The sequence below is a fragment of the Humitalea sp. 24SJ18S-53 genome (assembly GCF_050632385.1).
In the GTDB taxonomy this organism is placed as follows: domain Bacteria; phylum Pseudomonadota; class Alphaproteobacteria; order Acetobacterales; family Acetobacteraceae; genus Humitalea.
In genome coordinates this window covers 1,961,605-2,018,947 of the sequence record NZ_CP192599.1, presented here as the reverse complement: position 1 = coordinate 2,018,947, position 57,343 = coordinate 1,961,605, and the positions used below count along the sequence as shown (strand labels likewise).

General features: G+C 63.2%; 40 protein-coding genes, 1 tRNA gene and 22 pseudogenes (1 of these 63 cut by a window edge). 31 read left to right on the top strand and 32 right to left on the bottom strand.

Translation table 11 applies throughout. The features are described 5' to 3' along the window. Positions 1-1,149 carry the 3' portion of a hypothetical protein gene (locus ACQW02_RS09755; protein WP_431285051.1) on the top strand. The gene continues 102 nt to the left of window position 1, outside the view, so the window shows 1,149 of its 1,251 coding nt (coding positions 103-1,251); its start codon lies off the left edge, out of view; the stop codon is at positions 1,147-1,149. Between the two features lie 287 nt (positions 1,150-1,436). Here the strand turns inward: ACQW02_RS09755 and ACQW02_RS09750 are convergent, their stop codons facing one another. Then, positions 1,437-2,246 (bottom strand): hypothetical protein, encoded by an 810-nt coding sequence (locus tag ACQW02_RS09750; protein ID WP_431285050.1) that lies wholly within the window; start codon positions 2,244-2,246, stop codon positions 1,437-1,439. Between the two features lie 304 nt (positions 2,247-2,550). On the opposite strand from ACQW02_RS09750, the gene ACQW02_RS09745 reads away from it, so the two are divergent. The 3 genes from ACQW02_RS09745 to ACQW02_RS09735 all read left to right on the top strand — a co-directional run bounded on the left by ACQW02_RS09745 (position 2,551) and on the right by ACQW02_RS09735 (position 4,065). Then, positions 2,551-2,623, top strand: a tRNA-OTHER gene (locus ACQW02_RS09745). A gap of 119 nt (positions 2,624-2,742) precedes the next feature. Then, positions 2,743-3,639 carry an IS1 family transposase gene (locus ACQW02_RS09740; protein WP_431285885.1) on the top strand — a complete coding sequence of 299 codons (897 nt, stop codon included), beginning with the start codon at positions 2,743-2,745 and terminating at the stop codon, positions 3,637-3,639. Positions 3,640-3,714: 75 nt separating this feature from the next. After that, entirely contained in the window at positions 3,715-4,065 is a 351-nt protein-coding gene (locus ACQW02_RS09735) for a hypothetical protein (protein ID WP_431285049.1), read from the top strand. 625 nt (positions 4,066-4,690) lie between these two features. Here ACQW02_RS09735 and ACQW02_RS09730 read toward each other — a convergent pair. From ACQW02_RS09730 to ACQW02_RS09720, 3 genes and pseudogenes are all read right to left on the bottom strand, one after another. Then, positions 4,691-4,921: pseudogene (locus tag ACQW02_RS09730) on the bottom strand (transposase domain-containing protein); the annotation flags it as partial. Then, positions 4,911-5,278 (bottom strand): annotated as a pseudogene (locus tag ACQW02_RS09725) (IS5/IS1182 family transposase); the annotation flags it as partial. The pseudogenes ACQW02_RS09725 and ACQW02_RS09730, both read right to left, overlap by 11 nt. Continuing rightward, a complete protein-coding gene (locus ACQW02_RS09720) occupies positions 5,266-5,418 on the bottom strand; it encodes a hypothetical protein (RefSeq protein WP_431285884.1) in 153 nt (50 codons plus the stop codon). The pseudogene ACQW02_RS09725 and the gene ACQW02_RS09720, both read right to left, overlap by 13 nt. Positions 5,419-5,595: 177 nt before the next feature. Between ACQW02_RS09720 and ACQW02_RS09715 the strand changes: the two are divergent. The 5 genes and pseudogenes from ACQW02_RS09715 to ACQW02_RS09695 form a co-directional block, all read left to right on the top strand. Further along, a pseudogene (locus tag ACQW02_RS09715) lies at positions 5,596-5,727 on the top strand (IS66 family transposase zinc-finger binding domain-containing protein); the annotation flags it as partial. Between the two features lie 1,562 nt (positions 5,728-7,289). After that, complete coding sequence (locus tag ACQW02_RS09710; protein WP_431285048.1) at positions 7,290-9,305, top strand: sensor histidine kinase; 2,016 nt, start codon at positions 7,290-7,292, stop codon at positions 9,303-9,305. A gap of 772 nt (positions 9,306-10,077) precedes the next feature. After that, positions 10,078-10,317, top strand: a pseudogene (locus ACQW02_RS09705) (IS701 family transposase); the annotation flags it as partial. Positions 10,318-10,449: 132 nt separating this feature from the next. Beyond that, positions 10,450-11,231: pseudogene (locus tag ACQW02_RS09700) on the top strand (IS5 family transposase). A gap of 686 nt (positions 11,232-11,917) precedes the next feature. Further along, positions 11,918-12,145 (top strand): hypothetical protein, encoded by a 228-nt coding sequence (locus ACQW02_RS09695; RefSeq protein WP_431285032.1) that lies wholly within the window; start codon positions 11,918-11,920, stop codon positions 12,143-12,145. 485 nt (positions 12,146-12,630) lie between these two features. On the opposite strand, the pseudogene ACQW02_RS09690 reads toward ACQW02_RS09695, so the two are convergent. After that, a pseudogene (locus tag ACQW02_RS09690) lies at positions 12,631-12,985 on the bottom strand (transposase); the annotation flags it as partial. 16 nt (positions 12,986-13,001) lie between these two features. Then, positions 13,002-13,166, bottom strand: a complete 165-nt coding sequence (locus tag ACQW02_RS09685; RefSeq protein WP_431285047.1) for a hypothetical protein — start codon at positions 13,164-13,166, stop codon at positions 13,002-13,004. 329 nt (positions 13,167-13,495) lie between these two features. Between ACQW02_RS09685 and ACQW02_RS09680 the strand changes: the two genes are divergently transcribed. Beyond that, a protein-coding gene (locus tag ACQW02_RS09680; protein ID WP_431285046.1) for an IS3 family transposase occupies positions 13,496-14,631 on the top strand; the annotation gives its coding sequence in 2 pieces (ribosomal slippage) (positions 13,496-13,763 and positions 13,763-14,631; 1,137 coding nt in all). Positions 14,632-14,833: 202 nt separating this feature from the next. Here ACQW02_RS09680 and ACQW02_RS09675 read toward each other — a convergent pair. Together ACQW02_RS09675 and ACQW02_RS09670 are read right to left on the bottom strand one after the other, a co-directional pair. After that, positions 14,834-15,186 (bottom strand): annotated as a pseudogene (locus tag ACQW02_RS09675) (hypothetical protein); the annotation flags it as partial. Between the two features lie 394 nt (positions 15,187-15,580). Next, positions 15,581-16,069, bottom strand: a pseudogene (locus tag ACQW02_RS09670) (transposase); the annotation flags it as partial. Between the two features lie 163 nt (positions 16,070-16,232). Between ACQW02_RS09670 and ACQW02_RS09665 the strand changes: the two are divergent. Further along, entirely contained in the window at positions 16,233-21,920 is a 5,688-nt protein-coding gene (locus ACQW02_RS09665) for a Calx-beta domain-containing protein (RefSeq protein ID WP_431285045.1), read from the top strand. A gap of 167 nt (positions 21,921-22,087) precedes the next feature. Next, the gene (locus tag ACQW02_RS09660; RefSeq protein WP_431285883.1) at positions 22,088-22,480 is read left to right on the top strand and encodes a hypothetical protein; all 393 of its coding nucleotides are present in this window, start codon (positions 22,088-22,090) and stop codon (positions 22,478-22,480) included. Here ACQW02_RS09660 and tnpB (ACQW02_RS09655) read toward each other — a convergent pair. From tnpB (ACQW02_RS09655) to ACQW02_RS09635, 5 genes are all read right to left on the bottom strand, one after another. Then, positions 22,381-22,608 carry an IS66 family insertion sequence element accessory protein TnpB gene (gene tnpB / locus ACQW02_RS09655; RefSeq protein WP_431285044.1) on the bottom strand — a complete coding sequence of 76 codons (228 nt, stop codon included), beginning with the start codon at positions 22,606-22,608 and terminating at the stop codon, positions 22,381-22,383. The genes ACQW02_RS09660 and tnpB (ACQW02_RS09655) overlap by 100 nt on opposite strands. After that, a complete protein-coding gene (tnpA, locus tag ACQW02_RS09650; protein WP_431285043.1) occupies positions 22,605-22,988 on the bottom strand; it encodes an IS66-like element accessory protein TnpA in 384 nt (127 codons plus the stop codon). Before tnpA ends, tnpB (ACQW02_RS09655) begins: the two co-directional genes overlap by 4 nt. Before the next feature lie 292 nt (positions 22,989-23,280). Beyond that, positions 23,281-24,321 carry a hypothetical protein gene (locus tag ACQW02_RS09645; RefSeq protein WP_431285042.1) on the bottom strand — a complete coding sequence of 347 codons (1,041 nt, stop codon included), beginning with the start codon at positions 24,319-24,321 and terminating at the stop codon, positions 23,281-23,283. Next, entirely contained in the window at positions 24,318-25,355 is a 1,038-nt protein-coding gene (locus ACQW02_RS09640) for a rhamnan synthesis F family protein (protein ID WP_431285041.1), read from the bottom strand. Before ACQW02_RS09640 ends, ACQW02_RS09645 begins: the two co-directional genes overlap by 4 nt. Beyond that, positions 25,352-27,064, bottom strand: a complete 1,713-nt coding sequence (locus tag ACQW02_RS09635; RefSeq protein ID WP_431285040.1) for a class I SAM-dependent methyltransferase — start codon at positions 27,062-27,064, stop codon at positions 25,352-25,354. Before ACQW02_RS09635 ends, ACQW02_RS09640 begins: the two co-directional genes overlap by 4 nt. Before the next feature lie 377 nt (positions 27,065-27,441). On the opposite strand from ACQW02_RS09635, the pseudogene ACQW02_RS09630 reads away from it, so the two are divergent. Next, positions 27,442-27,735 (top strand): annotated as a pseudogene (locus tag ACQW02_RS09630) (transposase); the annotation flags it as partial. Between the two features lie 237 nt (positions 27,736-27,972). Here the strand turns inward: ACQW02_RS09630 and ACQW02_RS09625 are convergent. Beyond that, a pseudogene (locus tag ACQW02_RS09625) lies at positions 27,973-28,187 on the bottom strand (IS701 family transposase); the annotation flags it as partial. A gap of 113 nt (positions 28,188-28,300) precedes the next feature. Here ACQW02_RS09625 and ACQW02_RS09620 point away from each other — a divergent pair. Then, positions 28,301-28,546, top strand: a complete 246-nt coding sequence (locus tag ACQW02_RS09620) for a hypothetical protein (protein ID WP_431285039.1) — start codon at positions 28,301-28,303, stop codon at positions 28,544-28,546. Positions 28,547-28,924: 378 nt separating this feature from the next. On the opposite strand, the pseudogene ACQW02_RS09615 reads toward ACQW02_RS09620, so the two are convergent. From ACQW02_RS09615 to ACQW02_RS09585, 7 genes and pseudogenes are all read right to left on the bottom strand, one after another. Beyond that, a pseudogene (locus tag ACQW02_RS09615) lies at positions 28,925-29,032 on the bottom strand (IS110 family transposase); the annotation flags it as partial. Continuing rightward, a pseudogene (locus tag ACQW02_RS09610) lies at positions 29,031-29,477 on the bottom strand (helix-turn-helix domain-containing protein); the annotation flags it as partial. The pseudogenes ACQW02_RS09610 and ACQW02_RS09615, both read right to left, overlap by 2 nt. A 629-nt stretch (positions 29,478-30,106) precedes the next feature. Continuing rightward, entirely contained in the window at positions 30,107-31,477 is a 1,371-nt protein-coding gene (locus ACQW02_RS09605) for an HlyD family type I secretion periplasmic adaptor subunit (RefSeq protein ID WP_431285038.1), read from the bottom strand. Then, positions 31,474-33,258: a type I secretion system permease/ATPase gene (locus ACQW02_RS09600; RefSeq protein ID WP_431285037.1), complete on the bottom strand. Its 1,785-nt coding sequence runs from the start codon at positions 33,256-33,258 to the stop codon at positions 31,474-31,476. The genes ACQW02_RS09605 and ACQW02_RS09600 overlap by 4 nt, the downstream gene beginning before the upstream one ends. A 1,221-nt stretch (positions 33,259-34,479) precedes the next feature. After that, a pseudogene (gene tnpB / locus ACQW02_RS09595) lies at positions 34,480-34,761 on the bottom strand (IS66 family insertion sequence element accessory protein TnpB). A 62-nt stretch (positions 34,762-34,823) separates the two neighbouring features. Further along, positions 34,824-35,135 carry a hypothetical protein gene (locus tag ACQW02_RS09590; protein WP_431285036.1) on the bottom strand — a complete coding sequence of 104 codons (312 nt, stop codon included), beginning with the start codon at positions 35,133-35,135 and terminating at the stop codon, positions 34,824-34,826. 166 nt (positions 35,136-35,301) lie between these two features. Then, positions 35,302-35,541: a hypothetical protein gene (locus ACQW02_RS09585; RefSeq protein ID WP_431285035.1), complete on the bottom strand. Its 240-nt coding sequence runs from the start codon at positions 35,539-35,541 to the stop codon at positions 35,302-35,304. Positions 35,542-35,872: 331 nt separating this feature from the next. Between ACQW02_RS09585 and ACQW02_RS09580 the strand changes: the two are divergent. After that, positions 35,873-36,148: pseudogene (locus ACQW02_RS09580) on the top strand (IS66 family transposase); the annotation flags it as partial. A gap of 72 nt (positions 36,149-36,220) precedes the next feature. Here ACQW02_RS09580 and ACQW02_RS09575 read toward each other — a convergent pair. The 5 genes and pseudogenes from ACQW02_RS09575 to ACQW02_RS09555 all read right to left on the bottom strand — a co-directional run. Next, a pseudogene (locus ACQW02_RS09575) lies at positions 36,221-36,592 on the bottom strand (DDE-type integrase/transposase/recombinase); the annotation flags it as partial. Between the two features lie 67 nt (positions 36,593-36,659). Continuing rightward, on the bottom strand, positions 36,660-37,010 hold the full coding sequence (locus ACQW02_RS09570; protein ID WP_431285034.1) for a hypothetical protein: 351 nt from the start codon (positions 37,008-37,010) through the stop codon (positions 36,660-36,662). Between the two features lie 318 nt (positions 37,011-37,328). Further along, positions 37,329-37,508 (bottom strand): annotated as a pseudogene (locus ACQW02_RS09565) (IS3 family transposase); the annotation flags it as partial. A gap of 163 nt (positions 37,509-37,671) precedes the next feature. After that, positions 37,672-38,214, bottom strand: a pseudogene (locus tag ACQW02_RS09560) (IS3 family transposase); the annotation flags it as partial. A gap of 156 nt (positions 38,215-38,370) precedes the next feature. Beyond that, positions 38,371-38,661, bottom strand: a complete 291-nt coding sequence (locus ACQW02_RS09555) for a hypothetical protein (RefSeq protein ID WP_431285033.1) — start codon at positions 38,659-38,661, stop codon at positions 38,371-38,373. An 848-nt stretch (positions 38,662-39,509) separates the two neighbouring features. Here ACQW02_RS09555 and ACQW02_RS09550 point away from each other — a divergent pair. Together ACQW02_RS09550 and ACQW02_RS09545 are read left to right on the top strand one after the other, a co-directional pair. After that, positions 39,510-39,737, top strand: coding sequence for a hypothetical protein (locus tag ACQW02_RS09550; protein ID WP_431285032.1), 228 nt, complete (start codon positions 39,510-39,512; stop codon positions 39,735-39,737). 166 nt (positions 39,738-39,903) lie between these two features. Then, positions 39,904-40,965 (top strand): annotated as a pseudogene (locus tag ACQW02_RS09545) (IS630 family transposase). Here the strand turns inward: ACQW02_RS09545 and ACQW02_RS09540 are convergent. Both ACQW02_RS09540 and ACQW02_RS09535 read right to left on the bottom strand, forming a co-directional pair. Further along, entirely contained in the window at positions 40,878-41,138 is a 261-nt protein-coding gene (locus ACQW02_RS09540) for a hypothetical protein (RefSeq protein WP_431285882.1), read from the bottom strand. The pseudogene ACQW02_RS09545 and the gene ACQW02_RS09540 overlap by 88 nt on opposite strands. A 223-nt stretch (positions 41,139-41,361) precedes the next feature. After that, a pseudogene (locus ACQW02_RS09535) lies at positions 41,362-41,787 on the bottom strand (integrase core domain-containing protein); the annotation flags it as partial. 430 nt (positions 41,788-42,217) lie between these two features. Here ACQW02_RS09535 and ACQW02_RS09530 point away from each other — a divergent pair. Continuing rightward, the gene (locus tag ACQW02_RS09530; protein ID WP_431285031.1) at positions 42,218-43,036 is read left to right on the top strand and encodes a DUF6065 family protein; all 819 of its coding nucleotides are present in this window, start codon (positions 42,218-42,220) and stop codon (positions 43,034-43,036) included. Positions 43,037-43,495: 459 nt separating this feature from the next. Here ACQW02_RS09530 and ACQW02_RS09525 read toward each other — a convergent pair. Both ACQW02_RS09525 and ACQW02_RS09520 read right to left on the bottom strand, forming a co-directional pair. After that, positions 43,496-43,630: pseudogene (locus tag ACQW02_RS09525) on the bottom strand (transposase); the annotation flags it as partial. 232 nt (positions 43,631-43,862) lie between these two features. Further along, positions 43,863-44,390, bottom strand: coding sequence for a class I SAM-dependent methyltransferase (locus tag ACQW02_RS09520; RefSeq protein ID WP_431285030.1), 528 nt, complete (start codon positions 44,388-44,390; stop codon positions 43,863-43,865). Positions 44,391-44,407: 17 nt separating this feature from the next. Between ACQW02_RS09520 and ACQW02_RS09515 the strand changes: the two are divergent. Next, positions 44,408-44,602, top strand: a pseudogene (locus ACQW02_RS09515) (transposase); the annotation flags it as partial. Between the two features lie 13 nt (positions 44,603-44,615). On the opposite strand, the gene ACQW02_RS09510 reads toward ACQW02_RS09515, so the two are convergent. After that, entirely contained in the window at positions 44,616-45,821 is a 1,206-nt protein-coding gene (locus ACQW02_RS09510) for a hypothetical protein (RefSeq protein WP_431285029.1), read from the bottom strand. Positions 45,822-46,150: 329 nt separating this feature from the next. Here ACQW02_RS09510 and ACQW02_RS09505 point away from each other — a divergent pair, with 329 nt between their 5' ends. Beyond that, on the top strand, positions 46,151-46,402 hold the full coding sequence (locus tag ACQW02_RS09505; RefSeq protein WP_431285028.1) for a hypothetical protein: 252 nt from the start codon (positions 46,151-46,153) through the stop codon (positions 46,400-46,402). A gap of 277 nt (positions 46,403-46,679) precedes the next feature. Here ACQW02_RS09505 and ACQW02_RS09500 read toward each other — a convergent pair. Next, a pseudogene (locus ACQW02_RS09500) lies at positions 46,680-47,438 on the bottom strand (IS5 family transposase). A 397-nt stretch (positions 47,439-47,835) separates the two neighbouring features. On the opposite strand from ACQW02_RS09500, the gene ACQW02_RS09495 reads away from it, so the two are divergent. The 11 genes from ACQW02_RS09495 to soxA all read left to right on the top strand — a co-directional run bounded on the left by ACQW02_RS09495 (position 47,836) and on the right by soxA (position 56,924). After that, entirely contained in the window at positions 47,836-48,150 is a 315-nt protein-coding gene (locus ACQW02_RS09495) for a hypothetical protein (RefSeq protein ID WP_431285027.1), read from the top strand. 20 nt (positions 48,151-48,170) lie between these two features. Then, positions 48,171-48,542, top strand: coding sequence for an amino acid synthesis family protein (locus ACQW02_RS09490; RefSeq protein WP_431285026.1), 372 nt, complete (start codon positions 48,171-48,173; stop codon positions 48,540-48,542). Between the two features lie 550 nt (positions 48,543-49,092). Then, positions 49,093-50,244, top strand: a complete 1,152-nt coding sequence (locus tag ACQW02_RS09485) for a ketopantoate reductase family protein (protein WP_431285025.1) — start codon at positions 49,093-49,095, stop codon at positions 50,242-50,244. 552 nt (positions 50,245-50,796) lie between these two features. Beyond that, positions 50,797-51,258 carry a (2Fe-2S)-binding protein gene (locus ACQW02_RS09480; protein ID WP_431285024.1) on the top strand — a complete coding sequence of 154 codons (462 nt, stop codon included), beginning with the start codon at positions 50,797-50,799 and terminating at the stop codon, positions 51,256-51,258. 14 nt (positions 51,259-51,272) lie between these two features. After that, positions 51,273-53,471, top strand: coding sequence for a molybdopterin cofactor-binding domain-containing protein (locus tag ACQW02_RS09475; protein ID WP_431285023.1), 2,199 nt, complete (start codon positions 51,273-51,275; stop codon positions 53,469-53,471). Positions 53,472-53,476: 5 nt separating this feature from the next. Continuing rightward, positions 53,477-53,746: a c-type cytochrome gene (locus ACQW02_RS09470; protein WP_431285022.1), complete on the top strand. Its 270-nt coding sequence runs from the start codon at positions 53,477-53,479 to the stop codon at positions 53,744-53,746. Beyond that, a complete protein-coding gene (locus tag ACQW02_RS09465) occupies positions 53,743-54,981 on the top strand; it encodes an FCSD flavin-binding domain-containing protein (RefSeq protein ID WP_431285021.1) in 1,239 nt (412 codons plus the stop codon). Before ACQW02_RS09470 ends, ACQW02_RS09465 begins: the two co-directional genes overlap by 4 nt. Then, positions 54,968-55,405 (top strand): sulfur oxidation c-type cytochrome SoxX, encoded by a 438-nt coding sequence (soxX, locus tag ACQW02_RS09460; RefSeq protein ID WP_431285020.1) that lies wholly within the window; start codon positions 54,968-54,970, stop codon positions 55,403-55,405. The genes ACQW02_RS09465 and soxX overlap by 14 nt, the downstream gene beginning before the upstream one ends. Then, a complete protein-coding gene (locus ACQW02_RS09455) occupies positions 55,402-55,839 on the top strand; it encodes a SoxY-related AACIE arm protein (RefSeq protein WP_431285019.1) in 438 nt (145 codons plus the stop codon). The genes soxX and ACQW02_RS09455 overlap by 4 nt, the downstream gene beginning before the upstream one ends. A 3-nt stretch (positions 55,840-55,842) precedes the next feature. Then, positions 55,843-56,163: a thiosulfate oxidation carrier complex protein SoxZ gene (gene soxZ, locus ACQW02_RS09450; protein ID WP_431285018.1), complete on the top strand. Its 321-nt coding sequence runs from the start codon at positions 55,843-55,845 to the stop codon at positions 56,161-56,163. Further along, complete coding sequence (soxA, locus tag ACQW02_RS09445; protein ID WP_431285017.1) at positions 56,160-56,924, top strand: sulfur oxidation c-type cytochrome SoxA; 765 nt, start codon at positions 56,160-56,162, stop codon at positions 56,922-56,924. Before soxZ ends, soxA begins: the two co-directional genes overlap by 4 nt. The last annotated feature ends 419 nt before the right edge of the window (positions 56,925-57,343 follow it).

Here is a 57,343-nt window from a genome sequence, read left to right as displayed (position 1 = left end):
AACTTTCACATTCAGAAGCTCTGCGGCGAGGTCGATCGTATTCGCACCGAGACCAACGTACGGCTGGCGGTCGCGCTTCCGCCACGAAGCCTCAAATCAATTATCGTCTCTGTGGCCCTGCCCGCCTGGTTGTTAGGGCATGATCCGGGGCGCGAGATCGTTTGTGTCAGTTACGGCCAGGAGTTGTCGGACAAACTCTCGGCTGACTGCCGGCGCATTATGCTTTCGCCTTGGTATCGCCGCCTGTTTCCCGCGACGGTGCTGGACCGCCACGCGATAAGCCATCTGGCTACGAGCGCCAGTGGCAAGCGCTATGCGACCTCGGTGGGCGGCACGCTGACCGGCATGGGCGCTGATGTGATCATCGTCGATGACCCCATGAAGCCGGACCAGGCACTGTCGGACGCCGAGCGGACACGTGCCAATGAATGGACAAGGCACACCTTGTTCACGCGCATCAACAACAAGAAGGATGACCGCATCATCATCGTGATGCAGCGCCTGCATGAGGACGACATGATCGGTCACGTCATGGAGCTCGCGGATTTCGAGCTCCTGGCTTTTCCTGCCATTGCGGAAGACGATGAACTGCACGTTATCCGAACCCCGTTTGGGACGCTGCGGCATCACCGCAAGGCCGGGGAAGCTCTACATCCCGAGCGAGAACCGGTAGCGGTGCTGGAGAAGCAACGGAGGCTGCTCGGGTCGGATTTCTTCGCCGCGCAGTATCAACAGTCGCCGACCCCGCCGGGCGGCGGTCTCGTCAAGATCGCTTGGTTTCAACGCTACGCACTTTCGCATCCGCCGCGGTTTGACCGGGTGATCCAGAGCTGGGATTGCGCCTCGAAGGCCAGCGAGTTGGCTGACTACAGTGTTTGCACCACCTGGGGCGTAACGGGGCGGGGCGACCTTTATCTGATCCATGTCCTACGCGAGCGACTGGAATACCCGGAGCTAAAGCGCAAGGTGGGCCTCATGGCGGAGCAGCACCGGGCAGGAACGGTCGTGATCGAGGACTCGGCGGCGGGAATACAGTTGATCCAGGAGCTGACCGGGGAGGGCTTCGCGCGGATCGTGCCAGTCAAAGCCATCAAGGACAAGGTGATGCGGATGGCGGTAGTGTCTCAGTTTGAAATCGGGTGCTGCTAAACCGCCCCATCGCTCCGGGCGCCGGCCGCCTATATGCTTGCCGGCAAGCATGGAGCGAACAGGATGCCCAAAGGACCGAAGGGCGAGAAGCGCCCGGCCGACGTGATCGGCAACGCTGTGCATGTCATGCGCATTGCGACAGGCGAGATGGACGAGACTGCGCCGCCAGCCAGCCCCGCCGCCGAAATGGGGCGGAAGGGCGGGAAGGCGCGGGCAGAGGCCATGACGCCTGAGCGTCGAGCGGCTGTGGCCAGGGCAGCAGCGGCAAAGCGGTGGGCTAAACCAACCTAGGTGCCGGGGATAGGTTCAATTTTTAGCTCGATGACTTCGTCGTCGGTATCGTAAATCTGCGACACATTCATGGCGAATGTGCGGAACCAACGGACACGCTTGGCCGCACCCCACTCACTTCCCTTTGGGGGGATTTTGTGAAGCAGCGCCATCAACAGCGGGTCAAGCTGCAACGCATCATCCCCTCCGCCACTACCGCCGTTACCGCCTTTATCTTCGGGCTTTTCGCTCGGAGGATCATTGATCGAGCCCGGGGTGCTGGCAGGCTTGATGAAGCGCCCATTCGTCGGATCAATGAACGACGCATGCGTCGCGGATTTTTGGAACACTTGTCGCGCGCGCTCGACTTGCTTCGGAGAGACGCCCAGGCCACCCATCATCCGCTCGATAGCTGCCGCCGGAGGCAGCACGGTTCCGCGAAGCTTTTCGTACATCGCTAGGTGAAGCTCGGGCTTCAAAAACGCTTCTGCTCGCGCTGCGCGCGACTTCACGTCATCCACCAAATCGCGGCCGAGCGGCGTAAGCGTTACGCGGCCTTGAGACAGGTCGATCAACCCGAACATCCGGGCGGCAGACCGCCGCGAACGGTAGGTTCCTCCGTTGACGCTCTGGTTTAACCACGCGGCTAGCTCTGCGTCCTCGCTCTCGCCGCCCGCTCGCTGCTGAAGTACCGAAGCAAGCTCACCGGCCGCTTCAAGATCGGCATAGGGGAACTCGATTTCCGACAAAACGCGCTTCTGCGGCGCGTCCTTAATTGCGTTAGCGCCCCCGTTAGGGGTGGGCGCGTTCTCTACTTGTTCGACCATTTTAGGGCTCCATGCTCCCATCAGAAGTTGGTTTGTGCTGCCACCCTACCGCGATCACGGGCGCCAAACAAGGAGAAACGAGAAAATCCGCAGAAGATCCTTGACGGCGCCTTTTGCGCCCGTAGAATGGCGTGACAAGGAGCGGCTCATGACCAGGAGAGTGTTAGCCCCCACGCTGCGCCTGCTGGCGCTGGGGGCCGAAAAAGGAAAGACCCGCCACGCGCTCCCCTGAGAAGGAACGTGGCGGGTCTAGTAGGCGACAACAGTGTGGGGCGGCTCGATTAAGCTCTGGCCGCCCTACGGTGCACCCGTAGCTCAGTTGGATAGAGCAACCGTCTCGTAGCGGTCGGCCGGGGGTTCGATTCCCTCCGGGTGCTTTATCTTCCCCGAGCACAGGCGGCAGGAAGGTAGGACGGATTCTCCGACTAGGGAATCCCCTGTTTTCATGTGAACTTTGTACTTGACGGTAAGCATAAAAGTTCACATCATGCTGCTTATGAACAAGCTCCCCCTCGCAAAGCGCGCCCAAATCCTCTCGATGCTCTGCGAGGGTTCATCAATGCGGTCGATCAGCCGCGTTGTGGATGTGAGCATCAACACCGTGACGGGCCTGCTTGAGAAGGCGGGCGCGGCCTGCGCCGAGCATCACCACAATGCGGTTCGCAACGTGAAGTCGAAGCGCGTTCAGTGCGATGAGATTTGGTCCTTCTGCTACGCAAAGGCCAAGAACGTCGCGACTGCCAAGTCGGCTCCGGAAGAAGCTGGCGACGTGTGGACGTGGACCGCCTTGGATGCTGACAGCAAGCTGATCCTGTCGTGGCTGGTTGGCGGCCGGGATGCCGGTTACGCAACCGAGTTCATGCAGGACGTGGCGGATCGGCTGGCGAACCGGGTGCAGCTCACCACTGATGGCCACAAGGCGTATCTGGAAGCCGTGGAAGGCGCCTTCGGCGCCGATGTGGATTACTCGCAACTAATCAAGCTGTATGGCGACGCGCCCGGCCCGGCGGGGCGCTACAGCCCGGCTGACTGCACCGGCATTCGCAAGGTCCGGATCGAAGGCAACCCCGACAAGCGCCACGTCAGCACGTCGTATGTTGAGCGCCAGAACCTGACCATGCGCATGTCCATGCGCCGGTTCACGCGGCTGACCAACGGCTTCTCCAAGAAGGCCGAGAACCACGCTCACATGGTCGCGCTCTACACCGTCTGGTATAACTTCGTTCGCATCCACAAGACGCTGCGCTGCTCGCCCGCGATGGCCGCTGGCGTGTCGGATCGGCTCTGGTCCATGGAAGATGTTGTGGCGCTGATCGATGCGCGCGAGGCTCCCGCGAAGAAGCGCGGTCCTTACAAGCCTCGCGCCCTGCCGGCGCCGGTTATTTCAAACTGAGACACTACCCGGATGGCAGCGCAAACGCCGAGGATTGAGGCGGGGCGAGTATATCTTCCGCAGGAGGCCTCCTGGTTGCCAGACTATGTCCACGAGCTGGCTATGTTTCCCAAGGGCAGACGTGACGATCAGGTCGACTCGACAGCCCAGGCCTTGGCCTACATCAGCCAGCCGACTGGCGCAGAGGGACTTCTCGACTATATGCGTGGGGAATTGTTGAGGGCCTACAACCTGAGTCCAGACGATCTGACAATTGTTTTCGATCACCAATCCCAATCGACTCAATTCACGGTGCGTAGCGGACGCCAGATCGTTCGCGCATCCGATGGCTTTTATCAGGTAACCCCGCAGGAGTGGGAGGAGCTCAAGTACCATCACGGCGTCACGCTCGTGGAAGACCTCAGAGCAAAACCGGACGTTGAATGAGATTACGGGCGCTTCGCTTTCTCCAGGTCTCATCGATGAAGACCATCCAAGAGGCATCAATCCGCCCCTGATACCGTCGCCATTGCGCCAGCCTGCGGGCGACGGTCGGCCGATCCTGCTCGCTGGCGTGCAGGATTTTTTTGAAGCTGGGTTCCTCAGCGTGTACTAAGGGCCAGACCGCGCGGCAAATAATCTTCAGCCTTTGCTCGGCCGGCCGTATCTTCGAAATGTCAAAGACATGTGTTGATCACCCTGACACATAGAACAGGGATTGGTCCTGACGGAACAGCGATGCCCATGGCGGGGACAGAACTTTTCAATGACCGCGTGGCCAGCGAGAAAGCCTGATGGGGCAGCGTAGGCACATGCGCGTCGGACGTCTCCAGCGCAGCGGCTCTCCTGCCCCGCTCACCATGGCATCGGCCAACCAAGCCGCTCCCGGGCGCCCGCCCCTGGAGGCTCCAGAACACCTCAGCGCAAGCCTACCCACTCTCCGCTGGCGCCGACAACTACGGCGTCTCTTCCCGGACGGCCGCCATCATGCGGCAGCGCAGCCTTGAAGAGTGCTGTGTTGCTACCGCCGCAAAACTGTAAGAATCCGCCGAGGGCCGCGGCACGGTGAGGGTTAGGCGGCAGCGACGTCTTTGGGCTGGTCGCCCTTCCAGTTCCAGGGCAGCAATTCGTCCAGCCAGAAGGCCGGGTGGTCGGCGATCCTGGCGAGCACGTCGGCCACCCAGGCGCGGGGATCCACATTGTTCAGCTTGGCGGTGACGATGAGCGAGTACATCGCCGCGGCGCGCTCCCCGCCGCGGTCGGAGCCGGCGAACAGCCACGACTTCCGCCCCACCCGGCTGCCGATCGAGCAGCACCAGCGCTGCCTCACGTTCAGCCCTGCCGGTCGCATGGCTCAGCTGTTCCTGGGCCACCAGGCCGTGGCGGTTCTCCATCAGGACATGCCCGGCATAGGCCAGGATGGCGGTAGTATTGTCGGACTTGCAGGCCAGCCGCGCGTCGGGGTCGGTGGTGCTGGCGTGGGTCTCGTTGCTGCGCGTCTCGTCCCGAAAGTCGAGCTCGGCGTTGCGTCCGCTGGGCGGATTATCGCCGCCGCCCCCTGCCTGGGCGTGTCCTTGGGTTTGAAGGATTTGTGGCTGACCCTAGCCCGGATCAGCGTGCCATCGGCCGAAAAATGCTCGTCCGACATCAGCGCCGCCACCCGCGGCTGTTCATCCCCGCCACTGCGCGGCAGAAGCCGATGGCATCCTGCCCGCTCTCCCAGGCGCAGTTGATGTCGAGCATCAGCGGCACCTCGGGCGGCGGCGCGTCACGCGCCGCGCGGATGCAGGCGAGATCCACCTCATGCAGCTTGATCTGGCTGTAGCCCTCGCGGACTGCCTCGGCAGCGTTGTGCGCCACCGCGGTCGCCTCGCCATAGCACAGCAGACTGGCATAGGCCGGCACGCGGGGCCGGGCGGCCCCTCGGCCGGCCGCTGCCGAGCATTGCGTGCAGCGGCTTGCCGGCGCGCCTGCCAGCAGGACATCACCGAGACGCTGGAGGTGGTGCCGCGCCAGTGGAGGGTGATCCGGACCGTCCGCGAGCGGTTCTCCTGCCAATCCTGCGAGGCCATCACCCAGCCGCCGGTGCCTTACCTCAGCGCGGGCTGGCACCCGGGCGAACAGGATTTTGTCTGGATGGACCGGCGAGAGGCCGAACTCGCATTTCTGATGCGCGTGCCGGACCGCCCGCTGCGCTTGGTGCTGGACCTTGTGCCCTTCCCCCATGTCAGACTGGTGCAGACGGTGAAAGCCTTCGTGAACGGGCTACGGGTCAGCTTCGCCGAGGTGCACCAGGCGGGCAAGGTCGTCCTGCCAGTACCGTTCGAAGCCTTCCGCGGGTAGACCTGCCGCATCGCGCTGCATTGCGCGACCGCGAAGGTCGCCTCGGAAGTTGTGGGCGAGGACCAGCGACGGCTCGGCGTGGCCCTCGAGGGCTGGGCCCTGGAGGCGGCGTTATGCCGCCCGAGCAATCTTACGCGCCGGTGGTTCCAATACAGGGCAGCGCTGTCTCTGGCGCACGTCCAGGGCTGCCTGTTCCATGCTGCCGCTAGCAGGCTGGTTCCGTAATGGGCCTATTGAAGTCAACCCTATTGAGCGTGGGTCCTGTCGCCGCTGTCTTGCTTCTGTCCGGGGTCGGCACTGGGCCGCCACCTGATGGGGTCTGATGAGGAGCAGGTCGGCCGATCTGAAGAAACGCGGTCATCCTTGCGGCGCCGCTGAGCCTGCCGCGACCTGTCCTGATCCATCGTCCCGGCGACGGGACCTTTGCTCCGGTCGGCTGGTGTCCCTGGCCGCCCGAACCTTGTGATGCTTCTTGGCGACGTCAGGCCGCGGCTGCGTGGTGGGCAAGGAAGGGCGTGCCATCCGCCAACATGCGGTGCAGCACGACGGCGAGCTTCTCGGCCAGTGCCACTTCGGCTTTGCGCATACCGGAGCGGGTGGCGAGGCGCTGCGCCCAAGTCTTCAGGGCCGACCACCCCGGCCAGAATCGCGCCGCCAAAGACAAAACCTCACACAGGTGAGTCAGCAGTTCACGAGACGCGTATAACCTGACTACGCAGGAAGAAAAGCGATAACGTTCCCCCCTGTTCCCCGCCGCCGATCAGACGGAGCTTGGCCAAATCCCCCTCCATGCGTTCAAGGGACCATAGATTCAGGCGGAAGACCGTCATGCACCGGCCATCCCGATGTGCTTGCGCCAACAGTCGAGGACCAGCTCCACCAGACTCGCGCAATCCGCGGAGAATGCTAAGTGCTGCGGGATCCTCGCAGCCGACGGCGCCGTCAGCCGTGACGCTGTAGATCGGTGACGTCTGAGGGGTGACTGCGACGGCCACGCCGGACGTCTCCGTTTCCGCGGCAGTGGGAAGAGCCTGCGTTGAATCGGCGCCGGTCCCGCGCTGGCCGGGACCCGGCTGGAGCGTTCCACGGCCAGGCGCCTGCTGCCGCAAGACGGTTGAACGGGTCGGCCTTGGCACTCTGGTCTGCGACGGCCCTGTGATCTGAGGCGGCCCTGGGATCTGCGACTCCGGCACCACTGCACAGGCACACAGCAGAGCCGCAACCACTGCGATTAATCCGACGCGCATTCATAGCTTCCGATTGAAAATTAAACTCAATGTGCCTACCAGTGCGCGATGCTTGCAAGAGACGAAAACCTGCAGTGGGCTATGCGCAGCACCAGACCTCTGGGCAAGCCTATTCGCTTGCGCGGAGGTGCAGCGATCCGGCTGACAGCAATTCTTCTCGCCGTGGCGGCCGCGACAGCCGCGGGACCACTCCTGGCCCGGCTGCCACTGTTTCAGGGTGATCCGGGCATACTCGGACGTATCCAGGCACTCGATACCTACGCCCGGGCCCTGGCTGCGGCGGTCGATACAGAGATCGCGCGGCACGCGATTGTAGTAGAAGCCATAGCCGTCTCTCCCGTTCTCGATCGACCTTCGTTGGATCTGTCTGAACTGGATGCCAGTGTGAGGGCGATGGCCGGGGTCCTGGGCACGCCTGTGGCGGTCGCCGATACTTCCCTTGCGCAACTCGCCAATACGGCCGTCGCATTTGGGACCCCCCTTCCGGGCCTCGACGATACGTTGACCGCGCTGCGAGCGCTTGAGTCCGGCACAGTCGCAGTCAGCGGGCTGGCCTCCGGGGCGGACATCGAGCATCCCACTGTCATGATCGCCGTCCCGGTCAAGCGCGGAGGCGAGAGCGTTGCTGTAGTGGCCACCCGGATTGCAGCGGGGGATCTGAGACGCATACTTGTTGGCATGGTCCGGGAGGGAACGTCAGCTGAGTTGGCCGAGCGGAGTGGGCATGCAATCGTCTCCTCAGCCCAGCTGCGCGATCTCGAAATTCTCTCCGGCCTGGCCCCCGACGGCGTAACGCTACATCCGGCTGGATCAGGGAGTGGACCGGCAGCGGATGGGACCACCATGCATTACGCAGTCCGTCAGCTTCAAACCATTCCGGACTGGTTCATCGTTGCCGCCATGTCATCACCGGCAGGGCCCGCTTGGTCAGCGGAGACACCCAGCTTTGTTGGAGCCGCGCTTGCTGCCTTGGTTGCCATGCTAGCGACCGGCTTCGCCCTGCGGCATGGGGGCCGGGACCGAAGCGGCGAGGAAATTCTGACTGTGGTGGAAAAGGCTCGCCGGACGGCTTTGGAGAGCGAGGCTGAGGCGCTGCGCACCCTTTCCGAACTCAGGGGACTGCACGATACCATTCCCGTCGGCTTGGCCCTGCTCGACCGGGATCTCCAGTTCCTCTCCGTTAATGCAAAGCTTGCTGGAGTAGCCGGAGTTTCAGGGGCGGACCATATTGGACGCCGCCCGTCGGAAATTCTTCCTTCAAGTATTGCCGACCGTATTGAGGACGCGCACGGCCGTGTGCTCGCCACTGGACGGCCCGTACTAGAGGTCCCCGTGTCCGGCGATGCGCCGGGGACGGTACGCAATACCCGGCACCTCCTTGCAAGCTGCCATCCCGTCCGCGACGGCGAAGGCCGCATCGCGAGCGTATGCATGGTCCTACAGGATGTGACTGAGCGCATCCGGGCGGAGAAAGGGCGCGAGCTCCTGGTTCGGGAACTCAATCATCGAGTGAAGAACACGCTGGCAACGGTGCAATCCATTGTCAGCATCACTCTCCGGCGGGCAGTCGCCAATCCCCAACAGCTCAATAGCGAGCTGAGTGCCCGCTTGTGTGCGCTTGCATCCGCGCACGATTTGCTCACTGCCCACGCCTGGGGTGTCACGGATCTCGGCGAGGTCTCCCGCACTGCCCTGAGACCCTGGGTGGACGGCATGACGTCACGTGTCACCATCCCTGATTCATCAGACGTCTTGCTGCGGCCCACCCAGGCACAAGCGGTGGTTCTCGCGCTACACGAGCTTGCCACCAATGCGATGAAGCACGGCGCGCTGTCTAATGATGAGGGACGTGTCACCCTCAGGTGGCGCACTGAGGCCAGCGGTCTGACGACGATGGAATGGGTCGAGACCGGCGGCCCCTCCGTTGTAGAGCCGCCCATTGAGAAACGAGGCTTCGGGACGCGCCTGCTGGAACGGGCCCTGGCCTCGGACCTCGGCGCCGGTACCGAGGTTCGCCTGGTCTTCGCGCCGGCAGGCTTGCAGGCCCGCATTTCCTTTGCTGCAGCCACAACTGCGCCTGAGGCCTTTGCCGCATAGCATAGCATAGCATAGCATAGCATAGCATAGCATAGCATAGCATAGCATAGCATAGCATAGCATAGCATAGCATAGCATAGCATAGCATAGCATAGCATAGCATAGCATAGCATAGCATAGCATAGCATAGCATAGCATAGCATAGCATAGCATAGCATAGCATAGCATAGCATAGCATAGCATAGCATAGCATAGCATAGCATAGCATAGCATAGCATAGCATAGCATAGCATAGCATAGCATAGCATAGCATAGCATAGCATAGCATAGCATAGCATAGCATAGCATAGCATAGCATAGCATAGCATAGCATAGCATAGCATAGCATAGCATAGCATAGCATAGCATAGCATAGCATAGCATAGCATAGCATAGCATAGCATAGCATAGCATAGCATAGCATAGCATAGCATAGCATAGCATAGCATAGCATAGCATAGCATAGCATAGCATAGCATAGCATAGCATAGCATAGCATAGCATAGCATAGCATAGCATAGCATAGCATAACATAGCATAACATAACATTTCAGTTGGTGACTGGCATCCTCAACTGGAGCCACGTTTAGGTAGAGTCCGTTGCGTAAGGGAACGGACGAACGAAGCGCAGCAGGTTCAGTGATGAGCAGATCATCGGGATCTCCAAGGATCAGGAAGCTGGGGCGGCGAGGGCGAATGTTTGCCGCAGGTACAGGGTCAAATGTTTAGCATTACAGTTGCGTATTCTTGGACCTTCTGAATCAATGGGCAACCATGATTCGGGAGGTCATGGATGTCTGGCGCATCGATCGAGACGACGCTGGAGCTTTGGGCGGCCTCGCTGCGTGACATCAAGGCGCGGATGCGGCCCTTGTTCACGCAAACTCGGGTAGCGGCCTCGGCGGGCCTGTTCCTGGACGGGCTGCTGGGCGACGAGCGGCGCAAGACCGGCTGGATGCGCGCCGAGGCTGCGGGCGATCCTGGCCCATGGCGCCAGCAGGCCGTCCTGGGCCGCGGCCGCCGGGATGCGGATGGAGCGGCCCCCATTTCGACCGGACAGTCGGCGTAACCGTGAGGGCCTAGGTGGAAGCCTAGGCTCAGGACCCATTAATTTGCTTGCATAGGCGCGGGCGGTTGTGATTCTGGGGGTGGCGGAGGTGCCGCCATGGCCGATGTCTTCCTGCTCTCGCCCGCGCAGATGCGGCGGATAGAGCCCTTCTTCCCGCTCTCGCACGGCGTGCCGCGGGTCGATGACCGGCGCGTCCTCAGCGGCATCGTTTTCGTCATCCGTGCCGGCCTGCGCTGGCGCGACGCACCGCCCGCTTACGGCCCGCATAAGACCCTCTACAACCGCTTCATCCGATGGAGCCGCCTGGGCGTCTTCGACCGCATCTTCGCAGGGCTGGCCGGCCATGCGGGCGAGCCCGACCGGCTGATGATCGACAGCACCCATCTCAAGGCCCATCGCACCGCCGCCAGCCTGCTCAAAAAGGGGCTGTTCCCCGCCGCATCGGGCGCACCAGGGGCGGGTTGAATTCCAAGCTCCACGCCGTCTGCGATGGCCAGGGACGGCCTATCGTCATGCTGCTCTCCGAAGGCCAGATGAGTGACCACAAGGGAGCTGGGCTGCTGATCGCTGCCTTGCCGCCAGCCCGCGATCCCATCGCCGACCGGGGCTATGACAGCAACCGTTATCGCACAGCCCTCTTCGCCCGCGGCATCACGCAATCCATCCCTCCGCGCAGGCACTGCAAGGTGGCCATCGCCTATGACGCCATGCTCTATCGCAAGCGCCACAGGATCGAGAACGCCTTCGGCCGCATCAAGGATTAGCGCCGCATCGCCATCCGATACGACCGCTGCGCCCACACTTTCTTCTATGCCATCCTCATCGCCGTCACCGTCATTTTCTGGGTCGGACAATGGGTCCTGAGCCTAGTCAGTTGATCTGAGTACGTCCGCGGTCTATTGATTCTGCACGGCCAATTCAAAATTCATGTCATCGTCATCACAAATATCTTGGAAATATGATAAATATTTTTCAAATCCTATTCTATCAGAAATCCATTCGATCCAGAAAAATCCGAGCGATTGGACGATGGGTGTGGACCCATAAGAACCGCAAGGAGCGAGGCAAGTGCCTCATCTGCCAAAGGCAGGTCTTTTTCACGCGCGTAATTTGCCAAATTCTCTATGAGGTCAACGATTTGGTTGGATGGGCCTTTTTGGCGCTCAACGCTCAACATATTTACGCTCCGCGACAGCGATTTTTGGGGAAGTTTGTAAGCCCTTTTGACAATATGAGTGTAACCATTAACAGGTTGTGTAACGCAAACTTACACACCTAATGCGTGCGCATCGAAGTGCTCATTAACCTGTTGAATTGTAGGCACCAATCGAAACACGCGGTCGAAAGATTTCAATCACGATATATTTCAAATGGCGATTCTATCTTGTGCTTCCATCGCCAGATGATCCGCCGCTCACGAAATGCGTGAACGCAATTCGAGTCGAATACCCTGGGCGCGCGACGCTTCAAGATGTAAAAAAATTGTGCGCTCGATCGAGCCATCGGAGCTCATCCCGAGTCTCAGATTGCGCGTTGAAGTATTTCAAGAAAGGTTTGCGGGATATTGCTGCCAGATGATCCAGAAACGGTCGCTGACGCATTGGAGCGGATCGTTCAATCAATTCTTGCCGACATTCCGATGGAAAATCGGCCGAACGTTGCTGCCGTTTTATTTGATGAGATAAAGATAGTTTTCGAAAATGCCCCGGTATGTGGATTGGCCGTGCAAGACGTGGCAGTTCGCGCCGCGCTGATAGCTGCCGTCGCACGGGTAACCGCCAACGTCGGCTGAACGGACATCACGCCTACCCAGGCCGCGGACAGGAAGCAAAAGCCAATGTCCCGCCCAACACCCAAGGGGCAGCCCTAACTAGGCGCTTGAAGTCGCGTTGACTGAGAAGCCAATCCCAGACGACGCGGCGTTTCTTCAGGGAGCATCTGGGCTGCTCCTCACCGGCCGGAACACAAAGCCGCAGGAGCAGGCTGCAGCAACGCCGAGGACCTCCTCATTCTTGACGCCATCCACGCTGCCGTCGCCCCTCACCCGGACGGCCGCCTAGGGTCCGGCCGACGGCATGATGTGCCTGCAGCGATCTTCCGCGACAACCAGTTCAACGCTTGCGACGTGCTATCGACCGGGTCGTCGTGCGCGCCGTTCGGAAACGGCCAGCAATTCCGACAGATACGTCGCAAGCCACGACGCCTCGCGCGGCAGCAGCACCTGCCCCGCTTCGAACTTCGGCGCCTGCGCCAGCAGCAGGGCCTCCTTGTCGTACTCCTGGTGGTCACGGCCATGTCGAGGGCGTCGAGGACAGGGCGCGTTCGCAGGTCCGTTGCCATCGCCCAGCCGACAATGCGTCGGGACCAGGCATCGAGCACAACGGCCAGGAACAGGAAGCCTGCCGCCGTCGGCACGTAGGTGATGTCGGCCACCCACAGCAGGTTCGGCCCTGACGCCTTGAAGACCCCGGCCGACGAGGTCGTTGGCCGGCGTGTGCGTCAACTCGCGACGTGTCGTGGTCGGAAATCGACGGCGGGAGACACCTCGCAGCCCGGCGTGGCGCATCAGCTGCACCACACGCTTGCGGGCGACCGCCGTGTCGTCGACCTGCAGCTCAGCATGCACCCGCGGTCTCCATGAAAACGGGTTAACCCCAAGTCCTGGCGGCGATGCCCAGGGCATAGGGAGAATGGTCGCCCAGCACGGTCAGCGGATGGCAGTGGCGGGTGCCGGCGCGGTACCGGTCGGTCTCGGACGGGTCGATCAGGCCAGCGCGGCACAGCAGCTGGGTCACCGCGGAAGGGGCGGACACGGATTGGACGCCGAGTTCGCGCAGCCGTCGCGCCAGCGCGGATGAACCAGGCGTAGGGCAAGGATCTGCGCCTCGATTTCTGGCGCGCCCCGCTTGGGGCTGTCGTGCGGCCCGCTAGAGGTCACGGGAGTGGCGTCGCTCACGTACTCGAACATTTGGCTGTGAGCGGCGTAAGGCGCGCAAGACCTCGAGAAGGCCCTGGCGGCTATTCTCCAACATGCCTGAATATTATGAGTTTTGACATGAGAGGTGGCTCGGGAAATTCGGACAGCCCGATAAGTGGAAATTCTGCCTGACAGCGGCGAGTGTGCCGCGAATCAGGAGCGATAATGACGAAACGAACACGCCGGACGCACAGTGCCGGCTTCAAGGCGAAGGTGGCGCTGGCGGCGCTGAAGGGTGAGAAGACGCTGGCCGAATTGGCGAAGCTCTTCGACGTGCACCCGCACCAGATCACGGCCTGGAAGGCGCAGTTGCAGGAGGGGGCAGCCGGGGTGTTCGGCCCTGGCGCCGCGGCGACCGACGTGGCGCCTGTGGTCGATCTCAAGCTGCTGCATGCCAAGATTGGGGAGCTGACGCTGGAAAAGGATTTTTTATCCGGCGCGCTCAGCAAGGCCGGCCTGCTGAGCGCAAAGCGATGATCGACCGCGGACATATTCTGCCCCTGACGCGGCAGGCGTCCCTGCTGCGCCTGAGCCGGAGCAGCCTCTACTACGCGGCCCGCCCGGTGACGGCGGCCCGGCTGGCGATCATGCATCGGATCGATGCGCTGCATCTCGAGCACCCCTTCGCGGGCGGTCGGATGCTGCGAGACCTGCTGCGCGCCGAGGGTATCTCGATCGGCCGCATGGCCGTGGCGACGCTGATGCGGCGGATGGGCATCGAGGCGCTGTACCGCCGGCCGAACACGTCCAAACCCGCGCCTGGGCACAAGATCTACCCGTATTTGCTGCGTAACCTGCTGGTGGATCGTCCCAACCAAGTCTGGGCGATGGACGTTACCTACATTCCGATGGCGCACGGCTTTGTCTATCTGGCGGCGGTGGTGGATTGGTTCAGCCGGCGGGTTCTGGCCTGGCGGCTGTCGATCACGCTGGAGGCGGAATTCTGCCTGGACGCGGTCGGTGACGCGCTGGCCCGCCATGGCAAGTCGGAGATTTTTAACACGGACCAGGGCAGCCAGTTCACCAGCACGGCGTTCACCGGCCTGCTGCTGGACCGCGCGATCGCCATCAGCATGGACGGCCGCGGCGCCTGGCGCGACAACGTGTTGGTCGAGCGGCTGTGGCGCTCGGTGAAATACGAGGAGGTCTATCTGCAGGCCTATGACAGCGTGAGCGAGGCGCGCGCCTCGCTCGGGCGGTATTTGGAGTTCTATAATCGCCGACGGCCGCATTCGAGCCTCGGCTCGCGGACGCCGGAGCAGGCCTATCTCTACCATCTGCCGCAGCGGATGGCAGCATGAGGGAGCCGCCGACGCCGTAGCGTCACTCCGGTCGGGCTACGCCCGCCCTGCGCGACACCACGGCATCGGCAAGACGTGCTTATCAACCGGCAGGAGATCCACTTATCGGAACCGAAACGCTGTAGCGAGAAACCGAACCACCTCTGAAGGGCGTGCCATCCGTCAACATGCGGTGCAGCACGACGGCGAGCTTCCTGGCCAGTGCCTCCTTGGCCTTGCGCATGACCGGCATGATCTTAAAGGCGCTGCGCACGTGACGGGTTTCCAAAAGCTCGACCGGCAAGCCCGCCATCCGCAGCCCCGCATGCAGCCATTGCGACAGCGGACCGGCCTCCAGCCCGATCTGTGTCAGCTCGACGCCCACGCCGCTCAGCCAGGCGGCCAGCGCCTCCGGCTCGCTCGCGACCTTGGCCTCGCGCACCACTTGCCCGGTGGCATCCACCACGCACAGGCTGCTAAGTTCCAGCGAAACGTCGATCCCGGGATAGTGATCCATGGTCGTTCCTCGATGATGCATGGGGCGGGCCCTGCGCCCGACCCCGTCCATGACACCATCACACTGAGGGACGACCGCCTCCGCCAGCTACGCCGACGGCCGGCCCGTTACCCCATCTGAAAAGCTACCGTCGCTGTGCGGTGAAGGTGGATTCATCGCCGCGATGGAAGCGGATCTCGCCGGTGAGCGTGCCATCGTCTTCGAGTTGGGCGTCACCGTCGCCGCAGGCGTGGTCCATCTCGTCGCTTCCCTCCCAGGTGAAGTGAATACTCTGGCTGCCGCCGTGGCCGTCGATCCCGCCCTGGACGGCGCCGAAGGTGAACTCGCCGCCGCCGTCTGCATCGAATTGAATGTCGCCGGGTCCGAGGAGGTCGATGAATGCGGCGTCCCAGAGTTCCATGCTGGTGATCCGCCACTTGCCGAGCAGCGGGTGTCCCTCGGTGCTCTCGACGGAGCGGCCCCGAGGAGCTTGGGCAGCCGAACGAGGTTGTAGGCCGCCATAGCGAAGGTGAACTGCCAGTCGATCTTGGGTAGGCCGCGGTGGCGGGCCTTGCGCAACCCGGCCACGGTCTTGGCCCAGCCGAAGGCCTCCTCGATGCGCTTCCTGATCCGCTGGCTGACGGCATAGCCGGGATGGCGGGTGGTGCGGCCGTCGAGGCCGACGAACCAGCGGAACAGCAGGTCGAATTCGATCTGCTCGACCAGTTGGCGCTCCGAGCGGATCGAAAAGAAGGCCTGCAGCAGCAACGCCCGCAGCAACCGCTCCGGTGGAATGGAATCCCGCCCCGTCGGCGGATAGAGCACGTCGAACTCGCCCGACATCTCGACCAGCGCCGCGTTCACGATGCCGCTGATCGTCCGCAGCGGGTGGTCGGGGCGGATCCGCAGCTCAAGATCGACGTAGCTGAGCAGCGATCCCCTGACTTCGTCCTTGCCCCGCATCTGCCCCCTGCCGATCAGCAAAAACAGCGAATCAAGTCCATAGCCGAGCAGGCAGAACGAATTTCAGCAGCCTGTTAGAGTAAACCATACGGTAAGTATTTTCATGAAATTGTCCGCCTTGGGTGAACTCGATTCGTCGAGTTATGCATAAAAGGCAGCACACATGTCAGATTTCGCTGGTTTCGAGATGGCTTTCTGCCCAGATGGCGGGTGCGTTGGGTGTGGCGGCTGTAGTACGCAGATGAGAGATTACATAGAAAAATCCGACGCCTACAAAAATGATCCAGCCATCAAGAATTCTGAATATAATCCGACAACTGCGCCGCATGAGGTGGCAAGTCTTCTTTATGAGGGCTGGGCAGCGGCCTATTGGACCGGCGGAAAGCTTGCGACACCGACTGTTGTAACATATTCCTTTGCGACGACGGCTTCGAATTACCAGGGACTAGTCACTGGAGCGTCGTGGAATACGACCGGGGAGATGTTCGAATATTGGCAAAGCATCAAAATTGCTATTGACGCCGCAGCCGCCACCCATAGCGCAGCTACGGGCATCGAGCTTGTGTATGTAGACGACCCGACAAAGGCAGACATCAACTGGCGCTTTGAAACAGCTACGACCGAACAGCCTGGCGCAGTGTGGGCTCCCGGGCCCACGGATTTGTCAGGCGACATCTGGATTAACGGAAAATTTTTCGATTTTTACAAAAAAATGGACTTCCGGCCCGGCAACGAAGGCTTTCAGTTTCTCCTTCACGAGTTCGGCCATGCGATCGGGATGAATCATCCCTTCGCAGGAAAATTCTTACTTCCTGCCTATCAGGAAAATCGCGCCTACACGGTGATGAGCCACACTCTTGATCCGTTGGGGGCGATCAGTATCGCGGGTCTGAGGCCGCTCGATATCAACGCTCTGGGGTACATTTACGGAACTCAAGAAGAGCAAGATAGCGCACCAGTGAAATGGCGGCAGATGGCAGGCTCCGAAGGGGGGCTGGTCAGTACTGGTGGCGATGGGGACGAGCGCATTGTCGGCATCGGTGGCCGTGACTGGCAGATCGCTGGAGCAGGTGACGACACCCTGAGCGGCGGTCAGGGCAACGATATACTGGATGCCGGTACAGGCCAGAACATCGTACTGGGCGGCCAAGGAGTCGATACAATCGTCTTCGACCACAAGTTCACTTCTGGTGGGTATTCCCTGAACTACCGCCCAAACACGATTCAGTTGAATGATGATGGCGGTCAGGAGGGCATGCTCCAGAGCGATGATACATTCATCCATTTCACAGGGGTCGAGAAAGTCAGATTCTTGGATGGTGTGCTTGATCTACAGACCAACACCTTCACCCGTAGTGACATCACTACGCAGATTGATGGCATGTTCCGTCTTGCGCTAGGGCGTGCTGCGACCGATCAGGAACTTAAGCGATTTGGCGAAGCCATGGATCTTGAAGGGATCTCTGCAAAAGCCGTGTTTGCGGATATCGTCAAGTCGGACGAATGGGCGGCCAGGAACGCTAGTCTGACCCCTGGCGAGCTTGGAGATCGCCTGTTCCAGATCGTGTACGGGCACAATTCGCCGTCCTCGTCTGCTGATTCCTATAAGCCCTTCCTTACAAGCGTAGACGGCATCGCGGCTGTCCTGAACACGTTGAACGAATCCATGGTCTGGCGAGCCTCTCTCGGACTGAAGCCGATCATCGCCTTGAATGTGGACCACACGCCGTCTTCCGGCCACGTTTTCCTGGGGCACCAGACGCCGCAGACCATGGTTGGCACCGCCCTCGACGACTATTTTTTGGCGCGCGGCGGCGATAAGATTCAAGCGGGCGCAGGATCTGACACTTTGGGTCTGTCAGCGTGGTGGCAGGGCGCCGACGCGGCCCTGGCGCTGGAATCCGCCACGTCGACAGGTGGCCGCAGCGGGACGGTTCGGACGTCAACTGGCGAGTTGACATTCAAAGAGATCGAGAAGATCGCTTATCTCGACGGCGATCTCGTGTTCGGCCGCTCCGAACTGGCGGCTCAAGTCACCAGAATTTACTTGACGACCACAGGAAAAGCCCCAGACACCTTTGTTCTGTCCCAGGTCATCAAACAGATCAATACAGGCACCTATAGCACTTTGGAACTGGCGCAGGACCTGGTCCAATCAAATGCCTTCAAGTCATTTATTGGCGACATTGTCGGCATAACGGAAGCGGATGCCGCATCCCGACGTCCAGTGCTAATCGAAAATCTTTGGAAGTCCGCAACAGGGACGCAACCCGCCCTCTCCGAATGGGTTGCCATCCTCAAGGTGCATGGGAATGGGCTGACCGGTTGGCTGGTGGACTATCTCGCAAGCAGCGAAGCCGGTCGTGCAAAATGGGCGCCGATCACGGACCTCGGCGTCTTCGTGCTCGATGAGACGGCTTCGAAAATCAATGGGCTCTACCAGATCATCTTTGGAATCTCGGCAAACCGGGACGACCTTGCCGAGATGACTGCTCGCGTCCGCTTCGGTGGAGAGAGCCTTGCTGATCTGACCGCAGGGCTGTTGATCCAGCCCGGATCGATTGCTTACGGCATCGACAACGCCTCCTTCGTAGCGGCGGTGACCGCGCGGATCTACGGCGCCTCGCTAAGCGGAGATGCGCTGACGAACCTGGCTGGATGGTTGGATGATGGGAGCCTGACCAAGGCCGAGTTCATTTCATCTTTATCCTACCAGACCCTCGGATTTGCGGGAACCATGTCGGGGTCGAGCGCTTCCGATCTAGTGGTCGGCGGCCGGTTGGACGACTACATCCAGGGCTACGCTGGAGATGACGTGCTCATTGGCGGGGCGGGAGCCGATACATTGGACGGGGGATCGAATGTAGACTGGGCATCTTACGAAACATCGAACAGTTCTATTAAAGCCTCGCTCGGGGATGCGTCGATCAACACTGGAGATGCATCGGGCGATAGCTATGTCTCGATCGAAAACTTGCGCGGCTCGCTTTATGGTGACTGGCTTGGCGGCGACCGCTTAGACAATCGCCTAGAGGGGGGCTACGGTGACGACACGCTGACCGGGGGTGCTGGCGGAGACGTATTGGACGGCGGTGCTGGCTCCGACATCGCCTCGTATGTCGACTCCGCGACCGGTGTTAAAGCAAGTTTGAGCGCGCTTGCAGGCGATACAGGTGATGCCGCTGGAGATAAGTATATCTCCATCGAGAACCTCGAAGGCTCATCGTTCAACGACTGGCTTACTGGTGATGGCCAGAACAACAACCTGTATGGCCTCTCCGGAGATGACCGGCTTGAAGGGGGTGCCGGAGACGACACACTCTACGGTGGCGCCGGGGCAGACAAGCTGGATGGTGGAAGCGGGCGTGATGTCGCCTCGTATGAGACATCCGAGCTTGGCATCTTCGCTTCGCTTGCGAAGCCCTCCGACAACACCGGAGATGCTGCAGGCGATGTCTACATTGGCATCGAAATTCTGCGGGGCTCTCGTTTTGCGGACACGCTCGTTGGATCGGCTGCCGCTGATCGTCTCGAAGGTGGCAACGGCGACGACCTACTGATTGGGGGGGCAGGTGCAGATCAGCTAAGTGGTGGCGGAGGTATTGATACGGTTTCCTATGAGACAGCAAGCGAAGGCATCACCGTTTCGCTAGCAAAAAGTAGCATCAATACGGGAGATGCAGCTGGCGATGTCTACGCGTCTATCGAGAACGTACGCGGATCACGGTTCAATGACAACATCTTCGGGGCCACCCGCAGCGAAGTCATAGATGGCGGAGATGGGAACGATTATATTTATAGTGACTCTGGAGATGACACCATTATTGGCAGTTCTGGCAATGACACGATAGATGGTGGCGCCGGTATCGATACGATCGTCTATAATTTTGCCTCAACATCATCATCGTGGATTAAATTTCCTGACGGACACTATGAAATCACGAAGGGATCTTGGAAGGACGTAGTCGATGGGGTCGAGTTCATTAGATTTTCCGATGGCATTTTGGACCTATCAAATAATACCTTCAAGAAGGGGCAACTAGCTCAACTTTCTGTCGCAGTGGCCAACTCAACAACCTCCGAAGGCCAGAGCGGCAGCACGCCTTTCACGTTCACTGTGAACCGCATCGGCGATCTATCGGCAGATCATAGCGCGACCTGGTCGGTCGCGGGGATCGGTGCCAACCCGGCCAGCGCCTCCGACTTCCTGGAAGGAGTTCTCCCCAGCGGGCTTGTGAGTTTTGCCGTCGGTGAGACCAGCAAGACCATCACAGTCAACCTCGTCGGAGACACGCTCGTTGAAGCGAACGAAGATTTTGAACTTCTTCTGTCCAACCCATCCATCTGGGCTAGTATCACCAAAGCAGCAGCAGCGGGGAGCATCTTGAATGATGATGCAACGCTGTCCATGGCGACGAGCAGCGCAAGCAACTCCGAAGGCCAGAGTGGCATCACCCCCTTTACCTTTGTAGTGAATCGAGCGGGCGATCTGTCGGTGGAGCACCACGCCACTTGGTTCGTCATAGGCAGCGGCACCAACGCAGCTAACGCGTCCGATTTTCTGGGAGGGGATCTCCCACGAGGCCTCGTTACTTTTAAAGTCGGTGAATCCAGTAAGACAATCACAGTAAATGTCGTCGGTGACACTCATGTTGAAGCGAACGAAGGCTTCAATATCACTCTCACCGCGCCATCTAGCGGAGTGCGCATCGGTACCGCCAGCTCCAATGCCACAATCATCAACGATGACTTGGCGATCCTCAGCAGCAGCAGCACGGTCGACGCGGCCGAGGGTAACTCTGGCAGCACGCTGTTCAACTTCACCGTGACGCGCGGAGGCAATACCTCAGGCACAGCCAGTGCGAACTGGACGGTCTCGCCGACATCCGGCAGTACGCTGGTCGCGGCGGACTTTGTCGATGCCGTGCTACCAACGGGTACGGTCACCTTTGCGGCAGGGGAGACGATCAAAACCGTCTCCGTTAATGTGGTCGGTGACGCCGCAGTCGAGGCCGACGAAAGCTTCAACTTCACCTTGTCATCGCCGACGGTCGGGACAGTGCTTAGCATCAATAGGGCGACCGGGACGATCATTAACGATGACGTGGCGGCGCCAGCTCCGGTGCCGCACAGTGGCGGTGATGAACCGAATGGCGGGACAAGTTTCGACGCGCCCTACTTCAACATAGCCCCGTGGATGCTGAAAATCCGCGACTTGGGCCATGGCTTCCTGTCGGTTCAGGCAGAATCGTTCGACAACCGCACCCTGATCGGCCGCGAAAGCATCACAACCCAGGACGGTACAGTACAACTGCTTCCCGATCTGGGCGGTTTGTTCCGCGCCTCCACGGTCGATGACAACTATTTTTTGCTGGGCAGCAGTTATGTCGGACCTGTCGCCGGCCTGGAACGCCAGTTGCTCGGCAGTGATGCCAGCGACGTGTTCGCCGGTACTAGCGGCAATGATTTCATGAATTTGGGCAGCGGCGATGACGCAGCCAATGGTGGCGCCGGCAATGACGTGATCGACGGCGGCCTGGGCTCCAACTTCCTCAGCGGCGGTGCGGGCCAAGACACTTTCTTCGCTGACGGCCGAGGGGGCGGCGTGACCTGGACCACCATCGCCGATTGGGAGGTGGGGGAGCAGCTTTCGATCTGGGGATGGCAGCCCGGCGCCTCCCGCATAACATGGGTTGATTCCGATGGGGTGGGCGACTTCAAAGGGGTTACGATGCGTGCTGACCTGAACGGCGATGGCGAGATCGAAACTAGCGTTACTTGGTCCGGCAAGAGTGCGGCCGATGTACCGGCGCCGTTTGAATTCGACGGGCTGCTTTGGTTTATCGGATAAGCCCAATTTAGAGCGTGGTGCTTTTCTGCGGAATCGGGTTTCCGAAACGGGGCGAACTCTGATTCAACGTCTGTGCTGGGCGGAGGCCAGCACGGATGCGCCGCTATTCCGAAGATCTTCGAGAACGTGCTGTGTAGCGCGCCCAGGCTGGCGAGACGACCCGCGCGATCGCCGAGGCGCTCCAGATCAGCCCATCCTGCGTGTCGAAATGGCGCAAGCGGCTGCGTGAGACCGGGGCGCCGACACCTGACCAGATGGGCGGCCACAAGCCCCGGACCTTGGTGGACGCTTGTGCGGATTGGCTGCAGGCGCGTGTCGCCGCGGGTCCGTTCACCACCCGCGGCCTGACGGCGGAACTGGCGGCGCGCGGCATCAAGACGGACCGCCGCGCCGTGTGGGTGTTTCTGCACGCCGAAGGGCTGAGCTTCAAAAAAAAAAAATTGTGCTGCTGGCCGAGCAGTCACGCCCGGACATCGCCCGTAGCGACCTTCACCATGCGGATGCGCCCCTCATGCCAGACGATTTTCACCAGGTCGCCGCGGCGTCCGCGGAATACGTAGAGATCGCCGGCATGGGGTTCGCGGCCCAGCGCCTGCTGCACCTGCAGCGCCAGGCCGCTCATGCCGCGCCGCATATCCGTGTGGCCGACCGCCAGCCAGACCCGCACGCCAGAGGGGACCGGGATCATCCGCGCAGCGCTGCCAGAACGCGACGCAGGGCCACGGTGCTGATCCGATCGGTCACCCGAACCACGGTGCCGTCAGCCAGCACGATCTCGATGCGGGCATCTGCCTCGCTGTCAGGGTCCGTGCAAGTCGCTGCTGAGGCCGGGTCCGCCAGGCCGACCAACTCAGGCACAATGCGCAGCGGGACGAAGGCCGCTACATCTGCCGCAAGCCTGCCGCGCCGCAGCGCGTCCCGCCACTGCCACAGCAAGCCACGGCTGACATCGTGCCGACGCGCCACCTCGTTGAACCTGGCACCGGGCTCGTCGAGTTCGGCCAGGATCCGCAGCTTCTCCTCAGGCCGCCAGCGACGGCGCCGCTCGACGCCAGTGATGATCTCCATCCCGCAACTACCCTCTGCCCTTAACGGCGCTCGAAAGAACGCCCGTAAGATCAAAAGACAGGCTCAGCGCTATCGCGGTAGGCGGCCCTCGCCGGATGGGTACGACGGGGTAGGACATACGTACTTGTGACAAAGGTCGGCACCGCGAGATCGACCTGCCGCGCCCCTTCCTCGCGCGGTTTGGCCTTGCTGAACTTCACCGTCCAGCGCGAGTGGCGGTCCTTCCGGCGCAGTTCGGCAGGCTGTTCCGACAAGCCTTGCGGGATGCGACGCGGCGCGAGGCCCGCTGCCCCTACGGTACCGCGATCACCGCCAGGTGGTCACGGATCAGCGCCGCCTCGGCCGGCGGCATCAGTTCGGCCCATGACGCGACCTCGCGCAGCCGACCCGGGTTGCGCCGGACCAGCTCGGTCTTCAGGTAGGGAAAGCCCATCTTCTCGACCAGGACACGCCACAGATGATGCGTGGGGTTCAGCGGGTAGCGCCAAGGTGGGCCTCCGGCGAAGCGAGGGCCTAAGGCGATGCGCGCCGTGTCATCGACCGCGGCGCAGACCGCGTCATAGCCGAACAGGGCAGCGCAGCGATGCCCGTCGCGCAGCATGCGCCGGGTCAAACCGATTTCGCCGCGCTGCACGGTTCGCCATTTGCTGCGGCTGTCGCGCAACCCGGCCAGGTGATCCAGCATGCAGGTCACCGCCCCATCGCCCCGCGCAAGCAGCGCATAGGATTGCAGGTGCGCGCCGCCACCCAGGCTGCCGGTCATGCCGAACAACCCCTCCCCGCCGGCGCGCCAGGCCGCGACCAGCGGGGCCAGCGGACGAAACGGTCCCAACACACTGTCATTGGCCAGCAGCAGTTCGGTAGGCCGCGGCAGCCGGGCGAGCGCCACGGCGGCCCCATCGCGCCAGGCGCCAAAATCGCGGCCAGTGTTGCGGCGGCGGACTCGCAGCACCGTATTCGCGGCGATCGCGGCCCAGTCCTCGTCCGGCGGATCGGCATTGCTGATGAAGACCACGTCAAAGCCGCAACCGTGCCAGATCGCGACCTGGCGCCGCACCATCTCCGAAATCCGCCCGCTGGCTGACCAGTGCAGATAGAGCGCCAGGGAGCCGCCACGCGACGGGCGGTGCCCTTCGGCGACCTCCTCCACCCCGCCACGCAACGGTGCCAGGCGGTCCAGCACGCAGGCACTGCCGAGTTCGAAGGCGACCTGCGACGCGCGATGCAGGTAGGCCAAGGGCGAGTGCACCGCGAGGCCGTGCAGCGCCCGCGGCATCGCCCGCGGCGCCCCGCTGCGGAGCGCCCCGAGATCCTGCAACGCGAGGACGCTCATGGCGCCGCACGGCGCATGACGCGCTTCAGGTCCTCGATCATTTCTCGGTATAGCGCTGGGGCGCGCGACTGCACGATGCGATGCCAAGCAACCAGATCGTGCAGTCGGGTCGGATCGTCGCGTAGCAGTTCGCGCTTGATGAAGGGTCCGCCGGCTTCGGCCAGCATCAGCCACATATCGATCACGGGATTCATCGCGATGCGCATCCGGGCGGCATGCTCGGCGCGCTCCGCCGCGTGCAACATCAGCGCGCCGAGCGAGTGCCGCGGTGGCGCGTCCTCTTCCGCGGCGGCATCGAGGATCGCCTCCGCGCGCCGCATCAGGTTCTGGTAATCGAATACCGCGGCGCAGCGCAGGCCGCCCGCCTGCATCGCCTGCGTCATCCCGATTTCGTAGTGGCGCACCACGGCCCATTTCGAACGCACGTTGCGCACCTGGCGCCAGAACGCGGCGAAGCGCGGATTGGCTAGCGCGGTGGGGCCGAAGGCGACCAAGTAGCTTTGCAGATGGTAGCGAGTCTGCCAGCTGTCGGTCACACCCCAGACATCGGCGGCGGCAAAGTCCATGCCATCGAAAAGCGCGGACAGCGGCGATACCGGGCCATAGACGCTGTCATTGGCCAGTACGACTATGGCGGGGCGGTCGGCGCCCATGTCCAGGCTGAAGATGCCATCGCGATAGGCGGCGAAATCATAGCCGCGATTGTCGCGCAGCAGGATGCGGACGCAGCGGCCGGTCAAATGCGCCAGGCTTTCGGCGCAGAGCGGCGAATTGCTGACGAAGACGATGCAGAATCCTTCGGCGGTCAGCGCGTCGAGGTAGCGGCGGGCATGGGCGCGGAGCACGCCGCCGCCATCATAATGCACGAAGACGCAGACCTTGTCGCTCAACGGTCCCCGGCCCGCGATGGTCTCGCGGATGCAGGGCACGGTATCGCCCTTCGCCAGCCAGAACGCGACATCGGCGGAGACGCCACGCCACAGCCTATTCGAGAGCGCGCTGGCCCGCCGCATCTGGTGCCGGAACACACTCACGATAAGGGCCTGCACGGAAACCCCGCGATTTCGGCCACCGCCGCTTGCGCCGAATCGCGCAGCGCCTCAGCCTGCGTATCGTCCCCCGTCAGCCGCAGGGCTAGCGCCTCGGCCTCCGTCGCCGGCCAGTACAGGACCGTGGCGGGGCTTTTCTGACCGGCGGCGAAGCCACGCAGCAGCGCGTCACGCAGCGCCCGCAACCCGTCGCGCGCCGCATCCCAGCGGCCATCGGGGGTCTGCAGTTCCAGCACCGCGCGGCAATAGGCGATCGATGCGTCGGCCTGTGAGATCGGCGCCGCATCGTCGATGTTGTGCCAGTCCCGCCCCAGGGCCGCGTCAATGCGCCGTGCCTCATTCAGCGCGCCGCCGTTCACCAGCGGGACGAAGCATCCCCGGGCGGCCAGCACGGCATGGCGCTGGCCGCCGGTCGCGACCAGCGCCGTGATGCGCTCCGCGATCCCGGCCTCGCCGCGCAAGGCGGCCAAGATGATCAGCGCCTTCTCCGCGGCGAAGCCCACCTCCTCGGCATCGCCATCGTCAGACCCGATGGCGCGCAGCGCCGTGCGCAACCGCAGGGCAGCGGTGGCGGCGCTAGAAAGGAGGGCCTCGGCCGGCTCTCCGCGCTGCAAGGCATCCAGCCCCCGGTGCAGCAAGATCCCGCCCATGCAGACCGGCTCCCGCAGCACGAGCTCCTCGAGCGTCGGCGCGCAGGGCGCCCCATCGTGGGCCAGGCTTTCGAGACCGCGTCCAAAGCGCGCGGTCACCGCCGCATCCAGCACGGCCCAGGCGGAGGCGGCGCCGGTCGTATCACCCGCGCTCGCGCATTCCCGATAGAGCCGCGCCCCCAGGCCGAGGCCAAGATCGGAGCCTGCTGGCACCGCCGCCGAGGCAGCCCTGAGCCAAGTTAGATAAGGCCTGCGGTCGCCCTCGATACCACGCGGCGGGGCACCGACGATGGCGACAAGCTGAGCCCCCTCCCGCCAAACGCGCAGTGTGACAAAACCGGCGCGACGCAGCAGCATCGCAAGGCTTTCGGCAGTCTGGAGCACCACGTGCCAGCCCGCCGAAAGCAGCGGGACCAGCAGGCCCTCGCTGGTCCCGGGGGTGATGCACTCCGCCGCCGGCGTGGTCAGCACCAGCGTGCCCCCGGGGCGCAGCGCGCGGTGCAGCGTGTTCAGTAAGGCGAGCGGTTCGGCGACATGCTCAAGCACTTCGGAGGCATACACTACGTCGAACTGCTCGGTAAGCGGATCGTCGGGCAGCAGGTAGCGTGGCTCAATCGGCAAGCTGAGCAGGTCGCGCCCCACCGCGGCGAAAGGTGATGGGTCCAGGCCCAGCACGTCCCAGCCGAGCGCGCGGCGCGCGACGTCCAGGCCGATGCCAAAACCGCAGCCGATTTCCAGGTAGCGCGTGCCTGGCGGGCGGCCCAGCGCGGCCAAGCGCACAGCCATCCCGCCCATGTTGGCGCCCTGCTGCAGATAGAAGGCGAGCGCCGCGCCGCCACCCGGCGGATCATTACCATAGTCGCCGACCGGTAGATCCTCGAAGAAACGCGCGGTGCAGGCATCGCAGGCCAGCAGCACAAAGGACCCGCCGCGCGGCGCAGCGGCCCGCAAGACCGGCCGCCGGGCGATCTTGGTGCCGCAATTCGGGCAGGACAGAGACGGCCCGTTCGGGGCTTGCGTCGTCTGCCAATGAAGCGAGGTCATATGCATATCCATTAAGGCTCGCCGTCGCGGAAAGCGGTCCAGGGCACCGGCCCGCGGGGCAAGACGCTGGGCCACAGGTTCTGCGTGTTGATAACCACCCCTTGCGTGTGGTGCCAAGGCCCGGCCGGTCCCAGGCGATGGCGGGTGGGCGAATCACCGCCCGCGTCGGCCCCGGTCGGTCGGCGTCTGTGAGCGCTTGGCTATGCGTGACGACGTGGCCTCGGGTCGCATGCCCGCATGCCATCGCATAGAGATTGGAACCTTAACACGAAGCAGCCGCCCAAGCTGAGAATCTGGATAGAGAGTCAGAAGATTCGTGTTTCACCCTAAATACTACTGCGTCATAAAAAGCTTGCCCAATTCTTTGCTGCTTTCGTATGCGTAGAGTTTCTCACGCGTATAGACGGCGCGTGACTCTCTCCTTCTCACTGGGCGACAGTGAATCGCGGTTTACGGCCTATATCGAGGCACTTGGCGCAGCCCTTGGCCATGCCGACCGCGTATCACCGATTCGGCGCTACTGCGCCGGACTGCTGCTGCAGGGCGATCGCAAAAGCATCGAGCCGACGGCAGCCAGACTCGAGCTCGGACGGGCCCAGGCGACCCACTAGTCGCTGCACCATCTGATCGCCAAGGTCGACTGGTCCGATACGGCGGCGATCGCCGGTGTCGGACGTGGCGCGCCCACCAACTGCGCCAGCCGCAGCGTGGCTGGCGCAGTACCCCAGCCGATGCGCCTGATCGGGCAAGAATCTGTCCTTCCACCTCGCTGTCAACGCGGCCGCTAAGGAGTCAATATTTTCCGCCAAGCGCCCGCCGCCCATCCCCTCGTGCGCCACAGTCACCAGGGATGCCGACACCCTCTGGCGCCCCTCGTCCGCATCGGGCCGGGCAGAGCGGCGAATTCCCGCACGACGTAAAGCCATCTCTACATCGCCCACACCACAGACGCTGACGGCCACGACCCAGGCGAACCTCACGCTTTTGCCACAATCGCTCGTTTGATCATGCCGACAGCCAGCCCCGGTTTGGTGGCGAAACCCGGGGCCTCCGGCACTTAGGCCGCCGCCAGCCGAGCATTGTCGTCTGTTCAGGCCTTGGGCAGATATCGCGCACGGTCTATGGTGCGAGCGCTTGGGCGCGGTGCTTTAGCTGTGCGATTCTACCAAATGGGGACTTGCACATGAGCATGCGCAGCAATCATTCTCAGTTTCGGCAAAGTAGGAGAGCACAAAAGTGAGCGATTGGGATCTTGGCGCAGACGGACTAATCCAGCTCGATCCGGTTGTTAGTTTTGCTGCGGGCGTCGCGTCGGGCTACTCACAGGGGCCATTGGTGATGCTTCGGGTAGAGAGCGTTCTCATGAACGACTTGGCCGCAAAAAGTAAATTTGACCAATTTTTACTTTCACCTCAACAGGCCGCCAAACTTGCGGAGATGTTGGCGACCACCGCGCGAAGCGCAATGATTTCTTCGCAGTAGAAACATTAAGTGTAGAATTCGCGAATTGATCTGACGGTCGGTTGGCAGGCTGCTGACAATCCCCTCGCCGTGTGTGCGCTGAAGTGATTCACTGTCTCTGGCCTTTGGTTGGGGAGGTGTGAATTGTAGAAGTAGCGACTTGATCTGATAGATCGGTTCGATCAGGCGTGGTAGAGGTCCGCCGGATCGCAACTGTCGGCTGGGACCGCTATGCGACCCTCGCCAGGTTCTGCTTTTCGTGTGCCATGTCGGCGCTGTCGAGAAAGTCTGCATCGGGGTCTTGCCAGAGCACCAGCGCCCCTGGTGGGTGCCATCCGCCAACATGCGGTGCAGCACGACGGCGAGCTTCCTGGCCAGCGCCACCTTGGCCTTGCGCATGACCGGCATGATCTTGACGACGCTGCGCACGTGACGGGTTTCCAGAAGTTCGACCGGCAAGCCGGCCGTCCGCAGCGCCGCATGGAGCCATTACGACAGCGGACCGGCCATTGGTCTCTTTGTCGGCCTTGGCCTTCTCCAGCGCCACCAACTGGCTTTCGATCAGCACGCCGCCGTCCTGGGCCATCCCGGCCTCCAGGGCGCGCAGCCGCTTCTTCACGGTCTCCAGGTCGTGCCGCAGCCAGATGCTGCGGATCCCGAAGGGCGAGACATCCGTGCCACGCTTCTTCAACTCATTCGCGGCGCGGGCCTGGCCCCAGGCAGGCTCGTCGATGGCCATCGCCACCACGGCTGCTTCCACCTCGGGGGCGACCCGGTTCTTCAGGTTCGGCTTGGACTTGGTGATCTCGGCCAGGGCAAGGTCACCGCCCTTCTCGTAAAGATCGCGGAAGCGATAAAAACTGTCGCGGGAATAGCCCATCACCCGGCAGGCCTGGGTCACGCTACCCAGTTGTTTCGCCAGTTCCAGCAGGCCAACCTTGGCCTTGATCACCTTCGCTCGGTCATCGTCATGGCGGTCTCTCCGGTGAACCGGCCGGGGCGCTGCGCTACGCCTTGGGCTTCGCGCCCCGGCCTCCGACCCCACCGATTCCGTCCGACCGTCAGATCACGTCAAGACTCCTACACGTCAGAACCGCCGCGGTGGCGACGGACAGCACGAATTCCCTTCCCCACAAGGCGCAGCCGAAGCCCATTTCAGCCGAAGCCGACACGCCAAGAACAACAAGATGAACGTTGCTCAGATGGGGTAACGGGCAGGTCGCCAGAGTAGCTGGCGGGGGCGGTCGTCCCTCAGTGTGATGGTGTCATGGACGGGGTCGGGCGCAGGGCCCGACCGGAAATCCCGCTCCACACCAACGGCTCGAAGACCGACATCCGCTGCCAGGTCACCAAGCGCAAGATCAGCGGCGGCACGCACAGCGCCGCCGGCCGCGACTGCCGCGATGCCTTCCTGAGGCTGGCCAAGACCTGCGCCAAGCTTGGCGTCAGCTTCTGGGACTTCTGGGACACCGGCTCAGCGTTGCCGGCACCGCCATCGTCCCCGCCCTGCCAGACCTCGTCAGGCTGCGCGCCTCCGCCTGAACGCCCAGGGTTTTGCCCGGGTTACCCGCAGAGATCGGATTACTGTTCACGGAACGCGCGGTGGAAACTGTCGAGCACCGGCTGGATCATGTAGCGCAGGAACGACCGCTCGCCCGTCTGGATCTGCGCCTCGACCGGCATGCCCGGCACCAGGGTGACACCGGGCAGGCCGGCCAACTGGCTCGGGTCGATGCTGACCAGCACGCGGTAGTGGAAGGCCCTGCTGCGTTCGTCAAAGGTCGCGTCGGGCGCCACATGGGTCACATGGCCATGCAGGAAGGGCACCAGCCGCTGCTTGAAGCCAGGCAGCCGCACCTCCGCCTGCAGCCCGGGATAGACCACGTCGATATCGGTCGGTTGCAACTGCACCTCCGCCACCAGGCGGTCGCGCGCCGGCACCAGTTCCATCAGCGGCTCACCGGCGCGAACCACGGCGCCGATGTTGAAGACCTTCAGCCCGATGATGGTGCCGGCCTCAGGCGCCAGGATGTCGCGCCGGGTCGAGACATCCTGCGCCATGCGCAGCCGTTCCTCGGCCTCGTTCAGCCGCGTGCGCACGTCGCGCAATTCGGTCGCGGTTTCCTGCAACCGCTGGTCCTCGATCTGGCGCGCCTGGTTGCGCGCCTCCTCGATGGCGCCGGCGGCGCGCTCGATATCGGCCTGGCCCGCGGAGATGCGCTGTTCCTGTTCGGTCGCACTGCGCTGCAATTGCAGCAGGCGCGGCCGCTGGATCAGCCCCTGGCCCACCAAGGGCGCGATATCGCGTTCTTCCTGGCGGAAGGAGCGCAACTGGGTTTCCGCCGACAGCACCTGGCTGGCGGCGCCGGCACGCACCGAATTCTGCTGCGCCGCACGCGATTCCAGCACCTGCAACTGGCTGAGCAGGGACGCCCGCCGTGCCTCGAACAGCGCGCGCTGGCCGGCCACGGCCTCCATCGCGCGGACATCGGTGCTGGCGGACAACTCGTCCGGGAAGGCGATGGCGTTGACGCCGGCCAGTTCCGCCCGCGCCCGCGCATCCTGCGCCAGCAGCGACCAGCGGCTGGCGCGCATGGTTTCCAGGTTGGCGGCCGATTGCGCGTCATCCAGCCGGACCAGCACCTGGCCCTCCGTCACCCGGTCGCCGTCATGCACCAGGATCTCGCGCACGATGCCGCCTTCCAGGTGCTGGATGGTGCGGCGGCTGAATTCGCTGCGGATGGAGCCCGCGGCGATCGCGGCCTCGGCCAGCGGCGCCATCACCGACCAGGCGGCGAAGCCACCGAAGAACAGCACCACCACGGCCAGGCCGAACAGGCTGGCCCCGCGCGTGCGCGGCCCCGGCGTGTCGAGCACGATATCCGGCGGCAGCGGGCGGGACAGCGCGGGCAGCCGGGCGGCGCGCTGGGCCACGATCTCGGCGGTGCTCATGCCACGCCCTCCTTGCTGGCGGGGGGTGTGGCGGGAGGCCGGCCCGCGGAGGGCACGGCGGCGATCGCCGAGGTCGGGCGCGGCGCGCCCATCAATTGCCTTAGCACATCGGCGCGCGGCCCAAACATCTCGACCGCGCCATCCTTCATCAGCAATACACGGTCGACACCCTGCACCAGAATCGGGCGGTGGCTGACCAGCACGACCGTGGTGCCCTGGTCCTTCAGCTTCTCCAACGCGCCCACCAGCCGCGCCTCGGCGTCACCGTCCAGGTTGCTGTTGGGCTCGTCCAGCACGACGAACTTGGGCGCACCGAACAAGGCGCGCGCCAGGCCGATCAACTGGCGCTGGCCGCCGGACAGATGCTGCCCGCCCTCCCCGATCTCGGTGTCGTAGCCATCGGGCAGGCGCAGGATCATCTCATGGCAACCGGCCAGCATGGCGGCGGCGAAGACGGGCTCGGGCTCGGATTCCGCCATGCGGGCGATGTTGCGGAACACCGTGCCGTCGAACAATTCCACATCCTGCGGCAGGTAGCCGATGTGGCGGCCGAAATCCTCACGCATCCAGGTATGCACATCGGCGCCATCCAGGCGCACGGCGCCGCTCGTCGGCGCGGTCACGCCGATCAGCAGCCGGATCAGCGTGGTCTTGCCCGCCGCCGACGGCCCGATGATGGCCAGCGACTGCCCAGGCTCCAACGCGAAGGCGACGCCCTTGACGATCGGCATGGCCATGCCCGGCAGCCCGAAGGTCACCCGTTCGACGCTCAGCGCGCCTTTTGGTTCCGGCAGCGGCATCCCCGGCGGGCGCAGCCGCGGCATCGCCATGAAGCCGGACAGCCGGCGATAGGATTGGCGGGCCGACACCAGCCCCTTCCAGCCACCGATCAACTGCTCCACCGGGGCCAGCGCCCGGCCCATGATGATCGACCCCGCGATCGAGGCGCCGGAGGTCAGTTCCTGCATCAGCACCAGATACGCGCCGACCCCCAGGATGCCGATCTGCACCGCGAGCCGAATGAACTTCGTCGTCGCCGTCATCATCGCGCCGCGATCGGCCGCCAGGGTCTGCGGCGGCACCGCCTCGGCCACCGCCTCGCGCCAACGGCGCATCACGGCCGGGCCCATGCCCATGCTGTCGATCACCTCGGCATTGCGCCCGATCGCATCGGCGCGGCGCTGGCTGGCGATGCCGGCCGTATTCGCCTGCCGCAACAGGTGGGAGGTGACCATCTCGTTCACCATGGTCAGCGCGAACAACAGCGCCGCACCGGCCAGCGCGATCCAGCCCATCACCGGATGCAGCAGGAAGATCACCGCGAGGTAGACCGGCACCCAGGGCACGTCATACAGCGCCAGCGCCCCCGGCGACCCAAGCCAGCCGCGGCAGATCGCAAGGTCGCGCAGCGCCTCCATCCGGTAGGGCCGGCCGCGCAACTGCGCCTCGATCGCGCGGGAAAAGCTTTCGGGGGCCACGCGCTGTTCGATCCAGGCGGCGACCCGCTGCATGATCAGCGACCGCACGGCCTCCAGCAGCGCCAGCACCAGGATCGCCAGGATCGCGATCAGCGTCAGGAAGTACAGCGTGTCCATGCTGCGGGTCGCCAGCACGCGGTCGAACACCTGCATCATGTAGAGGCTGACGGTCAGCTGCAGCAGGTTCACGATGCCGCTGAACAGCCCCACCGAGAACAATTGCCGGCGACAGGACGCCACGGCCCGGCTCAGCGGCATCATCGGCGCCTGGCCCATCGGCTCTGCGCGTGCGGCCAGCGCCATCAGACGCCGCCCTGGGGGCAACGGGTGCTGGCGGGCTGAACCTGCCCTAATAACGCTTGCATCATGTCCTCCAAGAGAAATTTTCTGAAGTCAGCGATATGTATTTTGACTTAACGCGCGTAATTGATTATTATTTTAATTTTCTGAGTAATATAAATATATTAATATTGTGAATGTAAAATTTTTTTAAATTAAAAAACACCACAATATTGTTGATTTGATATTTTTGATCGAAAATATTAAATAACTATGATCAAAGAACATCTTTTGTAATGGGGTCTATTTTTGATATTTTAAATATCTTTCAAGCGTGGATCTGAACATCCACTTGACACATAACTTGGGAAGCGTCCTAAAGGACGTTTGCCTCGGGCCAGCTGGACGAGACGTAAATAAAGTTTCCAATGCTGATCTGAGATTCGACAATACCTGAGGTGGCACCAACAAGAAGGCCAGCTATGCGCTCAAATCCGGCCCTATCGAAGCGTTTGGCCGGGTCGACGAGCTCGGCAACCATCACTGGCAGCCCATCAGTAGGCGCCGTCCTCGATATCCACATCCTGACTGCCAGAATCTCAACATCTTAGCTGCTCACTGGGCGCTCCTTCCCCGTTCATTACGACGCTCCAAACAATGCACGCGCAGGGGTTGCCAAAGGATCAATCTGGCGATCAATCGTTCGATGTGCGACTGGCGCGAGAGCAAAACTCGGCGCGGCAAGCTGGTCGGATCGTGATTGACGGCGGAACGGAGGTCATCTCCAGCGCGATCCTCACCTGGGCCGTGGAGGACGCCGCGTCGCGGGTGAGCGCCCTGTGGGCGGCCGCGGGCCCCTCCTACCTCGCCGCAATCGCGGCATCCCAGAGCGTCCTGCGGGCGGGGCGCGGCCTACATTAGCGGCTAACGTCGTCTTTTGCGCCGAGACCGCTTCGTGGATGGACGTCGCCGACTGACGCATCGTCAACGAGATGCTGACGACCGCCGTGATCGCTGTGTGCCGTAAGCATCCGCCGAGGGCGGCGGCGCGGTGCGGATCAGGCGGCAGCGGCGTCTTTGGCCTGATCACCCCTCCAGTTCGGCCTCGCGCCGAGCCGGTTTCTCTGCCGCCAGCCCTGCGCGCAGGGCTTCGATATCGTGGGACAGGCTGTCCGGCGGCGTCATGCCGATGATGGAATCACAGACCGCCTGCGGCAGGTAGTCGCAAGTCGCCGCGGCGTTGATCTATCCTGCGACCTCCGGCCGCCAGTTCCGCTGCGGGTTCCGCCAGTCAACTCCATCGAGCATATCGGCCAGCTGCGAGCCGGATATCGACACCGATCCGTCGGCGGCCGAGGGCCAGATGAACCGGCCGCGCTCCAAGCGTTTCGCATAGAGCGATTTGCCGAGCCCGTCATTCTAAACGATTTTGACCAGGTCGCCGCGGCGTCCGCGGAACATGTAGAGATTGCCGATATGGGGATCACGCCACCGGGCCTGCTGCACCTGTAGCGCCAGGCCGTTCATGCCGCGGCGCATGCCGGTGTGGCCGACCGCCAAGCAGACCCGCACGCCGGACGGAACCAGGATCATCCGCGCAGCGCCGCCAGGATGCGACGCAGGGCCGTGGTGCTGATCCGGTCGGTCACGCGCAGCGCGGTGCCGTCAGCCAGCACGATCTCGATGCGCTCGTCCGTCTCGCCGTCAGCATCCGGGCAAGCCGTCTGTGGCGTCGGTTCCGCCAACTCGGATATGACGCGCAGCGGAAAGAAGGCCGTTACATCTGCCGCAAGCCTGCCGCGCAGCCGCGCATCCCGCCACTGCCACAGCAAGCCACGGCTGACATCTTGCCGACGCGCCACCTCGTTGAACCTTGCACCGGGCTCGTCGAGTTCGGCCAAGATCCGCTGCCTAACACCGTCGGCGCCAAGGAAACGCCCCGCCAGCAACGGCGGGGCGCTTCTTCGTTTCGAGATTAATCTACCGGTGGCACGGGCGCACCCGTCTCCTGTGCCCTAACCGCCCGGCTGTCGGCCCGACCGTGCGGGGCCGCGGGTCACCTCGCAGTCAGGCCGCGGCGGCAAGGTCGGCTGCGGTTGACGACGCGCCGGGGTCGACCCCACCGCGGGTCATCGGCGACAGACCTTGGGCCAACCTCCAGGGCAACTCGAAGTCCGCGGGGATGGCCCAATCCGCCCGCAGCACCGCCAGCCAAGCCGCATCGGAACCGCTCCAGGCGAGTCCGCCGTAGGGATCAGAAACGTCGGAGTAAGAGCCGCCGACGTGATCTTGGATTTCCGTTAGCATTTTGCCTGTCCTCCTGCCCCAAGTTTTTGGGGCGACTGTGGCGTGGCGGGATCAGCCAAGCCGTTCGGTACACTCACATAGACATACTTAATCAAGGTTGAATGACCGCGACGCAGCTCTCGATGCTGCTCGAAGGCCTCGACTGGCGCATGCCCGCCTGGACCGGGCGGCTGCAGGCGACGGTGTAGCTGATCGGTCATTGCAGCGCCCGTTGCGTTGCGTAGAATCGCGATGTGCAAGCCGCGTCGTTCGACACGCCGGACACCGAGATCGCAGCGCTCCGCGCGCTACTGTCGGAACGCGATACGGTGCTGGCCGCGGCGCCTGGTGGCTGAGCCGCCTGGCCGAGGCGATCGGCGACTATGCACTGCGGCACGGCATCATCTGGACCGACGACACACCGCTCGCCGTGCTCGCACCGGGGCGCTGCCGGACGCGCGAGGGGCGGTTCTGGGTCTATCCCATCGACCCGCGGCCCTGGAAGGGCCAGGGGCCGCCTGTGGCACTCTACCGCTACTCGCCTGACAGCAAAGGCGAACGACCACGCGAGCACCTACAGGATTTTGAGGGCTGGCTACATGCGGATGGCTACACGGGCTACGATGCGCTGACCCTGCCGCGCGGTAACCGCCCGCCGCAAGTCCTCCACGTCACGTGCTGGGCACATGACGGTGTCGGCCAACCATTCGGCCAACTCGCCGACGATGTAGCAGCGCCTTCTGTCGGACAGCATGCGCGGCCGGTACCGCACACGGGCCTGGTCGCAGCCGGAGGCGGTGAGCGTCAGTTCCAGTTTCTCGGTGACATCACAGGCGGCCATGCTGACGCAGAGCTTCCAGGCGATCACATAGCGCGAGAAATCATCGAGCACGGTGGACAGGTATAACCATCCCCAGCGTATGACCTTGAGGTAAGTGAAATCCGTCTGCCAGAGCTGGCTCGGCGCGGTGGTGTTGCTGTAGAATTCATCGGCCGCCTTGCCCACGATGAAGGCCGGGATCAAACAGCTAGTGAGCAGGTCATGCGCCTTGAGCAGGCGATAACCCGTCGCGCCGTTCGGTTCTCTCGCAAGGCATGATTCTAGCTGGAGGCAGATGGAGGCATAGGGAGTTTAGACGCTACCGCATCGTAGAGAACACCATCCGAATCAGTGCCACAGTCAGTGCGTCGGTCGGCCGGTCACTGCAGTAGACTGCCAACCACGCGTGTATGCCAGGACGATCAAATGCGGCCAGCGGGTCGGTGCCGATTTGCACCTGCGTGCTGGCCGCCATCGCGCTCGCGAAGCCGAACGCCCATTGCTCCAGGCCGCCGTCATATCGCGCCGTCTCCATCCATTCGGCACACGTGACGCCAGCGCCCATGCCGATCATCGTGAGACGAGGCGCTTGTTCGGCCGACGAAGCCGATACCAGCAGCAGTATCGTGCCGGCTATTGCTGCCTGCAGCGTCAGTCTAAATGGGCACATAGCGCTTGCCTTGCTGACAGACGACTAGGATGCAAGAGGTTGCCAGCCGGGCAGCAAGTCTGGCGGTTGCCCCGGCGCGAGCAGGACCGCCCGCTCCACCTGAACTGTTAAGTCCGCAGGCAAATGCGTAACCGCGCCGATGACGAACCGCTCAACGATAATAGAAGTTACGCCAAACAGTGGGACATCGACGTAAGGTCCTGCATCGGTCGACACATTAGCCCGACCAACCAGACGTCGCGCACCGTCCGAGTCCGCGTAAACCTTCATCGCAATTCCCTTCGTCTTGACCTGCTGCCGGTTAGATGGACACCGAGTTTAGCCTGAACTGGCCAAGCGCTCGAACTGCATAGGGCTGAGATATCCGATGGTCGAGTGTCGTCGCCTGGGGCTGTCGAAGCGTTCGATGTAATCGAACACGTCGGCCCGAGCTTGGTCGCGGTTGCGATAGACGCGGACCCTGACACGTTCGGCCTTGAGCGACGAAAAGATAGCCTGCTGCCGGTTTGGTGGACACCGAGTTTAGCCTGCCTCTGGAGCGGCCCCCAATTCGACCGGACAGGCGGCATAGCCTGGAGGGCCTAGGTTCAAGCCTAGGCGCACGCCTATGTCGTGAGGTTGAGGTTGCCTCGTTTCAGTGGACGGTTTTCGGGCTTGCGGGCTACGTCTCGATCAGGACTGCCTCCTGCTCAGCTTCGTAGGTCATGGGGGATCGATAGCCCAGGCCTGAATGCAGTCGCACCGGGTTGTACCAGCCCTCGATCTAGCTGAAACACGCCATCCGTGCCTCCGCCTGGGAGGCGAAGCGTCGGCGGCTCGGCAGTTCCGCCTCCAGCGTCGAGAAGAAGCTTTCGGCCATAGCGTTGTCATAGGCGTCGCCCGCCTAACCCATCGACGGCCGCACTCCAGCCTCTCCGCAGCGCTTGCCGAAGGCGACGGAGGTGTATTGGCTGCCCTGGTCGCTGTGGTGGATGACGTTGCTGGGGCGGCGCTGGCCGACGGCCGCCTCCATCGCGTCGAGCACCAGCTCCGTCCGCAGGTGATTGGCCATCGACCAGCCGACAATCTTGCGGCTCCACGCATCCAGCTCGACGGCGAGATACAGGAATCCCGCCGCCGTCGACACATAGGTGATGTCCGCCACCCAAAGCTGGTCCGGACCCGAGGCCATGAAGTTCCGGTCCACCTGGGCGAGGCCGGGCGCGTCCACGCAGATGCGCTATCTTGGTCGAGGCACCGGTCTCGTCGATGAAGACCAGGCGTTCGGGATCAAGGTCGGGCTGCGCGTCGAACCAAGCGTGTCGCAGCGCTGCGACGTCGGGCCGTGCCTGCTCGCTGGCGTACGTCGGTTTTTTAAGGGTCATGGCGCGGCGGTCGAGGAAGCGCCAGATCGTACAGGGCGCGAAGGCTGCACCGTGGAGGCTGCACCGTGGCGGTCATGCAGCAGCTGCGACAGCTCGACCAGGGTGATGTCCACCTGGACCTCGACCGCGACCAGGGTGATGACGCGATACGCCTCGATGCGGTGGTAGCGCAGGTCGCCACCACGGGGCTTGGCGCGCGTTGCTCCGGTGGCGTGCCATTCGCGCAGCCAACGACTGGCGCTGGCCACCAAGACACCGAAGCGCCCGGCGGCACCGGGCCGTGACATGCCGCCGTCGACTGCGGCGATCAGTCAGGAACGAAGATCCCCGGACAGGGATTTGGTCCTGCCTGCTGGCCTCCATGCCCAGCAGGCGGGGTGAATCAGATTTCGCCCGAGCAGGGAAGCCCAAAGAGCAAGAACGTTCGACTTTTGCTCCAGTCAGTTTATCTGTGTACGTCCGCGGTCTATTGAATTTGCATGGCCAATTCAAAATTCATGTCATCATCACCACAAGTATCTTGGAAATATGATAAATATTTTTCAAATCCTATTCTATCAGAAATCCATTCGATCCAGAAAAATCCGAGCCATTGGATGATGGGTGTGGACCCATAAGAACCGCAAGGAGCGAGGCAAGTGCCTCATCTGCCAAAGGCAGGTCTTTTTCACGCGCGTAATTTGCCAAATTCTCTATGAGGTCAACGATTTGGTTGGATGGGCCTTTTTGGCGCTCAACGCTCAACATATTTACGCTCCGCGACAGCGATTTTTGGGGAAGTTTGTAAGCCCTTTTGACAATATGAGTGTAACCATTAACAGGTTGTGTAACGCAAACTTACACACCTAATGCGTGCGCATCGAAGTGCTCATTAACCTGTTGAATTGTAGGCACCAATCGAAACACGCGGTCGAAAGATTTCAATCACGATATATTTCAAATGGCGATTCTATCTTGTGCTTCCATCGCCAGATGATCCGCCGCTCACGAAATACGTGAACGCAATTCGAGTCGAATACCCTGGGCGCGCGACGCTTCAAGATGTAAAAAAAATTGTGCGCTCGATCGAGCCATCGGAGCTCATCCCGAGTCTCAGATTGCGCGTTGAAGTATTTCAAGAAAGGTTTGCGGGATATTGCTGCCAGATGATCCAGAAACGGTCGCTGACGCATTGGAGCGGATCGTTCAATCAATTCTTGCCGACATTCCGATGGAAAATCGGCCGAACGTTGCTGCCGTTTTATTTGATGAGATAAAGATAGTTTTCGAAAATGCCCCGGTATGTGGATTGGCCGTGCAAGACGTGGCAGTTCGCGCCGCGCTGATAGCTGCCGTCGCACGGGTAACCGCCAACGTCGGCTGAACGGACATCACGCCTACCCAGGCCGCGGACAGGAAGCAAAAGCCAATGTCCCGCCCAACACCCAAGGGGCAGCCCTAATACCAACTCCCCCGGCCCGTGACTCACAATGGGGATTCCCCGACGCGGGGCTGATGTGATTCAAGCTGGTGATCCTTGGAGGCTCGCCATGCCGCCCCCCATTGCCCCTCGTACCGACTTTAACGCCGCCGAGCTTCGCCGCTTGGCGCGGCGTAGCAAGGACGCGGCCCAGGCCCGCCGCCTGCTGGCCCTGGCGGCGATCTATGACGGCGGCCCTCGATCTGAGGCGGCGCTGATCGGAAACGTCACCCTGCAAATCGTCAGGGACTGGGTGGTACGGTTCAACGCCGAAGGGGCGGCGGGGCTAATCGGCCGCCGCGCGCCGGGCCCGACGCCGCTGTTGACCGACACACACCGCCAGGCCCTGGCAGCCCAGATCGACCGCGGCCCGATCCCTGCGATCCACGACGTAGTGCGCTGGCGGCTGTGCGATCTCGGCCAATGGCTATGGGAGGAGTTCCGCGTCTCAGTCTCGATGCAGACGCTGAGCCGGGAACTGCGCGCCCTGGGCTATCGCAAGCTCTCGGCCCGGCCGAAGCATCACGCCCAGGCGGTCGGCGCCATCGAGACATTTAAAAAAACCTCCCCGCCACGCTGGCGGGCATCGCGCGTGAGCAGGACATCAGCCTCGACGCGGTAGAAATCTGGTTCGCCGACGAGGCGCGCATCGGCCAAAAGAACAGCATCACCCGCCGATGGGCGCGGCGCGGAACCAGGCCCTGCGCCGCAGGTCCAGCGCTATGCTTCGACCTATATCTTCGGCGCCGTCTGCCCGCGCGAGGGGTCTGGCGCTGCCCTGGTCCTGCCCTTCCGCAACACCGCGGCGATGAACCTGCATCTGACCGAGATCAGCACCAATGTCACCGCGGGCAAGCACGCCGTGCTGCTGCTCGACCAGGCCGGCTGGCACCTCGCGGGCGACGTAGCCGTGCCGGACAACATCACTCTGCTGCCGTTGCCGCCGAAATGTCCGGAACTGAACGTAATGGAGAACGTCTGGCTGTTCATGCGCAACAACTGGCTTTCCAACGGGGTCTTCCAGAACCACGACGACATCGTCGCTCACTGCTGCCACCACTGGAACCGCCTCATCGACCAGCCAGGGCGCATCATGTCCATCGGTCTGCGTGAGTGGGCACATCGGTTCTGATCAATGGGAGTGTCGATGCCTTCGCCAAGGTTCTCGGAGATGTGTTCGGGGGCATCCCAGGCGCCACCGTCGCCTGCGTGCAGGATATAGGTGTCGTCACCGGCGCCGCCGATGAGCTGGTCGGTGCCCGATCCACCATCGAGGATGTCGTCGCCAGCATAGCCGTAGAACAGATCGTCGCCGGCCAGGCCGGTGAGCGTGTCGGACTGCGTCGTGCCGCCGATCTGCTCGTCCTGGGCCGCGCCGGTCGCGAGCAGGCCCGTGTTCAGGTCCCAGATGGTCCCATCGTCGAAGACGACACGCTCAAGGCGTCGGCCGATGTCGCTGCCACCGCCGGAGAGTTGCGGGGCGTAGAGCTCGACATGGCTGGAGCTGCCATCCGCGGCTGCGCAGCGTCTAGGTGTTTGGTCCCGGGATGAGGTGACGCGGATTGAGATTGAAGATTTCGGGTGATGTCGTCCATGCGTGGCAGACCGCTTCGAATGGGGTCTTCCACCGTATGGCTTTGAGGTGCTTGGCAAAATTGTATGCCGACACGAAAGCAAGGACGTGGGCTTTGAGGCTTTCGAAGTCGGGATAGTGGAACGCCTTGATGGTAGCGTCCTTGACGGTCCGGTTCATGCGTTCGGCCTGGCCGTTGGTCCAGGGATGGTATGGTTTGGTGAGCTTATGCTCGATGCCGTGCTCGTTGCAGACGCGGTCGAAGATGTGGTCGCCGAGAGATCGCCTGGTTGGCCCGGCGCGGTTCTTTGGCAGATCGGCGAAAGCCATGCCGTTGTCGGTCAGCACGGTGTGGATGGCATACGGCAGCAGCTTCACGGCCTGGCATCGAACAACCAGCGATCCAGCCGTCTGAACCTCGCTAGGCCCTCAATTCCTAAGCGGCAGGCTTCGAGAAATGATGCTTCCTGAAGGAAATCCTTAACCACTCGACGCTCACTTTAAAGTGATCGGAGGGGAATTCATCCCGTTGCCGATGTACAAGAGAGACAAAATGACTCCCATCACTGTCCCCGTCACCACTCCCACTCCCCCCAAGATCGACACCGTCGCCGATGCGAACGTCGTGCGCATCGGCGCTGGTCTGCGTCGCATCGCACCGAAGTCGGCCCCCGAAAGCGTTCGGGACAACGGCCGCGTGCGCGTTGGTGCGGGCCTCCGCCACCTCTGAACTTGAGCGTAGACGGCCAGCCTCTTCCGCGAGGCTGGCCGTCTACGGCGACAAGCCGACGTTGTTGGGGATGAGACGCAGATGTCCAAGGCAGTACCACCGGTTCGCTTTCATGCTTTGATCCCTGGACAGCGACCGCCGGCGCGTGCCGACCGCAGCGCGTTGGGAACGCTGCCCATTCGCGCCTGGCGTTACTGCGAGGCTGTGACGACGGCCGCCGGCTTCGGCTGGCACATGTTCCCGCCAACAGATCTACGATTGCTTTTCGACGGCCAGCGCATTTGGTGGCAGTGCAACGATGTCGGTGAGGACTGGATGCTTTTGGATGATGCGGCGCAGTTTCCATGCTTTTCTGCAACCTTTGACGCAGCCGCGCCTGAAGCGATACGCGGGTTTTCGCCACCTTTTCTGACGGCGTTGCCGGAACCGGGCGTTGTGCAAATATGGACCGGGCTGCTGGCCCGTAGCGCACCAGGCTGGAGCCTTCTGGTGCGTAGTCCGCCGAACGTGCCTCAGATGCCGGGCATCGAAGTTTATGAGGGCTTGGTCGAGACCGATGCTTGGTTCGGTCCGATTTTCACGAATGTCCGAATCACGCGCACGGACGAACCGATCACCTTACGGCCGGAATGGCCGCTGGTCCTTGCGCAACCCGTACCGCGCCCTGCCTATGCCGACGCTTGGCTGAACGGTGCAGAGATTTCACGCGGCTTCGAAACCATGGGCGATGCCGAATGGGCTGGCTACGATTCGGCGGTTGCGGCGCCCATCCGTGATGGCGCTTATCGTCCGGGCCACTATGCTGTTGCAGTTCGAAAAAGGCGCAAGGCAGAGGAAGCCGGTAGTTGTCCATTCACAGCTGGCCGCGAGCATTCTCCATCGGTGCTACAAGCGACTTGATGAATCGCTCCAGCCACGTCGTCGGGTGCATTTTCTCTGGTGCGCTGACGAAGGCGCGGCACTCGACATTATCTTGCCGAAACGGCCTTCCCCGCACGGCACGATCAGAGCAGCGGGATACTGTTGCGCCATGTTTCGACCATGCTCGAGTTTTCACTTTCGCTCGCAAAGGCACGAGGGAGCCATAGAAGCTGCGCAAAAAGCTACGAGAGACCGTTCGCATCCGGTCGCACTCCCTCCGCCAACTCACAAGCGAGTCGCGCTCTCCGCCAGACCGACCGCCACGCTGAGTGGCAGGTTTCCTGGGGTTATCGGGGCAGACCTGTTGACTGGCCGGACGCGGAGACGGGCGAAAATCGCGCTCCGAGGGCCCTTGCTCTCCGGACCTCCTGACTTGGCCGATTTAGTACGGAACGCAGAATTCCAGGTAAATGGCGGGTTTCAGCGCGGTCGGCACTTGCCGTGGTTCGAACCTCGCTTGAAGCGGTTTACGCATGTCGTATACGGCCCATAGCGCTGCGGAATATCGGCCCACGGCGCGCCAGTCCGTAACCGCCAGAAGATGCCGTTCAGAACACGGCGATCATCCACCCGCGCTTCTCTCTTACTTTGGCGTCTCCCTAAAGAAGCGCCACCGGCCGCTGCCGCTGCGCATCCTCGATTGGGCTTTTTCAAAGCGTGTCAAGCAGGACGAGAATGGCATCTGTTGCGATGCATGTTTCTTCGGACGGTTCCGAGCGAAGGACAGCACCCGCTTCGTCTGCACGGGTCTGGGCATTAGCCCACCCCCACCGTCGAACTCGCGTCAGAGCATTGCGATCGGTCGCTAAGTCTCCGGTTTTGTCACGATCGCGTTGAGCCAGCGTTCACCGTCGCGGCCGATACGCACGTCAGCCGTAATCCAAGCTTCGACAAGGACGAGCCCTGTTCCCCTTAGCGCGACGCCCAGCGTCTCGGCCGTGTGGTCAGTGAAGCGTCGGCCACCGGCCATGCGTTCCCCGGCGCCAAGTTTGAAGGACATGTACATTGCTCCGCCGCCGCGAAGGGCGCAGGCGAGGCGGGTGGCGACAGAAGGAAAGTCCGCAGCCGTGACATGCAAGAGCGATGCACAGGCCAAGATGCCGTCGAACGCATCCTTCCACGCAACGTCTTCGAACCGCATAAGGTGGATCTCGACCTGGGCGCCAGCACGGCCGCGGGCCAGCCGGACCATCTCCGGCGAGGCGTCAAAGCCAACGACCTTGAAGCCTCGGTCCGCGAAGGCACCTGCATCCCGCCCGATGCCGCATCCGGCATCCAGGATGCTCCCAGCCGACGGCACATGCGCAAGAAAGCGATCGTACAGAGAGGACATGTCGACGTCAGCGGTGCGCGCCGATCAAAGCCAATCCCAGCCGCGCCATCGCGCCTCCGATCAACTGGAGGCTCTACAAGAAACGCCATCAGGTCGAGTGCTTCTTCAACAAGCTCAAGCGGTTCCGCCGGATCGCCATGCGCTGCGAGAAGACCCTCCCCGCCTTCACGGGCTTCGTCCATCTCGCATGCGCGATGATCTGGCTACGATAAATGCAGACAGCGCCTAGGCGAGACGCCTGACACGCGCGCAAAATTCCACGCAGAGGTACGCCACCAACGACAAGGCGCACAGTATGGGAACAATAAAAATAAGCACACCAATAGATGAATAAGTTATGCCGTTAATCCAATCGACACAGAAATAGTTTCCGTAACCCAAATCCCAGAAGAAAAAATATGCAATGGACATCATGGCCATCGATCCGAAGCAAATCGAGATTTTTCTGATCGCCGCTGGGGTGATTTGGAGATTGCGTCGCAGCTTAGCATGGTCCAGCATATTTGCGCTTCGGTGAAAGGTCGCGATCAACAAGCAGATGATGATAGGAAAGTGCCCTATCAAGTCGACGAATCCAAAGTCGAGCACCGCCGCCAGCATAATAGCCAGCAGAGCGATCGCGGACATCTTCCTGGTCCAGACCCCACCAAATATCAATGTGAAGGCGGCAACCCACTCAACCCATCCGGCCAATGCCATGAAGGATATTGATGAAAAACCGAACGTCAGATACGGGCGTGCTTCTAGTAAAGGATAAGTCCACTGCGGATAACTCCACTTCTCAATGGCGCCCCAGGCGAGGGTTAGCGCCAAACTTATTGTTAGAATGAAGACACGATGGTGAAATATCCACTGAAAATTAACATTACGCCAGTCGGAGATAGAAATTGAGATTAAATATACCGAAATTCCTAGAAAAATGGGATAATCAAGTATATGAAAGATGCCGAATTTCTCGCAAGCGAGAAACCAAAGGAACGCGACGCCAAGTCCAGCTACCCAGCAGACATGGCGTGAGAGGCAGAAGGCTGCGAGGATTAATTGAAGATTTTGCGTCGCCGAATTGCCGGAATAGGTCTCAGGGGTTAGGAAGACGGGATCAGGGAGTTGGCTAACGAAGACGAGCCAGATGCCTGTCGAGAGACGCAGCAAATGATCGGTGTTCAATTCGCTAATTTGAGTAAAAGAAAATCGTCTAGCGATTGAGGATTGAGAAATCCCGAAACGATCGATGCCGACGCAGACGACTATGATGAAGGTGGAAACTACCATCCCCCAGATCCAGGCTGGATTGTTCGCGAAGATCGTTGGTGGATTAGGAATATTATTTAAATCATAGGAAGAAAACCATTTAATGTGTGCGCTAGCTTCACCGCTCCACAGAGTTGCTCCACCGAGAAATGCTGCCGCTGCACCGAAAAAATTCCGCATCAGAGAATCCCGCATTGACAGCGGGAATCTCTCCCAAAAAGGATATCAGCTTGTTAAGCCGTGATTGATTTTAGCTGCGCTGCAGCACGAGCATCCTCGGTCGTGGACAAGTGCTTCGATGCCCGCGATTTCGTTGTCGAACTGCACGAGATCGACGTGACTCCGCACCTCGCGCAGGACCCCCGCGGGCAGAAGTCAACTGTCGACGGGCGAACGAGGCGACAAGATAGGGCAACATCGGAACGTTTGGACTCGTTAGGAATTCCCTGGGCGGTCGAAATCTGATTCGCCCTGCCTGCTGGGCATGGAGGCTGCCGGGGCTGGTGCTGATGCGACAGAAGCCCGGCACCGCGAAGGGGGTGGTGTTCGTCACGCTGGAGGATGAATTCGGAGAAGCCAATCTGCTCGTCTACGCTAAGATCGGTGCGCGCGATCGCCAGGCGCTGCTGGGGTCCAGGCTGATGGTCGCCGAGGGCCATGTGGAACGGGTGGATGAGCACACCGAGGTGCCAATTGTGCACCTGATCGTGCGACGGCTCCTGATCGGTCGGACCTGCTCGATGGGCTTTTGCGGGGGCTGATATCGCCAGCGCCGGCTGGGTGGACCCCGGCTTGGCGCGGGCGGATGAGGTGAAGCGGCCCGATCCCGGATCGCGAAGTGTGAAGATCAAACTGCCCAGCCGGGATTTTCGGTAAGACGTCGGGCGATCTCGACAGACGGCATTGGTGATCGTCTTTTTGCAGATGATTATCTGCAGCCAGAAAAATAATACTCGGGATAAGGCGAAATGGGACGAGGTGGAGCCCTTACGACCTGCGCAGACGTTATGCGCTGGCGGGTCGGCCTAGGCTCAGGACTCATTGTCCGATCCAGAAGATGACGGTTGCTGCGATGCAGATTGCGGAGAAGCAGGTGTGTGCGCATCGGTCGTAGCGTGTTGCGATGCGTCGCCAGTCCTTGAGACGGCCGAACATGATCTCGATGCGGTGTCGTTGGCGGTAGAGCAGGCGGTCGTAGGGCAGTTCGAACTTGCGGGTTTTGTTTGATGGGATGCAGGGCGTGATGCCGCGGGCAAAGAGGGCTGTGCGATAGCGGTTGCTGTCATAGCCCCGGTCGGCGATGAGGTGGCGGGCTGGCGGCAAGGCATCGATCAGCAGCCCCGCTCCCTTGGTCACTCATCTGGCCTTCGGAGAGCAGCATGACGATAGGCCCTCCCTGGCCATCGCAGACGGCGTGGAGCTTGGAATTCAATCCGCCCCTGGTGCGCCCGATGCGGCGGGGAACAGCCCCTTTTTGAGCATGCTGGCGGAGGTGCGATGGGCCTTGAGATGGGTGCTGTCGATCATCAGCCGGTCGGGCTCGCCCGCCTGGCCGGCCAGCCCTGCGAAGATGCGGTCGAAGACGCCCAGGCGGCTCCGGCGGATGAAGCGGTTGTAGAGGGTCTTGTGCGGGCCGTAAGCGGGCGGTGCGTCGCGCCAGCGCAGGCCGGCACGGATGACGAAAACGATGCCGCTGAGGACGCGCCGGTCATCGACCCGCGGCACGCCGTGCGAGAGCGGGAAGAAGGGCTCTATCCGCCGCATCTGCGCGGGCGAGAGCAGGAAGACATCGGTCATGGCGGTACCTCCGCCACCCCCAGAATCACAACCGCCCGCGCCTATGCAAGCAAATTACTGGCTCCTGAGCCTAGTATCTAGCAGGCTGCTGAAAAGCTACCACCGTCGGGCGGTGAAGGCGCTTTCGTCGCCGCGGTGGAAGCGGATCTCGCCGGTGAGAGTGCCATCCTCTTCGAGTTGGGCATCGCCATCGCCGCCGGCGAAGAGATTCGAACCCTCTACCCCGCGCCTGGCGCCATCACTGGCGTACTGCGACAAAGCAGTGGACTTCCCCTCCCCCGGAAGCATTGCTGTGGAGGACGGGGCGAGCAGGCGAGCCCGACCCGGCCGCCCGGGCCATCCCGGGCTCGTCCTTGTGCAAGCGCTGCATTCCGCGGCGCAGCACGAGGACTGACCCATGACCAAGCCAACGCCACTTTCCGTCGCCCAGGCTCTGATCCTGAGCACCGCCGCGCAACGACCCGATCACATGGTCTTGCCCTTCCCGTCGAGCCTGCGCGCCCGCGGCGCTGCCCAGCGCCACCTCGTCACTTCCCTGATCAAGCTCAGCTTCATCGAGGAGGTTCTCACGCTGCTGCCCGCCTTGAGCTGGCGCCAGGATGAGCAGGGTCTCCTGCACGCCCTGCGCATTACCGACGCTGGCCTCGCAGCAATCGGTATCGCTGTAGACCCGGCGGTGGTCGCTGCGGCCCGGCCCTCGCCAACCTGCTGACCGACGCGGTTCTGAGGCAGGTGGAAGCCGGCGACGTGAAGGCGTTCGGGAAGGGCGCCGTGGTCGGGACGGCCGGCGAAATCGAGCACGCGGCGGCCCTGATCCACTCGCTGCACTTCGGCAATGTGTGCCGCGACCTCCTGGGCGGCAGCTCCTTCATGCCGTTCGTGCAAAAGCGGACGGGACCTGGCTGCCGGATCGATGTGCCGATGAAGAACAAGCTGAAGGAGAATGAAGGGTCCCGAGCGCATTTTCTGACGGCGGAGATCTCTCTGTCGGATGCGCCTGCGCCGGACGAGATTGTTGTCGTGCTAGCCGTCGCGGATGGGGGGCGGCCGCATCACCGGATCGGCGATCGGTATCTAGACAAGTTGGAGATGGAGAAGGGCTGAGAGGTCATCTCAACGCTTCCGGATTGCAAGTCGAGCGTCGGATCGCTGAATTAGGTTGGAGCCCAACAGCGCCTGTTTCGGCCGTCGTGAGCGATGTAGTGATCTGCGGCGAACCAGCCGGGGCGCTGCGCTTCGCCTTTGGCTCCGCGCCCCGGCCTCTGACCGCACCGATTCCATGTGACCGTCAGATCATGTCAAGACTTATACACGCTCGACGGGTTTGGACATGGGCGTACGCTTAGGCTTCCACCTAGGCCCTCAGGGTAGCGCCGCTGTCCGGTCGAAATGGGGGCCGCTCCACCCATTGATTCCGAAGGCCCAAGAACGCGTAACTGCAATGATGACGAAGCATCGCCGTCGATTGCGACGCACCGCCTCAATCCCAAGATTATGCAAATATGCTCGAGTCCTGGGCGCCATCTTGAAGGATACGCCGATTGCGGCGAACCTGCGCCACAGGGGTACCTTTGGGTAAGATCGGTAATGTCGTCGTGAACGGTCGAATCCTACGTTTCTGACGGCTCTCAACGGCTGCTCAGACGCGTCTCTGGTGTTCCTGCAGGAGCGCATGCGCGGTCTCGAACAGGCGCCTCTCGTATACAACGCGCACTTAAGCGCGGCTGAAGAAATGGGACGATCCATGAGTGCACGCATCGCGATCATCGGAACCGGGGCGGTCGGCGGATACGCCGGCGCGCACATGGCGCGAGCGGGGGAGGACGTGACCTTTGTCGATTTCTGGCCAGAGAACGTCCAGGCGATCCGCAACAAAGGCCTCCGCATCAGCCATTTGCGCGATGTGCCGGAATTCTCCGTTCCCGTCCGCGTGCTGCACCTGACGGAGATGCAGGGCCTCAGCAAGGAAGCCCCGATCGACATCGCCTTCATCTGCGTGAAGTCCTACGATACCGCCTGGGCGACCATGATGGTGAAGCAGTACCTGGCCCCCAGTGGCTACGTGGTCTCACTGCAGAACTGCATGAACGAGGAGACCATCGCTGGCATCGTGGGTTGGGGCCGCACGCTCGGTGCAATCGCCAGTTCCATCACCGTCGACCTCTGCGAACCCGGGCATGTCCGCCGAGCCGCCGGCAAGTCCGGCGCCGCGCATACCGTGTTCCGCGTGGGCGAGGTGCACGGTCGGATCACCGACCGCGCCCGGGAGGTCGGGCGCCTGGTCGCGCTCGCCGACAGCACCCAGGTCACCGCCAACCTCTGGGGCGAGCGCTGGTCGAAGCTGGTGACCAATGCCATGGGCAACGGCGTCTCCGCCTGCACCGGCCTGATCAGCCGCGATATCTTGCTGGATGACACCCTACGCGCCTTCACCGCACGCCTCGGCAGCGAGGCGATCAGGATCGGCCAGGCGCTTGGCTACCAGCTCGAGGAGATCCACCACCTCGCCCCTGAGACCATCGCCCGTGCCGGTGAGGGCGACGCCGCGGCGCGCCGCGTTTACGACGAGCGCCGGCTGGACGAGGCGACCAAAGGCGGCGGCGCGCACCGTCCCTCCATGGGCCAGGACATGGTGAAGGGCCGCCGCACCGAGATCGGGTTCCTCAATGGTTTCATTGTGGGGCGCGGCCAGGAACTCGGCCTCGCCGCGCCCGCGAACGCGGCCCTGACCAGCATTGTCAAACGGGTTGAGAATGGCGAGCTCCAGGCCGATGCGCGGCACATCCTGGATCTGCGCCTGAACTGACGATGGATGACCGACCGACGAGGACGTCCCAGGTCGGGCTGGCCGGGGACGGCCGATTGACCCTCAGGCCGATCTGCAAGCCATGCACAGCGAGCCGGTCGACATCAACCAACTCCTCCTCGGCGCGCCGGCCACCAAGGGTAGTGCCCGGCGCGGACGATTCTCCGGACAATAGCCGCTGTATCAAGGCGCCGAGGTCGGCGGCGCACACCGACTTGCGTAGCCGAACGTCATTCTTCTTCGCGATACCAGATCGCTTTGTCACGCACGTCCTTCACCCGATTGCCTTGCCCGGGCGAGAGTTCTTGTTGCCGCCGGAGCGGCGTCGCTGTTAGCCTTTGCATCGGTGCTCCGAACCTCGTCAGGGCGCTGGTATCCAGCCGGGCCGTTCGGGTTGGAGGTGGGGGCCAGTAGGCCACTGACGACAAAGGCGGGCGGCACTGATGTGACGGCAACATCATCGCTGCGGCAGGCGGATCCAGGGTCAACGGAACAAGGTCGCGCTTCGGCGCGGCATAAGACCGCGAACAACCGCGGCGACGGAGAGGAATGATGGCGAAGCTCAACGTGAACGGTCGCGAGATCGACGTGCAGGTCGAGGACGATACTCCCCTGCTCTGGGTCCTGCGCGAGCAACTGGGCCTGACCGGGACCAAGTACGGCTGCGGCATCGCCCAATGCGGCGCCTGCACCGTGCATATCGATGGCAACGCGATCCGCAGTTGCGCGATGCCGGTCTCGGCCGTCACCGACGCACAGAAGATCGTCACCATCGAGGGCCTGTCGCCGAACAGCAGCCACCCGATCCAGCAGGCGTGGCTGGCGCTGGACGTGCCGCAATGCGGCTTCTGCCAACCCGGCATGATCATGGCCGCCGCAGCCCTGCTGGAGGCGACGCCGCGCCCGACCGAGGCGCAAATCCGTGACGAGATCACCAATATCTGCCGTTGCGGCACCTACAACCGCGTGATCGCGGGCATCCAGCGCGCGGCCAATCCCGGCGCGGCAGGTTAGCGGGAGAGACGCAGATGAACGCCATCCGCACAGCCACCCGCCGCGGCGTCCTGGGCAGCGCCACCGCCGCCCTCGGCGCCTTCACCTTCGGCTTCCATGTCGGCCTGCCCGGCGATGCCGCGGCCCAGGTTGCAACCCAGCCCGAGGTCAATGCCTGGGTCGTCGTCAAGCCCGACGACACCGTCGTCATCCGCATCGCGCGATCGGAAATGGGGCAAGGAACCCTGACGGGCCTGGCGCAGATGGTCGCCGAGGAGCTGGAATGCGACTGGGCCAAGGTCACCACAGAATACCCGACCCCGGGCCAGAACCTGGCGCGCAACCGCGTCTGGGGCAGCATGTCGACTGGCGGCAGCCGCGGCATTCGCGAAAGCAATGAATACGTCCGCAAGGGCGGCGCGGCGGCGCGCATGATGCTGGTGCAGGCCGCCGCCAATGCCTGGCGCGTGCCCGCCGCCGAATGCACCGCCGCGGCCAGCGTCATCACCCATGGCCCGACCGGCCGCACCACCACCTATGGCACGGTCGCCGCGGCGGCGGCGCTGCTGGCAGCGCCGGCTGTGGCCGATGTGCCGCTGAAGGACCCGCGCGACTGGAAGCTGATCGGCCGGCCGGTGGCGCGGCTCGATACCGCCGCCAAGCTGAACGGCAGCCAAGTCTATGGCATGGACCTGACCATGCCGGGCCTGCTGAACGCCGCGATACAGGCCTGCCCGGTGTTCGGCGGCACGGTCGCCGCGGTGGACAGCACCGCGGCCGAGGCCATGCCCGGGGTGAAGCGCGTGCTGCGCGTCGGTGATTATGCCGTCGCCGTAGTGGCCGACACCTGGTGGCGCGCCAAGACCGCGCTGGAGGCGGTGAAGATCACCTGGAACAATGGTGAGAATGGCAATGCCTCCTCGGCCGCTTTCGCCGAGGTGCTGCGGGCAGGGCTGGATGCGCCGCAGGCCGCCGTCGGCAATCGCGCCGGCGATGCCCGTGCCGCGATCGCCGGGGCGGCGAAGCGGGTCGAGGCCATCTATGGCTACCCGCACCAGAACCACGCCTGCATGGAGGTGATGAACGCCACCGCCATCTGGACGCCGACGCGTTGCGAGGTCTGGACCCCGACCCAGAATGGCGAGGCCGCCCACGCCGCGGCGGCCGAGGCGGCCGGGCTGCCCCCCTCCGCCTGCGAAATCCACAAGATCCACCTCGGCGGTGGCTTCGGCCGGCGAGGCGCCGTGCACGACTGGGTCCGCCAGGTGGTGGATATCGCCAAGCAAATGCCCGGCACGCCCGTAAAACTGCTGTGGTCGCGGGAGGAGGATATGCTCCAGGGCCGCTTCCACCCGGTCACCATGTGCAAGCTGACCGCGGGGCTTGACGCGCAGGGCAACCTGGCCGGTCTGGCCATGCGCATCAGCGGCCAATCCATCGTCGCCGGCATCTTCCCGCAGAACATCCGCGACGGCCGCGACCCCGTGGTATTCCAGGGGCTGAACGCCGGCGGTGGCGAGGCCGATATCGGGTATGGCATTCCGCACCTGCTGATCGATCACGCCATGCGCAACCCGCATGTGCCGCCGGGCTTCTGGCGCGGGGTGAACCTGAACCAGAATGCGATCTACCTGGAATGCTTCATGGACGAGTTGGCGCATGCCGCCGGCCGCGATCCGCTGGACTTCCGCCGCGCGCTGATGGGCGACTACCCGAAGCACCTGGCGGTGCTGAACGCCGTCGCCGAACGCGCCGGATGGGGCACGCCAGCCCCGGCCGTGGGCGGGCAGCCGGTCTTCCGGGGCCTGGCGCAGACCCATGGCTTTGGCTCCTACGTCGCCGCCTGCGCCGAGGTGTCGGTCAGCGACGCCGGGGTACTGAAGGTACATCGCATCGTCGCCGCCACCGACCCGGGCTATGCCGTGAACCCACAACAGATCGCAGCGCAGATCGAAGGGTCCTTCGTCTATGGCCTGTCGGCCGCGCTGTACGGGGCCTGCACGGTCAAGAACGGGCGCATGGAGCAGGAGAATTTCGACACCTATCGCGTCATGCGGATGGACGAGATGCCGAAGGTCGAGAGCATCGTGATGGGCTCCGGCGGTTTTTGGGGGGGCGTCGGGGAGCCGACGATCGCCGTCGCGGCCCCGGCCGTGCTCAACGCCATCTTCGCCGCGACCGGCAAGCGGGTGCGGGAACTGCCGCTGCAGAACACCGACCTGCGCCGGGGGTGATGGCGATGCGGCGGGCAGTGCTGTTCTGCCTGCTTGCCTGGCCTGCCGCGGCCGAGGAAGCGGCGCCGCCGGGCGCTTCCTCCTGCCTCGGCTGCCACGGGCCGGCGCGGATGGGGGCCGCCATCCCATCCCTGCGCGGACGCGACCCTGCCGAGGTCGCGGCGGCGCTGCGCGGGTTTCGCGACAACTCCCGCCCGGCGACGGTGATGGACCGCCTGGCCCGAGGCTTTTCCGAACCGGAGAGCCAGGCCATCGCGGCCTGGGTGGTTCGGTGACCGTCCGCCGCCGGTCGCTGGCCCTGGCGCTGCTGCCGGCGCCCGCACTTGCCCAGGCGCCGCCGCATGTCGTCGTCATCGGCGGTGGCTTTGGCGGCGCCAGCGGCGCCCGTGCGCTGCGGGGGCACGGGCTGGGGGTCACGCTGGTCGAACCCAACCCGACCTATACCGCCTGCCCCTTCAGCAATGCCGTCATCGCCGGGCTGCGGCCGATGCAGCAGCAGCGCTTCGGCTACGCGGGTCTGCGCACGCAGGGCATCACGGTGCTGCATGCGGCCGCGACCGGTATCGATGCGGTGGCGCGGCGCGTCACGCTCGGCGATGGCAGCGTGCTGGGCTACGACCGGCTGCTGCTGGCGCCCGGCATCGCGCTGCGCTTCGATGCGCTGCCCGGCTATGACGAGGCCGCATCGGCGCTCCTGCCGCATGCCTGGCAGGCTGGTGCACAGACCGAATTGCTGGCGCGCCAGATCGAGGCGATGGAGGATGGCGGCACCATCGTCATGGCGATCCCGGCCAATCCCTATCGCTGCCCGCCGGGACCGTATGAACGGGCGAGCCTGATCGCGCATGTGCTGAGGACGCGCAAGCCGCGGTCCAAGCTGCTGGTGCTGGATGCCAAGGATGCCTTCTCCAAGCAGCGGCTGTTCGAATCCGCCTGGGCGGCGCTCTATCCTGGGCTGCTGGAATACGTGCCCTTGTCGGCCGGCGGCCGGGTCACGGGGGTGGAGGCGGAAGGGCGCGCGGTGGTCACCGATTTCACCACGCATCACGGGGATGTGGTGAATGTCATCCCGCCGCAGCGGGCCGGCGACATCGCCCGCATCGCCGGCGCCACGGACCGCTCCGGCTGGTGCCCGATCGATCCCGCCAGTTTTGAATCGCGCCTGCTGCCGCGCGTGCATGTGATCGGCGATGCGGCGATCGCGGGGGCCATGCCGAAATCGGCCTTTGCCGCCAATGCACAGGCCCGGGTCTGCGCCGCGGCCATGGCGGCGCTGCTGCGCGGGACCGCGGTGCAAACGCCAAAACTGCTGAACACCTGCTACAGTCTGGTGGCGCCGAGCTATGGCATTTCGGTCGCGGGCGCCTATCAGCCCAGCAACGGCCTGCTGGCCGATATCGCGGGTGCCGGCGGCACCAGCCCGATCGATGCGCCCGCCGCCGTGCGCGCGGCCGAGGCCGCCTATGCCGAGGATTGGTTCGAGACGATCACCGCCGATGCGTTTGGCTGACGGCGCCGTGCTGGCCTGGTGCATGGCCGCCCTGCCCTGCGGCGCGCAGCCGCTGGTCGATGCCATCCCGGCGTCGTTGACAGGCCAGCCCGGCGATCCGCTGCGCGGCCGCACCCTGGTCGCCGACCGGCAGCAGGGGCTTTGCCTGCTGTGTCACACAGGGCCCTTCCCAGAGGAGCGTTTCCAGGGAAACCTGGCCCCGCCGCTGGACGGCGCCGGCAGCCGTTGGACCGAGGGGCAACTTCGCCTACGCCTGGTCGATGCCAAGCGGTTGAATCCGGACAGCATCATGCCATCCTACTACCGCACCGAGGGGCTGACGCGGGTCAGCCCGGCCTTCCGTGACCGGACCATCCTGACCGCAGCGGAGATCGAGGACATCATCGCCTTCCTGCTGACATTGCGCGACGAGGCTGCACGATGATCACCCCCCGACGCTTGCTTGTGGCGGCCCCTGCCCTGCTGCTGCTGCCCCGCGGGGCCTGGGCGACGCCGGAGGCGATGGCGGCTGCGGTGCGCGATTTCACCGGCGGGGCCACGGTGCGGACGGGGCGGGTCGCGATGGATATCTCGCCGCTGGTGGAGAACGGCAATACTGTGCCGCTATCGGTCATCGTCGACAGCCCGATGACGGAACAGGACCACGTGCGCGCCGTCGCGGTGTTCAACGAACGCAACCCGCAGCCGCATGTCATCACCGTGCGCTTCGGGCCGCGCGCCGGGCGGGCGTTGCTGGCGACCCATATCCGGTTGGCCACGTCGCAAACCCTGTTGGCCGTGGCCGCCTGTTCCGACGGCAGTTTCTGGTCGGACAGCGCGATGGTCGTGGTTACCCTTGCCGCCTGTGTGGAGGGCTGAGCCATGGCACGCGTCTTGATCAACATCCCCGCCACCGCCCAGCGTGGCGAGGTCATCGCCATCCGCACCCTGATCCAGCACCCGATGGAAAGCGGCTATCGCCCTGGTGCCGATGGCGAGGTGATGCCGCGCGACATCATCCGCCGCTTCACCTGCACCTACGACGGCGCGGTGGTGTTTTCGGCGGAGCTGTCGCCGGCGATCGCGGCCAACCCGTTCCTGTCCTTCACCACCATTGCAACCAATAGCGGCGCGATGCTGCTGACGTGGGAGGGCGACAACGGTTTCGCGCAGACCGAGACACGGCATATCGCAGTGACATGAGGCTGCTGCCCCTCGTCCTGCCGCCCATCGTCCTGCTACTGGCGCTGCCGGCGCTGGCGCAGGAGCGTCGATCTGGCTTGCACGACATGGCACGCGAGACGCAGGCGATGCAGCAGGACGACAGCAGAAACCCCGGCATGCTTTGGGTGCTGGATGGCGAGGCATTGTGGCAGGCCGCGGCCGGTCCCGCAGGGAATAGGTGCGCGACGTGCCACGGTGACGCCGCTGTCTCGATGCGCGGCGTCGCGGCCCGATACCCGGCCTGGGATGCGGCGACCGGAGCGCCGATCGACCTGGCCGGTCGCATCGCGCAATGCCGGGAGCGGCGCCAGGGGGCGCCGCCCTTGGCGCGCGAAAGCCAGGGGCTGCTGTCGCTCGGCGCCTTTGTCGGCCAACAATCGCGCGGACTGCCGATCAGCCCGCCCGCCGATCCGCGGCTGGACGCGGCGCGCATGGAGGGGGCTGCCCTCTATACCAAACGTCGTGGCCAACTCGACCTATCTTGCGCGCAGTGCCACGACAACAATGCCGGCAGGCGCCTGGCCGGCAGCGTCATCCCGCAGGCGCATCCGACCGGGTACCCGTTGTATCGGCTGGAATGGCAGGCTGTCGGCTCGCTGCAGCGGCGCCTGCGCGGCTGCATGACCGGCGTGCGGGCGGAGCCCTTTGCCTATGGGTCTGCAGGCTATATCGCGATCGAACTGTTCCTGATGTCGCGCGCCGCCGGCATGCCGCTGGAGACGCCGGCGGTCCGGCCGTAAGGGAGGGATGCTGGTGACTGACGTTGCTCGGCTTCGGTGGACGATTTTCGGGCTTTTGGGCTAGATCTCTATCAGGGCAGCCTTCCATACTACCTCGTCTGTCATGGGGATCGATAGCCCAGGCCTGACTGCAGGCGCACCGGGTTTTGCCAGTCCTCGATGGTGCTGAAGCTTGCCATCCGGGCCTCTGCCTGTGACGTGCACCTCTGCCGACCTACGGTCGGACCGCGCCAACTGTGCTGCGGATGGAATGCTGCGTATGATGTACAACGAAGCCGCCAAGTGACCTGACGTCAGTCAGTGAATGCCAAACGACCATCGGCATTCACTGGCGCCTCGCCAGCCTGTCCCTGAGATCCGGCTGGTCGAGGGCGACGACACGCGCTGTAGGATCGAAGATCCTCGGCGAGTTGCTCGGC

Excerpts from the sequence above, each read along its gene's own strand:
- ACQW02_RS09750 (WP_431285050.1), bottom strand. The coding sequence starts at position 2,246 with ATGGTCGAACAAGTAGAGAACGCGCCCACCCCTAACGGGGGCGCTAAC.
- ACQW02_RS09740 (WP_431285885.1), top strand. The coding sequence starts at position 2,743 with ATGAACAAGCTCCCCCTCGCAAAGCGCGCCCAAATCCTCTCGATGCTC.
- ACQW02_RS09710 (WP_431285048.1), top strand. The coding sequence starts at position 7,290 with ATGCGCAGCACCAGACCTCTGGGCAAGCCTATTCGCTTGCGCGGAGGT.
- ACQW02_RS09665 (WP_431285045.1), top strand. The coding sequence starts at position 16,233 with ATGTCAGATTTCGCTGGTTTCGAGATGGCTTTCTGCCCAGATGGCGGG.
- tnpB (WP_431285044.1), bottom strand. The coding sequence starts at position 22,608 with ATGATCCCGGTCCCCTCTGGCGTGCGGGTCTGGCTGGCGGTCGGCCAC.
- tnpA (WP_431285043.1), bottom strand. The coding sequence starts at position 22,988 with ATGGAGATCATCACTGGCGTCGAGCGGCGCCGTCGCTGGCGGCCTGAG.
- ACQW02_RS09645 (WP_431285042.1), bottom strand. The coding sequence starts at position 24,321 with ATGAGCGTCCTCGCGTTGCAGGATCTCGGGGCGCTCCGCAGCGGGGCG.
- ACQW02_RS09635 (WP_431285040.1), bottom strand. The coding sequence starts at position 27,064 with ATGACCTCGCTTCATTGGCAGACGACGCAAGCCCCGAACGGGCCGTCT.
- ACQW02_RS09605 (WP_431285038.1), bottom strand. The coding sequence starts at position 31,477 with ATGAGCACCGCCGAGATCGTGGCCCAGCGCGCCGCCCGGCTGCCCGCG.
- ACQW02_RS09600 (WP_431285037.1), bottom strand. The coding sequence starts at position 33,258 with ATGGCGCTGGCCGCACGCGCAGAGCCGATGGGCCAGGCGCCGATGATG.
- ACQW02_RS09585 (WP_431285035.1), bottom strand. The coding sequence starts at position 35,541 with ATGCTAACGGAAATCCAAGATCACGTCGGCGGCTCTTACTCCGACGTT.
- ACQW02_RS09570 (WP_431285034.1), bottom strand. The coding sequence starts at position 37,010 with ATGTGCCCATTTAGACTGACGCTGCAGGCAGCAATAGCCGGCACGATA.
- ACQW02_RS09555 (WP_431285033.1), bottom strand. The coding sequence starts at position 38,661 with ATGTCACGGCCCGGTGCCGCCGGGCGCTTCGGTGTCTTGGTGGCCAGC.
- ACQW02_RS09530 (WP_431285031.1), top strand. The coding sequence starts at position 42,218 with ATGTCCAAGGCAGTACCACCGGTTCGCTTTCATGCTTTGATCCCTGGA.
- ACQW02_RS09520 (WP_431285030.1), bottom strand. The coding sequence starts at position 44,390 with ATGTCCTCTCTGTACGATCGCTTTCTTGCGCATGTGCCGTCGGCTGGG.
- ACQW02_RS09510 (WP_431285029.1), bottom strand. The coding sequence starts at position 45,821 with ATGCGGAATTTTTTCGGTGCAGCGGCAGCATTTCTCGGTGGAGCAACT.
- ACQW02_RS09505 (WP_431285028.1), top strand. The coding sequence starts at position 46,151 with ATGCGACAGAAGCCCGGCACCGCGAAGGGGGTGGTGTTCGTCACGCTG.
- ACQW02_RS09495 (WP_431285027.1), top strand. The coding sequence starts at position 47,836 with ATGACCAAGCCAACGCCACTTTCCGTCGCCCAGGCTCTGATCCTGAGC.
- ACQW02_RS09480 (WP_431285024.1), top strand. The coding sequence starts at position 50,797 with ATGGCGAAGCTCAACGTGAACGGTCGCGAGATCGACGTGCAGGTCGAG.
- ACQW02_RS09475 (WP_431285023.1), top strand. The coding sequence starts at position 51,273 with ATGAACGCCATCCGCACAGCCACCCGCCGCGGCGTCCTGGGCAGCGCC.
- ACQW02_RS09470 (WP_431285022.1), top strand. The coding sequence starts at position 53,477 with ATGCGGCGGGCAGTGCTGTTCTGCCTGCTTGCCTGGCCTGCCGCGGCC.
- soxX (WP_431285020.1), top strand. The coding sequence starts at position 54,968 with ATGCGTTTGGCTGACGGCGCCGTGCTGGCCTGGTGCATGGCCGCCCTG.
- ACQW02_RS09455 (WP_431285019.1), top strand. The coding sequence starts at position 55,402 with ATGATCACCCCCCGACGCTTGCTTGTGGCGGCCCCTGCCCTGCTGCTG.
- soxZ (WP_431285018.1), top strand. The coding sequence starts at position 55,843 with ATGGCACGCGTCTTGATCAACATCCCCGCCACCGCCCAGCGTGGCGAG.
- soxA (WP_431285017.1), top strand. The coding sequence starts at position 56,160 with ATGAGGCTGCTGCCCCTCGTCCTGCCGCCCATCGTCCTGCTACTGGCG.